This is a genomic window from Rhodococcus sp. NPDC079359, assembly GCF_040702585.1.
GTDB lineage: Bacteria > Actinomycetota > Actinomycetes > Mycobacteriales > Mycobacteriaceae > Rhodococcoides.
This window is the reverse complement of the sequence record NZ_JBFBLH010000005.1, coordinates 344,838-402,508: the sequence shown is the minus strand read 5'-3', so window position 1 is coordinate 402,508 and position 57,671 is coordinate 344,838. Positions and strand designations below refer to the sequence as shown.

47 protein-coding genes and 4 tRNA genes (2 of these 51 cut by a window edge) are annotated in these 57,671 nt (G+C 65.0%); 23 read left to right on the top strand and 28 right to left on the bottom strand.

The features are described from left to right. Window positions 1-277, top strand: partial view of an alpha/beta fold hydrolase gene (locus AB0362_RS15375; protein WP_366235811.1) — the 3' end only. The gene continues 527 nt to the left of window position 1, outside the view; only the last 277 of its 804 coding nucleotides appear in the window; the start codon falls outside the window, past its left edge; its stop codon occupies window positions 275-277. A 2-nt stretch (window positions 278-279) separates the two neighbouring features. On the opposite strand, the gene AB0362_RS15370 is transcribed toward AB0362_RS15375, so the two are convergent. The 4 genes from AB0362_RS15370 to AB0362_RS15355 form a co-directional block, all read right to left on the bottom strand. Beyond that, the gene (locus AB0362_RS15370) at window positions 280-633 is read right to left on the bottom strand and encodes a DUF3817 domain-containing protein (RefSeq protein ID WP_366235810.1); all 354 of its coding nucleotides are present in this window, start codon (window positions 631-633) and stop codon (window positions 280-282) included. After that, window positions 630-1,031: a transcriptional regulator gene (locus AB0362_RS15365; RefSeq protein ID WP_188078670.1), complete on the bottom strand. Its 402-nt coding sequence runs from the start codon at window positions 1,029-1,031 to the stop codon at window positions 630-632. Before AB0362_RS15365 ends, AB0362_RS15370 begins: the two co-directional genes overlap by 4 nt. 89 nt (window positions 1,032-1,120) lie before the next feature. Further along, entirely contained in the window at window positions 1,121-1,777 is a 657-nt protein-coding gene (locus tag AB0362_RS15360) for a maleylpyruvate isomerase family mycothiol-dependent enzyme (RefSeq protein WP_366235809.1), read from the bottom strand. 62 nt (window positions 1,778-1,839) lie between these two features. Then, window positions 1,840-1,924, bottom strand: a tRNA-Leu gene (locus tag AB0362_RS15355). 164 nt (window positions 1,925-2,088) lie between these two features. On the opposite strand from AB0362_RS15355, the gene AB0362_RS15350 reads away from it, so the two are divergent. Then, window positions 2,089-2,880 carry a TetR/AcrR family transcriptional regulator gene (locus AB0362_RS15350; RefSeq protein WP_094640443.1) on the top strand — a complete coding sequence of 264 codons (792 nt, stop codon included), beginning with the start codon at window positions 2,089-2,091 and terminating at the stop codon, window positions 2,878-2,880. On the opposite strand, the gene AB0362_RS15345 is transcribed toward AB0362_RS15350, so the two are convergent. Next, window positions 2,847-3,578 carry a hypothetical protein gene (locus tag AB0362_RS15345; RefSeq protein WP_366235808.1) on the bottom strand — a complete coding sequence of 244 codons (732 nt, stop codon included), beginning with the start codon at window positions 3,576-3,578 and terminating at the stop codon, window positions 2,847-2,849. The genes AB0362_RS15350 and AB0362_RS15345 overlap by 34 nt on opposite strands. A 435-nt stretch (window positions 3,579-4,013) precedes the next feature. Between AB0362_RS15345 and AB0362_RS15340 the strand changes: the two genes are divergently transcribed. Further along, window positions 4,014-13,313, top strand: coding sequence for a fatty acid synthase subunit beta domain-containing protein (locus AB0362_RS15340; protein ID WP_366235807.1), 9,300 nt, complete (start codon window positions 4,014-4,016; stop codon window positions 13,311-13,313). Continuing rightward, a complete protein-coding gene (locus tag AB0362_RS15335; RefSeq protein ID WP_008715184.1) occupies window positions 13,313-13,705 on the top strand; it encodes a holo-ACP synthase in 393 nt (130 codons plus the stop codon). The genes AB0362_RS15340 and AB0362_RS15335 overlap by 1 nt, the downstream gene beginning before the upstream one ends. 77 nt (window positions 13,706-13,782) lie before the next feature. Here AB0362_RS15335 and AB0362_RS15330 read toward each other — a convergent pair whose 3' ends face one another. Beyond that, window positions 13,783-14,502 carry a TetR/AcrR family transcriptional regulator gene (locus AB0362_RS15330; protein ID WP_366235806.1) on the bottom strand — a complete coding sequence of 240 codons (720 nt, stop codon included), beginning with the start codon at window positions 14,500-14,502 and terminating at the stop codon, window positions 13,783-13,785. Window positions 14,503-16,251: 1,749 nt separating this feature from the next. On the opposite strand from AB0362_RS15330, the gene AB0362_RS15325 reads away from it, so the two are divergent. Further along, on the top strand, window positions 16,252-17,613 hold the full coding sequence (locus tag AB0362_RS15325; RefSeq protein ID WP_366235805.1) for a dipeptidase: 1,362 nt from the start codon (window positions 16,252-16,254) through the stop codon (window positions 17,611-17,613). Here the strand turns inward: AB0362_RS15325 and bcp are convergent. Then, on the bottom strand, window positions 17,602-18,075 hold the full coding sequence (gene bcp / locus AB0362_RS15320; RefSeq protein WP_032370166.1) for a thioredoxin-dependent thiol peroxidase: 474 nt from the start codon (window positions 18,073-18,075) through the stop codon (window positions 17,602-17,604). The genes AB0362_RS15325 and bcp overlap by 12 nt on opposite strands. Window positions 18,076-18,152: 77 nt before the next feature. Between bcp and AB0362_RS15315 the strand changes: the two genes are divergently transcribed. The 6 genes from AB0362_RS15315 (at window position 18,153) to AB0362_RS15290 (ending at window position 22,481) form a co-directional block, all read left to right on the top strand. Next, window positions 18,153-18,374: a DUF3618 domain-containing protein gene (locus AB0362_RS15315; protein WP_032375974.1), complete on the top strand. Its 222-nt coding sequence runs from the start codon at window positions 18,153-18,155 to the stop codon at window positions 18,372-18,374. Window positions 18,375-18,466: 92 nt separating this feature from the next. After that, window positions 18,467-18,540: transfer RNA gene (locus AB0362_RS15310), tRNA-Lys, on the top strand. Window positions 18,541-18,666: 126 nt separating this feature from the next. Further along, the gene (locus tag AB0362_RS15305) at window positions 18,667-19,848 is read left to right on the top strand and encodes a lipase family protein (protein WP_366235804.1); all 1,182 of its coding nucleotides are present in this window, start codon (window positions 18,667-18,669) and stop codon (window positions 19,846-19,848) included. Window positions 19,849-20,188: 340 nt separating this feature from the next. Then, entirely contained in the window at window positions 20,189-20,359 is a 171-nt protein-coding gene (locus AB0362_RS15300) for a hypothetical protein (protein WP_156516187.1), read from the top strand. An 82-nt stretch (window positions 20,360-20,441) separates the two neighbouring features. Next, window positions 20,442-21,470, top strand: a complete 1,029-nt coding sequence (locus AB0362_RS15295) for an LLM class flavin-dependent oxidoreductase (RefSeq protein WP_149406313.1) — start codon at window positions 20,442-20,444, stop codon at window positions 21,468-21,470. A 114-nt stretch (window positions 21,471-21,584) separates the two neighbouring features. Next, on the top strand, window positions 21,585-22,481 hold the full coding sequence (locus tag AB0362_RS15290; RefSeq protein WP_366235803.1) for a universal stress protein: 897 nt from the start codon (window positions 21,585-21,587) through the stop codon (window positions 22,479-22,481). Window positions 22,482-22,490: 9 nt separating this feature from the next. Here the strand turns inward: AB0362_RS15290 and AB0362_RS15285 are convergent, their stop codons facing one another. Both AB0362_RS15285 and AB0362_RS15280 read right to left on the bottom strand, forming a co-directional pair. Beyond that, window positions 22,491-23,198: an enoyl-CoA hydratase-related protein gene (locus tag AB0362_RS15285; RefSeq protein WP_149406311.1), complete on the bottom strand. Its 708-nt coding sequence runs from the start codon at window positions 23,196-23,198 to the stop codon at window positions 22,491-22,493. 59 nt (window positions 23,199-23,257) lie between these two features. Continuing rightward, window positions 23,258-24,376 carry a hypothetical protein gene (locus tag AB0362_RS15280; protein WP_366235802.1) on the bottom strand — a complete coding sequence of 373 codons (1,119 nt, stop codon included), beginning with the start codon at window positions 24,374-24,376 and terminating at the stop codon, window positions 23,258-23,260. A gap of 116 nt (window positions 24,377-24,492) precedes the next feature. Between AB0362_RS15280 and AB0362_RS15275 the strand changes: the two genes are divergently transcribed. Next, window positions 24,493-24,774 carry a Rho termination factor N-terminal domain-containing protein gene (locus AB0362_RS15275; RefSeq protein ID WP_366235801.1) on the top strand — a complete coding sequence of 94 codons (282 nt, stop codon included), beginning with the start codon at window positions 24,493-24,495 and terminating at the stop codon, window positions 24,772-24,774. Between the two features lies 1 nt (window position 24,775). On the opposite strand, the gene AB0362_RS15270 is transcribed toward AB0362_RS15275, so the two are convergent. From AB0362_RS15270 to AB0362_RS15260, 3 genes are read right to left on the bottom strand one after another with little or no spacing between them, the layout of a single operon-like run. Then, entirely contained in the window at window positions 24,776-25,264 is a 489-nt protein-coding gene (locus AB0362_RS15270) for an SRPBCC domain-containing protein (RefSeq protein ID WP_366235800.1), read from the bottom strand. A 20-nt stretch (window positions 25,265-25,284) separates the two neighbouring features. After that, on the bottom strand, window positions 25,285-26,235 hold the full coding sequence (locus AB0362_RS15265; RefSeq protein WP_366235799.1) for an ABC transporter substrate-binding protein: 951 nt from the start codon (window positions 26,233-26,235) through the stop codon (window positions 25,285-25,287). 41 nt (window positions 26,236-26,276) lie between these two features. Then, complete coding sequence (locus AB0362_RS15260; protein ID WP_366235798.1) at window positions 26,277-27,965, bottom strand: nitroreductase family deazaflavin-dependent oxidoreductase; 1,689 nt, start codon at window positions 27,963-27,965, stop codon at window positions 26,277-26,279. A gap of 118 nt (window positions 27,966-28,083) precedes the next feature. Here AB0362_RS15260 and AB0362_RS15255 point away from each other — a divergent pair, with 118 nt between their 5' ends. Continuing rightward, window positions 28,084-28,671: a helix-turn-helix domain-containing protein gene (locus tag AB0362_RS15255; protein ID WP_366235797.1), complete on the top strand. Its 588-nt coding sequence runs from the start codon at window positions 28,084-28,086 to the stop codon at window positions 28,669-28,671. A gap of 98 nt (window positions 28,672-28,769) precedes the next feature. Continuing rightward, window positions 28,770-30,389: an MFS transporter gene (locus AB0362_RS15250; RefSeq protein ID WP_366235796.1), complete on the top strand. Its 1,620-nt coding sequence runs from the start codon at window positions 28,770-28,772 to the stop codon at window positions 30,387-30,389. Here the strand turns inward: AB0362_RS15250 and AB0362_RS15245 are convergent. From AB0362_RS15245 to AB0362_RS15230, 4 genes are all read right to left on the bottom strand, one after another. Then, window positions 30,382-31,278 carry an SDR family oxidoreductase gene (locus AB0362_RS15245; RefSeq protein ID WP_317532835.1) on the bottom strand — a complete coding sequence of 299 codons (897 nt, stop codon included), beginning with the start codon at window positions 31,276-31,278 and terminating at the stop codon, window positions 30,382-30,384. The two genes, AB0362_RS15250 and AB0362_RS15245, sit on opposite strands and share 8 nt — an antisense overlap. Window positions 31,279-31,432: 154 nt before the next feature. After that, entirely contained in the window at window positions 31,433-31,795 is a 363-nt protein-coding gene (locus AB0362_RS15240) for an STAS domain-containing protein (RefSeq protein ID WP_269595847.1), read from the bottom strand. A 193-nt stretch (window positions 31,796-31,988) separates the two neighbouring features. Next, window positions 31,989-32,918, bottom strand: a complete 930-nt coding sequence (locus tag AB0362_RS15235) for an aldo/keto reductase (RefSeq protein ID WP_366235795.1) — start codon at window positions 32,916-32,918, stop codon at window positions 31,989-31,991. 5 nt (window positions 32,919-32,923) lie between these two features. Continuing rightward, window positions 32,924-33,454, bottom strand: a complete 531-nt coding sequence (locus AB0362_RS15230) for a giguanylate cyclase (RefSeq protein ID WP_366235794.1) — start codon at window positions 33,452-33,454, stop codon at window positions 32,924-32,926. A 332-nt stretch (window positions 33,455-33,786) separates the two neighbouring features. On the opposite strand from AB0362_RS15230, the gene AB0362_RS15225 reads away from it, so the two are divergent. Continuing rightward, window positions 33,787-34,707 carry an alpha/beta hydrolase gene (locus AB0362_RS15225; protein WP_366235793.1) on the top strand — a complete coding sequence of 307 codons (921 nt, stop codon included), beginning with the start codon at window positions 33,787-33,789 and terminating at the stop codon, window positions 34,705-34,707. Here the strand turns inward: AB0362_RS15225 and AB0362_RS15220 are convergent. Further along, a complete protein-coding gene (locus AB0362_RS15220) occupies window positions 34,701-38,834 on the bottom strand; it encodes a bifunctional nitrate reductase/sulfite reductase flavoprotein subunit alpha (protein WP_366235792.1) in 4,134 nt (1,377 codons plus the stop codon). The two genes, AB0362_RS15225 and AB0362_RS15220, sit on opposite strands and share 7 nt — an antisense overlap. A gap of 259 nt (window positions 38,835-39,093) precedes the next feature. On the opposite strand from AB0362_RS15220, the gene AB0362_RS15215 reads away from it, so the two are divergent. Continuing rightward, on the top strand, window positions 39,094-40,287 hold the full coding sequence (locus AB0362_RS15215) for an Ig-like domain-containing protein (protein WP_283347846.1): 1,194 nt from the start codon (window positions 39,094-39,096) through the stop codon (window positions 40,285-40,287). A 20-nt stretch (window positions 40,288-40,307) separates the two neighbouring features. Here AB0362_RS15215 and AB0362_RS15210 read toward each other — a convergent pair whose 3' ends face one another. The 3 genes from AB0362_RS15210 to orn form a co-directional block, all read right to left on the bottom strand. Beyond that, window positions 40,308-41,057: a M23 family metallopeptidase gene (locus tag AB0362_RS15210; protein WP_317532823.1), complete on the bottom strand. Its 750-nt coding sequence runs from the start codon at window positions 41,055-41,057 to the stop codon at window positions 40,308-40,310. 324 nt (window positions 41,058-41,381) lie between these two features. Then, window positions 41,382-41,457, bottom strand: a tRNA-His gene (locus tag AB0362_RS15205). A gap of 78 nt (window positions 41,458-41,535) precedes the next feature. Further along, window positions 41,536-42,147, bottom strand: a complete 612-nt coding sequence (gene orn, locus AB0362_RS15200) for an oligoribonuclease (RefSeq protein WP_283347845.1) — start codon at window positions 42,145-42,147, stop codon at window positions 41,536-41,538. A gap of 94 nt (window positions 42,148-42,241) precedes the next feature. Between orn and AB0362_RS15195 the strand changes: the two genes are divergently transcribed. Then, a complete protein-coding gene (locus AB0362_RS15195) occupies window positions 42,242-43,975 on the top strand; it encodes a helicase HerA-like domain-containing protein (protein WP_366235791.1) in 1,734 nt (577 codons plus the stop codon). A 48-nt stretch (window positions 43,976-44,023) separates the two neighbouring features. Here AB0362_RS15195 and cmrA read toward each other — a convergent pair whose 3' ends face one another. From cmrA to AB0362_RS15180, 3 genes are read right to left on the bottom strand one after another with little or no spacing between them, the layout of a single operon-like run. Next, a complete protein-coding gene (gene cmrA / locus AB0362_RS15190) occupies window positions 44,024-44,827 on the bottom strand; it encodes a mycolate reductase (RefSeq protein WP_366235790.1) in 804 nt (267 codons plus the stop codon). 23 nt (window positions 44,828-44,850) lie between these two features. Continuing rightward, complete coding sequence (locus AB0362_RS15185) at window positions 44,851-46,896, bottom strand: NADPH-dependent 2,4-dienoyl-CoA reductase (RefSeq protein WP_366235789.1); 2,046 nt, start codon at window positions 46,894-46,896, stop codon at window positions 44,851-44,853. Next, the gene (locus AB0362_RS15180; protein ID WP_149406287.1) at window positions 46,893-47,420 is read right to left on the bottom strand and encodes a PadR family transcriptional regulator; all 528 of its coding nucleotides are present in this window, start codon (window positions 47,418-47,420) and stop codon (window positions 46,893-46,895) included. Before AB0362_RS15180 ends, AB0362_RS15185 begins: the two co-directional genes overlap by 4 nt. An 83-nt stretch (window positions 47,421-47,503) precedes the next feature. On the opposite strand from AB0362_RS15180, the gene AB0362_RS15175 reads away from it, so the two are divergent. Beyond that, window positions 47,504-48,826, top strand: a complete 1,323-nt coding sequence (locus tag AB0362_RS15175) for an MFS transporter (protein WP_317808856.1) — start codon at window positions 47,504-47,506, stop codon at window positions 48,824-48,826. On the opposite strand, the gene AB0362_RS15170 is transcribed toward AB0362_RS15175, so the two are convergent. Further along, on the bottom strand, window positions 48,823-49,641 hold the full coding sequence (locus AB0362_RS15170; protein WP_366235786.1) for an alpha/beta hydrolase: 819 nt from the start codon (window positions 49,639-49,641) through the stop codon (window positions 48,823-48,825). The two genes, AB0362_RS15175 and AB0362_RS15170, sit on opposite strands and share 4 nt — an antisense overlap. Window positions 49,642-49,676: 35 nt before the next feature. Continuing rightward, window positions 49,677-50,327 (bottom strand): TetR family transcriptional regulator, encoded by a 651-nt coding sequence (locus AB0362_RS15165; RefSeq protein WP_179272127.1) that lies wholly within the window; start codon window positions 50,325-50,327, stop codon window positions 49,677-49,679. A gap of 171 nt (window positions 50,328-50,498) precedes the next feature. Between AB0362_RS15165 and AB0362_RS15160 the strand changes: the two genes are divergently transcribed. The 3 genes from AB0362_RS15160 (at window position 50,499) to AB0362_RS15150 (ending at window position 53,116) form a co-directional block, all read left to right on the top strand. Continuing rightward, complete coding sequence (locus tag AB0362_RS15160; RefSeq protein ID WP_366235784.1) at window positions 50,499-51,611, top strand: FAD-binding oxidoreductase; 1,113 nt, start codon at window positions 50,499-50,501, stop codon at window positions 51,609-51,611. 63 nt (window positions 51,612-51,674) lie between these two features. Further along, the gene (locus AB0362_RS15155; RefSeq protein WP_317532818.1) at window positions 51,675-52,859 is read left to right on the top strand and encodes an acyl-CoA desaturase; all 1,185 of its coding nucleotides are present in this window, start codon (window positions 51,675-51,677) and stop codon (window positions 52,857-52,859) included. 23 nt (window positions 52,860-52,882) lie between these two features. After that, window positions 52,883-53,116 carry a hypothetical protein gene (locus tag AB0362_RS15150; RefSeq protein ID WP_032394788.1) on the top strand — a complete coding sequence of 78 codons (234 nt, stop codon included), beginning with the start codon at window positions 52,883-52,885 and terminating at the stop codon, window positions 53,114-53,116. A 64-nt stretch (window positions 53,117-53,180) separates the two neighbouring features. Here AB0362_RS15150 and AB0362_RS15145 read toward each other — a convergent pair whose 3' ends face one another. The 3 genes from AB0362_RS15145 to AB0362_RS15135 all read right to left on the bottom strand — a co-directional run bounded on the left by AB0362_RS15145 (window position 53,181) and on the right by AB0362_RS15135 (window position 55,590). Then, window positions 53,181-54,290 (bottom strand): class I SAM-dependent methyltransferase, encoded by a 1,110-nt coding sequence (locus AB0362_RS15145; RefSeq protein WP_366235783.1) that lies wholly within the window; start codon window positions 54,288-54,290, stop codon window positions 53,181-53,183. A 14-nt stretch (window positions 54,291-54,304) separates the two neighbouring features. Then, window positions 54,305-55,447, bottom strand: a complete 1,143-nt coding sequence (locus tag AB0362_RS15140) for a N(5)-(carboxyethyl)ornithine synthase (RefSeq protein WP_149406282.1) — start codon at window positions 55,445-55,447, stop codon at window positions 54,305-54,307. Window positions 55,448-55,517: 70 nt separating this feature from the next. Further along, window positions 55,518-55,590: transfer RNA gene (locus AB0362_RS15135), tRNA-Arg, on the bottom strand. A gap of 146 nt (window positions 55,591-55,736) precedes the next feature. Here AB0362_RS15135 and AB0362_RS15130 point away from each other — a divergent pair. Further along, the gene (locus AB0362_RS15130; protein WP_366235782.1) at window positions 55,737-56,861 is read left to right on the top strand and encodes an XdhC family protein; all 1,125 of its coding nucleotides are present in this window, start codon (window positions 55,737-55,739) and stop codon (window positions 56,859-56,861) included. Between the two features lie 242 nt (window positions 56,862-57,103). Beyond that, window positions 57,104-57,671 carry the beginning of a cytochrome c oxidase assembly protein gene (locus tag AB0362_RS15125; protein WP_255183252.1) on the top strand. It continues 1,346 nt past the right edge of the window, so only the first 568 of its 1,914 coding nucleotides appear in the window; the start codon lies at window positions 57,104-57,106; its stop codon lies off the right edge, out of view.

Genomic DNA, 57,671 nt, shown 5'->3' with positions numbered 1-57,671 from the left:
GGGGCCGACCGTGCAGGACGACGTGCTCGAGCGACTCAACGAGGGCAGCGACACGGTCTCGGGCATCGAGTACACGACTATCGCCACCCGCTACGACCAGATCGTCGTTCCGTATACGGCGTCGCTGCTCACCGGGGCTGGAAACACCAATGTGGTGATACAGGACGTGTGCCCGGCCAACGCCGTCGAGCACACCGGAATCTCGTACGATCCGCTTGCTCAGCGGCTGGTGCAGAACGCACTGGATCCGGAGCACGCACAGCCGATCAACTGCTGATGTCAGACGCCGAAGTCGGCTTTGACCTGCTTGGTGCGCTTGTGCTCGACGTAGAACGACAGGAACGGCACGGTTCCGGCTAGCAGCGTGCCGATGGTGCGGGAGGCAGGCCACCGCACCTTGATCGCCAGATCGACGGTCAGCACGAGGTACACGATGTAGACCCAACCGTGGACGACGGGAATCCATGTCGGAAGGTTCTCGATCTTCAGGATGTATTTCGCGACCATCTCGGCTACGAGGACCAACAACCAGATGCCGGTGACATACGCCAGAACGCGGTAGCGCAGCAACGCGGACGCGATCTTCTGAGTCTTGTTCGCAGACGCCTGCGTCTTCTCCGGTGCCGAACTCACGTGGTGCTCCTGTCGGTCCCGCGGGATTCGTTCAGCTCCGCGAGGTAGCTGTTGTATTCGAGTAGTTGCCGCGCCTCGGGATCGTCGAGGTCCCTGGCGTCGGCCGCAGGCGCGCTGCGCTGGGGGAGCAGATCGAGGGGCACCTCGGTGGGTCCGTCGGGCCGAGCCGCGGCTGCCTCGTCGGGGTCCTCGTCCTCGAGACGGACGAACTTGCGGTAGGCGTAGACCACGAACACTGCGAACAGAGGCCATTGAAAGGCATATCCGAGGTTCTGGCCGTTACCGCCCACTGCCTCGAAGCGCTCCCACTGCCACCAGCCGAGGCCCAGGCATACCGCCGCGGACACGATGACCAGCGCGATCAGTGCTGGCCGACGGTTCGGGCGGGATGAAGTCACCCCTCGACGGTACCGGAGGTACTACTACTGCAGGTAGTCGCGTGCTGCGGCCCGGTGGTGATTCTCACCATGGACGGTTCGAGTTCGGCTCACGCCCGACGACGGTTGGCCCGTGCCTGGGCGAGTTGCTCGGCACCGGGCCCGGTCACGTCCGCCAGGGCGCTGCTGCGTCCGGTCAGAACCAGTGCCAGGGTGCCGGCCGATCCTTCGATGATGGGGCCCTCGCCGCGGCTCCAGTCGAGATCGGTCGCGCGCCACTGCAGTCGAAGCTCGGGGCCTTTGAACGGTGCGGCACCGCTCGCGGGCACCAGGAAGTCGAGCATCGTGATCATGCGGTGGTCGGGGACGTGGTGTTCGATTCCCAGCGGCGTGCACACGTCCAATCCGTGCACGATGACGTCGGACAAGGGGGCCAGCGGACCGTGGCCCGGCGGGGTGAATTTCTTGTCGGCGTGGGCGGTGAGCAAGGCGGGCAATTCGTCTTCGTGCTCGCGACGAACGCGCGTGGTCATCAGTTGATTGGCTCGGTCGAAGTTGCCTCGGGTGCGCACCATGACGAGTCCGAACTGCCAGAGCGGGACGATCAGTGGCACCACCAGATGGGCGGCGACGTCTCGGACGGTCCAGGCCTCGCACAGCGATTGGGCGTCCCATTGTTCGGAGGTGAGAGTCTCGAGAGTCCTTGCGAGAGAACGTCTCTCGTCTGCGATCTCGGCGAAGATCGTGTCGTTCGATTCCTCGGGCATTCGAACCGCCTTCACACGTCGGAACCTGCAGAAGTCTCGAGAAAAGCCGGGCCGAACGACCGTGGTGCGCGAGGGGGGACTTGAACCCCCACGTCCTGAGACACTGGAACCTAAATCCAGCGCGTCTGCCAATTCCGCCACTCGCGCGTGCCGGTGAAGTCTACAACCTGGATGGTTGTTGTCAGTGGCGCGGTCTGCTCGACTGTGTGCCCACGAATTGTTCGGATGCTCACCTGTACAGGTAGGCATCTGGACAATCGGTGGGCACACGTCATGCGGTGTACACCGTACGGTGTCGCTACACTCGCCGAGTGGCATCGAAAAAGGACGTCCCCTTCGACCCGGCCCGGATACTCGGGCTTCTGTGGCGAGTCGGTGCCAAGCCGAGTCGGACCGGACTGAGCGTGGATGCGATCGTCGATGCCGCCATCGAACTGGCCGATGCGACCGGTCTGGAGTCGGTGTCGATGCGGAACGTGGCACAGCATCTCGGTGTCGGCGCGATGTCGCTGTACACACATGTGCCGGGCCGGGAAGAGCTGGCCGATCTGATGATCGATCGAGCGCTTGCAGGTCTCTACTCGCACGTCGACGAGCCGGCCTCCGTCGCCGGCGGATGGCGTCCCGCGATGCGCTTCGTTGCCGAGCGCAATTGGTCTCTGTATCAACAACATTCGTGGCTTCTCGAGGCGGAGGGGGCACGGCCCGTGCTCGGTCCGCACACCAACGACAAGTACGAGGCCGAGTTGCGCCCTCTCGAGGGCATCGGCCTGGGCGACGTCGAGATCGACTCCGTTCTGACGCTGGTTCTCACTCACGTCTCCGGTACCGCGCGAGCCCTGGCCGGCGTGACCCGTGTCAAGGAGCAGTCGGGCATGTCCGACGCGCAGTGGTGGGCGGCTACCGCGCCGATCCTCGAACGGGTGATGGACCGCGAGCGCTTTCCGGTGTCGTCTCGGGTCGGGACGGCCGCGGCGACGTCGTACGACGCCGCCAGCGACCCCGTGCACGCCTACCGGTTCGGGTTGGAGTGCATTCTCGACGGTGTGGAGGCGATGATCTCGCGAAGTCAGCCCGTCGGTCGAAGTGCCGCCTCGGAGTGACGCTTCTTCGGCCTGCGTAACTTGTGTTGATATCGCCAGATTGCGTGCTCGAGTGAGGCGAGTTCGGTGCTCAGTGCGTCCGCGGTCGTTGCAAGGATCACGGACGCGCGATCCTCGGCAATGCCGACGGACAGGTTCTGGTGGAGCGGTTCGAGTGCGTCGGCGACGAACGAGTTCAGATGTTCGGTCGCCTTGTCGGTGCGCACTCCCAGATGCATGAGCATGCACTCCCAGGTGGTCTCGCCGAGCCCGGGAATTGCGCAGAACGCCTCGAATTGGTGCTCGGTGTGCTGCTCGAAGTCGCTCGAACGACTCAGGCCCACCGAGATCAACGTCCGAGCGGCCACGGCAGCGGCAGCACCCTTGGTTCGACTGTTTCCCGGAACCAGTTGACGGTTGGAAAGAATCTCGACGAGTAGATCCGGACTGGTGGTCAGTTCGGCGAGGGTTGTCAAGTCGTCGAGTCGGTTATCGCCACGATGCGATCGCCATCGCTGGACCACCGCACGGACCCCGCTCGAAGGGCCGCCGTAGGGAGCGCGCGCCGAGAAGATCGCATCCAGCAACGCCACCTCGCTCTCGCCCCGCCACCCCGGTGTCCAGTGTGGCGAACGGGATTGCGGCGCATGCGATTCGATGTGCAGAAGCATCGCGTCGAGCTCGTCCTCGGTGCAGATATCCGTTACCGATGAATACATGAATTCCCCCCGGATTTCGTCGACCGCTCTCCCGGCGAGCGGCTCGTTCGCACAAGGTAGAGGACCGCACCGACAAGGTTGGGAGCTGCTCGTCTGTGCTCGAGATCACATCACGAAAAGATAACGAAAAATGCGAGGCTTTCCTCATGTTCTGGTGTTCCGCTCGACGCTCTCGCCAGCGTGGATACGGGTTACCGACGAGTCGGGTAAACAAAAGGTAAAGCCGCTTCGAGTGACGTACTCGCTGGTAGCACTCGGACGTCCGAGCAAACCTGAGGATTTCCTCATGATTTTGTGTCAACCTTGAGCAGCGCGGAGGAGACCTGTCGACGAAGACCGGCTCACCGCTTCGACCCTGTAGCCCACGACGCCATGGGGCAGTCATCACAGCGAACGCCCCGACCCCCGAGGCGTCCACGAGAGGAATCTTCAGCCTTGACGATCAACGAGAGCACACCATCACACGGACGAGGCTCGCGAAGCACCGGCAACGCAGACAAATCCCCTAGAAGCAATGGCGGCTCTCGGACTCTGGCAGATCGTTTCGCCGCGGGCGAGCCGTACGCGTTGGCCTTCGGCGGCCAGGGCGCACCGTGGCTCAGCTCCCTCGAGGAATTGGCTCGCGACTCCGCGCTCGAACCCGAACTGACCGATCTCGTCAACGAGGCAGCAGTCACTCTCGCGCCCGTGGCAGACGAGCTGCTGGTCGTGCGCTCGGTCGGCTTCGACCCGATCGGCTGGATGCTCGAACAGGACCTCGCCGACGACGACACCGTCGGCTCGTACGGACCGTCCGAGGCGGCACTGACCTCCGCTGCCGTCTCGCTTCCCGGAGTGTTTCTCACCCAGGTCGCAGCACTGCGTGCGTTGAAGTTGCAGGGGCTCGATCCGGCCCAGACTCCGCCCGTCAAGGTCGTCGGACACTCGCAGGGACTCATCGCCGCCAAATCGGTCGCAGCCGACGGCGCACAGGATGCGAACTTCCTGGCTATCGCCCAGCTCGTGGGTGCTGCCGCAGGTCTCGTCGGCCGCCGCCGCGGCATCATCGGTGCCGGAGACCGCGCGCCGATGGTCTCGGTTGCCAACGTCGAACCCGCACGACTGCAGGCGATCATCGCCGAACTTGCGATCGACGGAGCGCCGGAGCGATCCGCAGCTCTGGCCATCCGCAACGGCCGTCGTCGCGTCGTACTCTCGGGACCGCCGGCCCAGCTGGCTCGCGTGCAGGAGAAGTGCGAGCAGATCGCTGCCGAGGAAGAGCGTGACCGCGACGCCAAGAAGCGTGGCGGTGCCGTGTTCGCCCCGGTCTTCGAGCAGCTTCCCGTCGAGATCGGCTTCCATCACCCCGCCCTGGCAGATGCCGTCGAACTCGTCAGCGCCTGGGCGCAGCGTTGTGGGCTCGACGTCGACCTCGCACGTGAGCTCGCACAGAAGATCCTCGTCGACTCCGTGGATTGGGTCGACGCCATCGACGGTGTCGTCGACGCCGGTGCCGACTGGATTCTCGATCTCGGTCCGGGCGACCTGCTCACCCGCATGACCACTCCGGCGTTGCGTGGACAGGGCGTTGGCATCATCGCCGCGTCCTCGCGCGGTGGCCACCGCAACCTGCTCACTCCGGGAGCTGCTCCCGAGGTCCAGCCCGCATGGTCCGCCTACGCTCCCACTCCGGTCACGTTGCCCGACGGCCGCGTCGTCGTCGAGACCTCGTTCACCAAGATGACCGGACGTTCGCCGATCCTGCTCGCCGGCATGACGCCGACGACGGTCGACGCCAAAATCGTTGCCGCAGCTGCCAATGCAGGCCACTGGGCCGAGCTCGCCGGTGGCGGCCAGGTCACCGAGGACATCTTCACCGATCGTGTCGCCGAGCTCTCCACACTTCTCGAGCCGGGCCGCGCAATCCAGTTCAACTCGCTCTTCCTCGATCCGTACCTGTGGAAGCTGCAGCTCGGCGGACGCCGCATCGTGCAGCGCGCTCGCGCAGCGGGTGCGGCCATCGACGGCGTCGTCGTCACCGCAGGCATCCCGGAACTCGAAGAGGCAGTGGCCCTCATCGAAGAGTTGTCCGAGGCCGGCATCAGCTACGTCTCGTTCAAGCCCGGCACCGTCGCGCAGATTCGCGCCGTCATCCGTATCGCCAACGAGGTTCCCTCGTACCAGGTCAACGTCCACATCGAGGGTGGCCGCGCAGGCGGACACCACTCGTGGGAGGACCTCGACGACCTGCTGCTGACCACCTACGCGGAGCTGCGGTCACGGCCCAACCTCGTCGTCTGTGTCGGCGGCGGCATCGGCACACCCGAGCGGGCAGCGGAGTACCTCACCGGAACCTGGTCGGCTGTGCACGGCTACCCGAAGATGCCGCTCGACGGCATCCTCGTCGGCACTGCAGCGATGGCAACCCTGGAGGCCACGACGGCTCCCGAGGTCAAGCAGCTCCTGGTCGACACACCCGGAACCCCCGACTGGGTCGGTGCCGGTACCGCGAACGGCGGAATGGCCTCGGGCCGTAGCCAGCTCGGTGCCGACATCCACGAGATCGACAATGCGGCGTCGCGGTGCGGCCGACTGCTCGACGAGGTCGCAGGCAACGCCGACGCCGTGGCCGAGCGTCGCGACGAGATCATCGCCGCACTCGACGGCACCGCCAAGCCCTTCTTCGGTGACGTCGCCGAGATGACGTACCAGCAGTGGCTCGTTCGCTACCTCGATCTGGCCATCGGAACGGACTCGCGCAGCGACTTCGATTGTGGCGGCGAGTTCACCGATGCCGTGTCCGAGGCACGCGAGTCGGTGTGGCTCGACGTCACCTGGCGTACCCGCTTCCTGGAGATGCTGCAGCGCGCCGAGGCTCGGCTGCACCCCGTCGATCGCGGACCCATCCCCACCTTGTTCGCCGATGCCGAGGTTCTCGAACGCCCGCGTGCAGCTCTGAAGTCGCTGCTCGCACAGTTCCCGGACGCCGCCGACGTGGTTCTGCACCCGGCCGACATCACCTTCTTCACCTCGCTGTGCCGCATGCCCGGCAAGCCGGTCAACTTCGTCCCCGTCGTCGACGGCGACGTGCGCCGCTGGTGGCGCAGTGACTCGCTGTGGCAGGCACACGACGCTCGCTACTCGGCCGATCAGGTCTGCATCATCCCCGGTACCGTCGCCGTCGCGGGCATCACTCGCGTCGACGAGCCCGTGGGCGAGCTGCTCGATCGCTTCGAGAAGGCCACCGCGGATCAGCTTCTCGCCGAGGGCGTCGAGCCCACGGCCATCGCGAGCCGTCGCCACGCCGAGATCGCACCCGGACTGCTCGGCATCGTGCTGGCTGCTCCCGACGTCACCTGGGCCTCGCGGATGACGCAGAACCCCGTTGCACGCCTGGGTGATCCGGCCGACTGGACCGTGGAGTCCGAGACGGTCGCGGCGCACCCGCAGACCGGCTCGACGCTGACCGTGCTCGATTCCGAGCACGTGGAGCTGCTGGTTCCGCTCGCCCCGGGCAAGGAAGTACGTATCCGCCTGACGGTTCCGGCCTCCACGATCGACGGCGGCGCTCCCGTCGTCACCGCGCAGGACGCACAGCAGGCCATGTCGGCTCTGCTCGGAGTTGCTGCAGGCCAGGACCTTCCGGCCGTCAAGGGCGGCGTCGCCCGGCTGAACATCGCATGGATCCCCGATCTGATCGCCGATCACGCAGGCGTCACCGGATCCGGACTGCCGGACTCGCTGACCGTCAGCGGCAAGGCCGTTCCCGACGTTCTGGTCGGTGCCTGCTGGCCCGCCGTCTTCGCCGTCCTGGGTGCCACCCGCAACGCCGAGGGCATCGACGTCATCGAAGGCATGCTCGACCTGGTGCACCTCGACCACAGCGTCAACCTGGTCGGCGAATTGCCCACCGACACCTCGATTCTCGTGGTCAAGGCTGCGGCCGGAGAGGTGCTCGACACCGACCTCGGCCGCGTCGTCGAGGTCACCGTCGAGATCGGTGCCATGCTCGGCGAGGGGCTCGACGCTCCCGCTGTCGCAACTCTGGTGGAGCGCTTCGCGATTCGCGGACGCACCGGCAAGGGTGAGCTGACCGATCCGGCCCGCGCCGGCGGCTCGGTGAGCGCCGACGCCAAGGACACCCCGCGTCGTCGTCGCCGTCAGGCAACCATCGTCGCCCCGCGCAACATGGCCGCGTTCGCTCAGGTCTCGGGCGATCACAACCCCATCCACACCTCGGACGCCGCGGCGCTGCTCGCCGGCCTCGGCAGCCCGATCGTGCACGGCATGTGGCTCTCTGCTGCCGCGCAGCAGACGGTGACCGCAGTCGACCACGCGGACACCAAGACTCCGCCGCGTCGCCTCACCGCATGGACCGCACGCTTCCTCGGCATGGTTCGACCCGGAGCGGAGATCGATGTTCGTGTCGACCGCACCGGATTCGACCAGGGTGCCGAACTGATCGAGGTCTCCTGCCGTGTCGCAGGCGAACTGGTCATGGTCGCCACCGCTCGCACCGCACCGCCGAAGACCGTCTACGCGTTCCCGGGTCAGGGCATCCAGCGGGCGGGCATGGGCCTGGACGCTCGGTCTCGCTCGAAGGCCGCACGTGAGGTGTGGGAGCGTGCCGACAAGCACACCCGCAGCGCACTGGGCTTCTCCATTCTCGCTGTGGTGCGCGACAATCCGACGTCGCTCAAGGCGCGCGGCGTCACCCATAAGCACCCCGACGGTGTGCTGCACCTGACGCAGTTCACCCAGGTTGCGATGGCCGTTCTCGGCGTCGCGCAGGTTGCCGAACTGCGTGAATCCGGTGCGTTCGTGGAGAACTCGATTCTCGCGGGCCACTCGGTCGGTGAGTACAACGCACTCGCAGCCGTTGCCGGTGTGCTCCCGCTCGAAGCCGTCCTCGAGGTCGTCTTCCAGCGTGGTTCGGCCATGCACGCGCTGGTTCCGCGTGATGCCAGCGGCCGCAGTGACTACCGCATGGCAGCTATCCGCCCGTCGCAGATCGGCTTGGCCGATCAGGACGTGCAGGGCTTCGTCGCCGGCGTCGCAGAAGAATCCGGTGAGTTCCTCGAGATCGTCAACCTCAACCTGCGCGGTTCGCAGTACGCCATCGCAGGCACGGTTGCCGGCCTCGGCGAGCTGGAGAAGAAGATCGCGATCCGCCGAGCGGAGTTCGGTGGCAAGGCCGCCTACATCATGGTTCCCGGCATCGACGTGCCGTTCCACTCCACGGTGCTGCGCGGCGGAGTCGACGACTTCCGCAACCGCCTCGAGACTCTGCTCCCCGAGCAGATCGATCCGGCGATCCTGGTGGGGCGCTACATCCCGAACCTGGTGCCCAAGCCGTTCTCGCTGAATCGCGAGTTCGTTCAGGAGATCGCCGATCTGGTTCCGTCCGAGCCGCTGAACACCGTTCTCGCAGAGTTCGATTCGTGGGCCGCACGGCCGAGTGCTCTGTGCCGGGTGATCCTGACCGAGCTGCTGGCATGGCAGTTCGCCAGCCCGGTGCGCTGGATCGAGACCCAGGACCTGTTGTTCGCAGACGAGTCCGACGGCGGCATGGGCGTCGAGCGTTTCGTCGAGATCGGCCTGGGGGCAACCCCGACCGTGGCGAACCTTGCGTCGCAGACCCTCAAGCTCCCGGGCCGCTTCGGCCACCCGGTCGAGGTACTCAACCTCGAGCGCGAGGCTGCGATCATCTACGGCACCGACACCGACCCGGCTCCGGCCGACGAGGAAGAGTCGACACCCGTGGAGGCCGCTGCTCCGGCGGCAGCTGCAGCTCCGGCCGCAGCTCCCGCGCCGGCATCAGCACCGTCCGGCGGACCTCGTCCGGACGACATCGCGTTCGTCGCCGCCGATGCGACCAAGATCCTCATCGGTCTGTGGACCAAGCTGCAGCTCGATCAGATCGGGCCTGCCGACACCATCGAGGCTCTGTGCGACGGTGTGTCCTCGCGTCGTAATCAGCTGCTCGTCGACCTCGGTTCCGAGCTCTCGCTCGGTGCCATCGACGGTGCAGCCGATGCCGACATGGGTGCGCTCTCGGGCACGGTGAACAAGCTGGCTCGTACGTACAAGCCGTTCGGTCCGGTGCTCAGCGACTCCATCAACGACCATCTCCGCAAGGTCTTCGGCCCCTCGGGTCGACGCCCGGCCTCGATCGCCGATCGCGTCAAGAAGACCTGGGAACTGGGCGATGGCTGGGCGCACCACGTCACCGCCGAGGTCGCCCTCGGTACCCGTGACGGTGCCTCGGTTCGTGGTGGCGCACTCGGTGGCCTGGCCGACGGCGCTCTCGCCGACGGCAACGCAGTCGACAACGTCATCGACGCGGCCGTGGCCGCGGTGGCCGCACGCCGCGGCGTCGCAGTCTCGATGCCGCAGGCAGGGGGCGGAGCCGGCGGAACCGTCGACGCTGCTGCTCTCGGTGAGTTCACCGAGCACATCACCGGCCGCGACGGCGTCCTCGCCTCCGCAGCCCGGTTGGTGCTCGAACAGCTCGGACTGGCCGATGCGCCCAACGCACTGCTGGCCGAGGATCCCGACGCCGCTCTGGTCGAGCTGGTCTCGGCCGAGTTGGGATCCGACTGGCCTCGCCTCGTCGCGCCGGCGTTCGACGCCAAGCGCGCCGTCCTGATCGACGACCGCTGGGCCACCGCCCGTGAGGACCTGGCCCGGTTGTGGCTCGGTACCGCAGGCGACGTCGCCGTCGAGTCCTTCGCCGGTGCCGGCAATGCCGTTGCAGCTCAAGCACAGTGGTGGAAGGCCAAGGCCGACTACGAGAACAAGGCAGTGCTGGCCGAAACCTTCGGACGCATCGCGGACATCGCGGTCGCATCCGAGGACAAGGGCCCATGGGCCGACGAGGTCGCAGTGGTCACCGGCGGCAGCAAGGGCTCCATCGCAGCTGCGGTGACGGCCAAGCTGCTGGCCGGGGGAGCGACGGTCTTCGTCACCACCTCCAGGCTCGACGACGAGCGACTCGGCTTCTACCGCAGCCTCTACCGCGACAGCGCACGCAGCGGAGCGTCGCTCTGGGTGGTTCCGGCCAACATCGCGTCGTACACCGACGTCGATGCACTCATCGAGTGGATCGGCAGCGACTACATCGATACTGCCGGTGGCGCAAAGACTCTCGTCAAGGCCGCAACGACTCCGACGATGCTGTTCCCGTTCGCGGCTCCGCGGGTCATGGGCGAGATGTCCGACGCCGGAGCTCGCGCCGAGATGGAAATGCGCGTGCTGCTCTGGTCGGTCGAGCGTCTGATCACCGGACTGTCGAAGGTCGGTTACGACACCGACATCGACACTCACCTGCACGTGGTGCTGCCGGGATCGCCGAACCGCGGAATGTTCGGTGGCGACGGTGCCTACGGCGAATCGAAGGCCGCACTCGACGCAGTCGTCGCCAAGTGGGGCTCGGAGAAGAACTGGGCCGAGCGGGTGTCCATCGCCCACGCTCACATCGGGTGGGTGCGCGGAACCGGCTTGATGGGTGGCAACGATCCCATCGTCGAGGCCGTCGAGGCCGAAGGCGTTCGTACCTGGTCGACCGACGAGATGGCGACCGAACTGCTCGAACTGTGCACGCCTACCGCTCGCCGTCAGGCTGCGCAGGAGCCGATCGTCGTCGATCTCACGGGCGGCTTGGCCAACACCAAGCTCAACCTCGTCGAGCTCGCTCGGGACGCGGCTGCGGCCGCTGCCGAGAAGACCGAAGAGGCAGTGGACAACTCGGTCATCGCGGCGCTGCCCGCACCGCCGCGGCTGTCCACGTCGACCACGGCTCCGGCTTGGCCGACACTGGACGTCGACCCGAAGGACCTGGTCGTCATCGTCGGCGCGGGCGAGCTCGGACCGTACGGTTCGGCGCGTACCCGCTTCGAGATGGAGGTCGACGAGCAGCTCTCTGCCGCAGGCGTTCTCGAACTCGCATGGAACACCGGCCTCATCGCCTGGGAGAACGATCCCAAGCCGGGTTGGTACGACATCGAGTCCGGTGACCTGGTGCCGGAGGAGGACATCGCCGACAAGTATCACGACATCGTGGTCGAGAAGTGCGGTATCCGTACCTACGGCGACGACGGCGCGATGGTCGGCAACACCGCCCCGCTGATGACCTCGATCTTCCTCGACAACGACCTCACGTTCGTGGTCGGAACCGAGATCGACGCCCGGTCGTTCGCAGCAGCGGACCCCGAGCACACGCTGATCACACCGGTTCCGGATTCGAGCGACTGGCAGGTCACCCGCAAGGCGGGCACCGAGATTCGCGTTCCGCGCAAGATGAAGCTCACCCGCACCGTGGGTGGACAGATTCCCACCGGATTCGATCCCACCAAGTGGGGCATCTCGCCCGATATGGCCAGCTCGGTCGACCGAGTGGCACTGTGGAACATCGTCACCACGGTCGACGCGTTCATCTCCTCGGGCTTCAACCCGTCGGAACTGATGCGCTGGGTGCACCCCACGCTGGTCGCCAACACGCAGGGCACCGGCATGGGCGGCATGGAATCGATGCGCTCGCTGTACATCGACACCTTGCTCGGCGACGCTCGTGCGAACGACATCCTGCAGGAAGCTCTGCCGAACGTCGTTGCTGCGCACGTGGTTCAGTCGTACATCGGTAGCTACGGCGCGATGGTTCACCCCGTCGCCGCCTGTGCCACCGCGGCGGTCTCCGTCGAAGAAGGCGTCGACAAGATCAAGCTGGGCAAGGCGCAACTCGTGGTCGCCGGCGGCTTCGACGACCTGAGCACCGAGGGCATCATCGGCTTCGGTGACATGTCGGCCACCGCGGACTCGGCAGCGATGACCGCCAAGGGCATCAGCGATCGACGGTTCTCGCGGGCCAACGACCGCAGGCGCGGTGGATTCGTCGAATCCCACGGCGGCGGAACGATTCTGCTCGCTCGCGGAGACCTGGCACTCGAGATGGGCCTGCCGGTCCTCGGAGTGGTGGCCTACGCACAGTCGTACGGCGACGGAGTGCACACGTCCATCCCGGCTCCGGGACTCGGCGCGCTCAGTGCCGGTCGCGGAGGCAAGGATTCGGCGCTCGCGCTCTCGCTGAACGCCCTGGGCGTCAGTGCAGACGACGTGGCCGTGATCTCCAAGCACGACACCTCCACCGCAGCGAACGACCCGAACGAGGCGGAACTGCACACCCGCCTCGCCAAGGCCATCGGCCGTTCGGACGGCGCTCCGCTGTTCGTCGTCTCGCAGAAGAGCCTCACCGGACACTCGAAGGGTGGAGCGGCTGCCTGGCAGCTGATCGGCCTGTGCCAGGTGCTGGCCAACGGCGTCATCCCGCCGAACCGCAGCCTCGACTGCGTCGACGACAAGATGACCGGCTTCGAGCATCTGGTGTGGGCACGGGAGCCGCTGCGCTTCGGTGACTCGGTACCGCTCAAGGCAGGTCTGCTCACCTCGCTCGGATTCGGCCACGTGTCCGGACTCATCGCTCTGGTCCACCCGCAGGCGTTCCTCGAGGCCGTTCCGGCGGACCGACGTGCGCAGTACATCGCGAAGGCGAACGAGCGTCGCATCGCCGGTCAGCGCAGGCTGATCTCCGCGATGGTGGGAGGAGACTCCCTCTACGAGCGGCCCGACGATCGACGGCTCGGACATGACGGGACGCCGGCCAAGGCGTCACGCGAACTGGAGGCAAACGTGTTGCTCAACGAGTCCGCTCGCCTCGGCGCGAACGATGTCTACTCCTCCGGTCTGCCGGGTGCCATCTGATGGCGATCCTGGGAGTGGGTTTCGACCTGGTGACGGTGTCCGACTTCGCCGAGCAGATGGAGAAGGTCGGCACGACGATGATCCGCGACAGCTTCACCGCGGGCGAGCGGCGTCATGCCGCAACGAAGAGTTCCGACCCGACCCGCCACTACGCGGCTCGGTGGGCCGCCAAGGAAGCGGTGCTGAAGGCCTGGGCGACATCGCGATTCGCGCGCCCGCCGCAGATCGGCGACAACCCGTATCCGTTGATCGAGGTCGTCAACGATGCGTGGGGTCGGCCGTCCATCAAGTTGCACGGGATGGCACAGGAGTTCCTGCCGACGGTGAAGATTCATCTGTCGCTGACACATGACGGCGACATCGCCGCCGCGGTGGCGATTCTGGAGGAGTGAATTCGCTCCGAGAACGAAACAGGCCCGTCCGATCCACGTGATCGGGCGGGCCTTTCGTCTGTGCGGGCTCGGGTTGCTCAGGCTGGTTCGTTCTCGCTCGCCGAGCCGCCGGAACGCCTGCTCTCCTTCTCTGCGACGAGCAGATACGCCATCATGATGCGTTTGAGCTCGGCGACGGCGTCCTCGTGACTCTGGCCGTCCTGCACGGAGAAGTTGAGCATCGAGTAGACGATGTGCACCAACACCTGAGCCATGAGGTTGCGGCGATGCCGTGGCGTGCGCGGAGTGAGCGGTCCGAGCATGCGCGAGACCTGCTCGGCGAACTCCCGCTCGTGAATCACCCCGGTTGCGCGCGTCGACGGTGTCGATTGCATGGCGAGCCACACTTCACGGCGCGACGGATCGGTCATCCACATGCCGGCCATGTGGTCGACGAAGTTGTTCAGGAACCGCACCCAGTCCAGGGACGGGACTTCGCCGTCGAACTCGGCGAGTTCCTGTTGGACCCCCACGAGGTCCTGGCGGTTGAGCTCGCAGACGATGACGTACTTGTTGGCGAAGAACTGGTACAGCGTGCCGATCGGGAGTTCGGCGCGCGACGCGACTTCCTCGCAGGTGAACGACTCGAATCCCACATCGCTGAGCAACTCGCGTGAGGCCTGCAGCAGTGCGTCGAACTTCCGTTGGCTGCGTTCCTGGGTGGGTCGTCGTCGTGGCATCAGTTCCTGTGTCTGTGCCGTCGACTCGAGCGCGGCGTCGAGACGGCGCGAGGACTGGGCACGAGCAGAGGATTCCACCCGGTCAGGCTATCCGGCGCGGGTGCTCGTTATCCACAACGGTCCGGTAGGTCACTCCCACCGGTTTCGGTTCTGGGTCGGACACGCGTGTTTCAGCTGGAGGTATCGAAGAAACCTGGGGTCGACGACAACTGCTGGTTCCCCATACTGTGACAAACTCCAAGACCGATTCGGACCAATTTAACCGTCAACAGGTATGGTTCAGGTAACAGAATCAAATTCCGTGCAGGGTGATCGTCGTTCGGATCCGCTGGATGACGTTCATGGTCGGGCGCCTCCACCCTGAGCACAGGGAGACTGCCATGGCAACTATTGGTATAGCGATCGAATCTGGCTCGATGCAGACAATTCTTGTCGAGCCGATCTCCGGCGAGATACTCGCCGATCGGACTACCCCGCTCGATCCCGATGCGGCCTCGGTTCTGACGACAGCGATCGAGACGATGCTCGCCGAGGCGGCAGAGCTCCATGCAAGCGTGGACGCAGTGGGCGTGGTGTACCGAACCGAGGGCGAGCGCGCCGAGTTCGCAGCCGCTCTCGGCGACGATCCCGCAGTCCTGTCGTCCGCATCCGAATCGTTCCTCGGCTGGCTCGCCACGTCGAAGGACTTCGCCGACGCGAAGACAGTCCTGCTGTACTACATGGGCGACGCGGGCGTCTCCATCTCGCTCGCCGATGCCGCAGATGCCTCGATCACCCCGGTGAAGACTGCGACGCTGGACTCGATGTCGCCCGAGCGCATCGGCAGCACCATTCCACTGGCGTGGGAAGTGGTGGATCAGTCCGGCAAGAAGCCCGAGTTCGTGGCCCTCTTCGGTGATTCTTCGAGTAATCGAGACCTGGTCGACATCCTGTCGCTCGGACTCGGGGTCCCCGTGGTGCGCGTCGGTGACGCGGATCAGGTCGCAGCCCGAGGAGCTGCGCTGCTGGCATATCAGGACGAGCCGGCTGTGGTTGCCGCTGCGCAGGCGGCGACCGAGAACTCGGAGCCGGACGAGGCCGCAGATGTCGATGTCGCAGAAACCGATGTCGTCGAAGCCGACGAGGCGGACGCCGAGATTGCCGACTCCGAGCCCGAGGCGACCCCCGCGGTAGTGGGCGACGCGGCGGCAGCGCCGCTGCCTGCACCCGCAGTGCTGTCGGGCGTCGACGCGAAGCCGGCCCGGTCGGGAAGCTCCGGGCGCAAGCTCGTGTTCGCCGCAGTGCTGCTGGCCGGTGTGCTCTCCGCTGGTGTCGCGGTCGCCGCGACGTTGCCGGGTGAATCCGAGACGACCGCCGAGCAGGTAGTCGATCGACGCGATGCCGGTGCGGATCTGGCGGGGGCAACCAGGCAGGTGGATCCGACGACGTCCGATCCGGGTGCGGTCGTGGTTGCTCCGGTGCCGGCGATTGCGCCGCCGCCCGAGACGATTCCCCCGGCGGTGGACCCATCGACAGTTGTCGAGCCTGCACCGACATCTCAGACGTGGGCGACGCAGGATCCGCCGCGTCAGGCTGTGGCGGCCCCGCAGCCGGCATCTGTGCCGTCACCGACCGAGGTGGCCCCTCCGCAGTTCACCGTTCCTGTTCCCGTTCCGGAGCCGGGCAAGTCGCCCGAACAGCTCGAGCAGAAGCGTGGGATCGGCACTGGCAGCAGACCGGCGAGTGGATTCATCAGGAGTTCTCCGGCCGCTGACGCTGAATCGTTCCTGTGGCGAGTGATGACAGACTGGCTACGGTCCGTCTGTCATTTTCTCGTTTGGAGGATTCATGCCCGCCGATGCGCGCCCCGTCGACGTTCGATCTGCGATCGCATCGCAGATGCCCCGAGCGAAATCCGAGTTGGCAGAGTTGGTCCGCTTCACCTCGGTGCACGATCCACGGCAGTTTCCGGTCGAGGAATGCACCGGTGCGGCGCAGTGGGTGCAACGGGCCTTCGTCGACGCTGGCATTCCGGACGTGCAGCTGATCGAGACGATCGACGGCTCACTGGCCGTCGTCGGTTCACGGCCGGCGCGGGCAGGAGCACCGACCGTTCTGCTGTACTCGCACTACGACGTTCAACCTCCGGGTGACGGAAAACTCTGGGACAGTGAGCCTTTCGAGCTGACCGAGCGGGACGGTCGTTGGTACGGACGGGGTTCGGCGGACTGCAAGGGCAACGTGATCATGCATCTGCTGGCGCTACGGGCGCTGGGGGAGTCGCTCGAGGTCGGCGTGCGGATCGTCTGCGAGGGTTCTGAAGAGATGGGCACCGGCGGGTTGGAAGCGCTCGTGGAACAGCGCCCCGAACTGTTCTCGGCAGACATGGTGGTCATCGCCGATACCGGCAACGCGAAGGTGGGTTTGCCGACGGTCACCACCACGCTCCGCGGTATCGCCAACGTGGTGGTGCATGTGGAAACCCTTGTCGGAGAGGTGCACTCGGGCATGTACGGCGGGCCAGCACCCGATGCGCTCGCCGCACTGGTGCAGGTGCTCTCGACGCTGCGCAACGAGCAGGGCGACACCCTGGTCGACGGACTGGACGGAACGCAGACCTGGGACGGGGTCGAGTACGACGCCGAGCAGTTCCGTGCCGATGCCGGCGTGCGCGATGGCGTCGGGCTGGCGGGTTCGGGTTCGGTGGCCGAGGCGGTGTGGGCGCGGCCCGCTCTGACGATCCTGGGGATCGACTGCCCGCCGGTCGTGGGGTCGGCTGCGGCGATCTCGCCTCGTGCGTCGGCACGGCTCAATTTGCGGGTGCCGCCCGGGATGGATCCGCAGCGGGCTCAGGATGCTTTGGTGGCTCATCTGGAGGCGCGTACGCCCTGGAATGCGCGGGTCACCGTCGAGCGTGAGGCCATCGGGTCGCCGTTTCGGGCCGGAACCGATGGGCCGGGTTACGCGGCGCTGTCCGAAGCGTTGGAGGAGGCCTTCGGGTATCCCATGGGGACGGCAGGCCAGGGCGGGTCGATTCCGCTGTGCAACGCATTGGCTCAGGTGCTGGACGCCGAGATCGTGCTGATGGGCGTCGAGGAGCCTCGGTGCCGGATCCACGCTCCCAACGAGAGCGTGGACCCGACGGAAATCGAGAAGATGGCCGTCGCCGAGGCGTTGTTCCTGCAGCGGCTCGCAGGGTCAGACAGCTAGATCGCGGCGGAGCTTGGCGACGTGGCCGGTGGCGCGGACGTTGTACTGCGCCACCTCGATCTTGCCTTCCTCGTCGACGAGGAACGTGGAGCGAATGACGCCCTCGTAGACCTTGCCGTAGTTCTTCTTCTCCCCGAACGCGCCCCACGCCTGCAGGGTCGTCTTCTCCTCGTCGGAGAGCAGCGGGAACGTCAGCTCTTCCTTGTCGCGGAACTTGGCGAGCTTGGCCGGCTTGTCTGGAGAGATGCCGATGACCTCGAGGCCTTCGCCGTTGAGCTCGGCGAGGCTGTCGCGGAAGTCGCAGGCCTGCTTGGTGCAGCCGGGGGTGCTCGCGGCGGGGTAGAAGTACACGATCACCTTCTTGCCTGCGTAGTCGGCGAGGGAGACGTCGTTGCCGTCGGCATCGGGCAGGGTGAACGCCGGAGCGGTGTCGCCCGGCTCGAGCTTGCTGTATTCGGTCACCGCACGAGAGTATCGAAATATCGCCGTGCTCTAGGCTCGACTGCGACCGAGACTATTTGCAACAAGCTGGAGGACACGTGGCCAAGGACACCGACCGAATCGAGCGCGAGATCGAGGCCGCTCGCAATCAGCTCGCCAGCACCCTGGACGAGCTGAGCGTCCGTGCCAGCCCCAAGAACATCGTCGCCAACACCAAGCAGTCCGTGGTGGCCAAGCTCAACGAGCCGGCAGTGAAGTTCACCCTCCTCGGAGTGGGCGCAGTGGTGGCAGTTCTCGTGGTTCGCAGGATCTTCAACTGACGCGACAGGTGCTCCGACCAGCCGATTTCACATCTGGCGGCATCTGCTGTTAATGTTTCTCCCGCACCGCAGAGAACACGCGGTGCGGATCGGCGCCATTAGCTCAGTTGGTTAGAGCAGCTGACTCTTAATCAGCGGGTCCGGGGTTCGAATCCCTGATGGCGCACAACGAATGCCCTTGCCAGTGGAAACGCTGGCAGGGGCATTTTTTGTGGTGTATCACCGACCAAGGTGTGGGTGCCGCGAATACAGAATGCGGACCCGCACTTCGGACCGCATACTGGCTCGCGACATGAGACTGCCTTTCGTCACCCTCGCCCTGTCCGTTCTTGTCGGGTGCCTCGCTCTCTCGGCCGCACCCGCCTCGGCGGCTCCAGACGGTGCCGATTTCTACAGTGAGCCCGTCGTCGGCCTGGAGGCATACGCACCCGGGTCCATCCTGCGCCGAGAATCCGTGCCACAGCTCGACGTTCTGGGATCGCACACCGAGCGCATTCTGTACCGGTCGGCCGATCCCCGCGATCGTGCGGTGGCCGTGTCGGGGCTGCTGGTCACGCCGACGCGTGCGTGGTCCGGTCCCGGGCCCCGGCCCGTGATCGCTTATGCGCCAGGCAGTTACGGGGTTGCCGATCGTTGCTCGGGCTCCTCGGAGCTGGGGCTGACAACCACGATGCCGGCACTGCTGCCACTACTGGCGCAGGGGTACCAGGTGGTCACGACGGACTATCAAGGGCTGGGAACCCCCGGCGAGTACGAGTTTCTGGGTCGGATCGCCAGTGCCCGCGCCGTGCTGGACTCGGCACGGGCTGCGGCAGGGGAGACCGACGCGCCTGTCGTGCTCTACGGATATTCGGCGGGCGGCGTCGCGTCGGCCGCTGCTGCAGAGCTCGCGTCCACCTACGCGCCCGATGTGTCCGTGGTCGGTGCTTTCGTCGGTGCCGCACCGACCGATCCTGTGCTGCGCGTCGAGGGCCAGGACGGCTCCGAGTCCGCCGCGACGATGCTGTACACGATCGGCGGCCTGATCGGCGCGCATCCCGACCGGGCCGAACAGATTCGGGGTCTCTTCAACGATCGCGGACGGGCAGCCCTCGATGCGGCGCAGGATTTCTGCACGGTCGACGCTCTCACCTACGGACCGTTGCGATCCGAGGACCTCACTGCTGACGGCTCTTCCCTGGGAACGCTCATGACCGGGCCCGTGCTGGGTCCGATGACGCAGGAGAACACCATCGGGTTCACCGCGCCCGTCGCACCCGTGATGATCGCGCACGGCGTTCACGACACCTCCGTCGAGATCGAGCAGAGCCGAATCCTGGTGCAGCGTTGGCGCGCCGCAGGCGTCACGGACATCACCGTCCGAGAGTTCGACTTCGGAACCGATCTGGTACCCGCGTTCGACCATCCGGCCGCGAACGTCGCTGCCTACCCCGAGCTGATCGGGTGGATCGATCGACTCGTCACACCGGCGTAGCTCGACGATCGAGGCGTCGTACGTGATGTATATCACATAGTACCGATGTGTGTTTGCTCCGTTCCGATTCGACTTATCGATCGTGCCGGATCACTTCACCGGCGAGTCGCAGGGTTCTACTGCCTCAGAGAAAGGGACCGAGTATGACCGTCATCGGAAACGGGGCCGCCGTATGAGTGGCCGCAGAAGTCTCTCCAGCCGACTCTTCGAGGGTCTGGGCCGCGTCACGTGGGGCTACGGCAAGCGGAAGCTCGACGAGCGTCGCGCACGCAAACGCGGACGCCGATAAGCCGAACGCTGGGTGTCCGATTTCGGCACCCTCGATCGGTACGGTGCACGTATGTATGGATTCGAGGTGGGCGACGGAGTCACACCGCTGAGTGGGCCCATGGCAGGTATGTACGGAACCGTGGTGTGGTTCTACGAGGACAAGCAGCAGTTGCTCGTTCGTTTCGGCGCATCGCAGCAGATGTACTACGCGGCGGACGAGCTGAAACGATGGGGCGAGTAGCTGCCAGCTCCACACCCATCGGAATAATTGAATCTTCACCGATGCTGTTGGAGTCGACCACCCCGAATCGAAAGGCCCCACCATGCATCTGGGCGTAGACAGTTTCGTCTCTTCCGTGACCGACCCGACCGACGGTCGGGTGATCGCTCCCGAGGAGCGAATGGGTCACCTACTGGAAGAGATCGCCCTCGCAGATCAGGTCGGGCTCTACTCGTTCGGTATCGGCGAGCACCACCGCAGCGAGTACTACGACTCGGCTCCGTCGATCATTCTCGCTGCAGCGGCCGCGCGGACCGAAAACATCCGGCTCGGCAGCGCAGTCAAAGTGCTCAGCGCCGACGATCCGGTCCGGGTTTTCCAGGAGTTCGCCACCCTCGATCTGATCTCCAAGGGCCGGATCGATCTCGTCGTGGGACGCGGATCCTTCACCGAATCGTTCCCGCTGTTCGGTCTCGACCTGGCCGATTACGACTCGCTGTTCGCCGAGAAGCTCGACCTCCTGCTGCAGATCCGGGACAACGTCGAGGTGACCTGGTCCGGTCGGCACCGCCCGGCGCTGAACCGTCAGGGCATCTACCCACGTCCGCTGCAGGATCCGTTGCCGATCTGGGTCGGGGTCGGTGGGACTCCCGAGTCCTTCGCTCGCGCAGGGCTTCTGGGGCTCCCGCTGATGATCGCCATCATCGGCGGAGAACCACGACAGTTCGCCCCGCTCGTCGACCTCTACCGTCGCGCCGGAGCGCAGGCGGGCCATCCGCCGGAGCAGCTGAAGGTGGGCCTTCACGTGTTCGGCTTCGTTGCCGAGACCACGACGGCCGCAGCAGACACCATCTACCCCGGCTGGAACGAGATGTTCACCAAGATCTCTCGGGAGCGCGGATTCGCGCGGCCCAGTCGGCAGCAGTTCGATGCCACCGCCGGTCCCAACGGTGCGTTCTTCATGGGAGATCCCAAGACGGTAGCCGACAAGATTCAGCGAGTGAGCGAACAACTGGGCGGAGTGGATCGACTGTCGTTGCAGATGACCAATCCGCGGCTGGCACACAGCGACCTTCTGCGCGGCATCGAGCTACTCGGCACCGAAGTGGCGCCCCTGGTTGCCGGGGCGTAGCGGCCTCGACCCGAAATACCCGTCACACCGGTGGCCAAATGCCCTAGTGGCGCGTCGCCAGGGCAGCGATCGTGGGAGACGACGTAGAAACCGTCTTCGGCCAACGGAGGAACGATGGACCACACGATCGCGGCAACCACATTCGACGGACCGCTCGCGGTCGTTGTCGACGGCTCGCCCACGGACAAGGGGGTGGCCGAATGGGCGGCGCATTTCGCCCGGGCGGCATCGACATCGGTGCACCTCGTCCACGGTGCACCGAAGGACGAGTGGAGTGCGGCCGTCGCCGCCGAGCTGAACACCACCGACTTCCCGACGCGGCTGCGGCAGGAGGGTGAAGGCGTACTCGCCCGCGCCGTCGACGTCGTGCACGGAGTCGATCCCCAGGTGACGGTGGAATCGGAGGTGTCCGAACTGCCGGCTGCACGTATGGCGAAGGCACTCTCCGCGGACGCGGCGATGCTCGTCGTGGGCGCGTGCGAGTCGGGGCCGTTGCGCGACATCGTCTTCGGGTACTCGACGACGGCAATCGTCAACGCCGCGACCTGCCCGGTGCTGGTATGGCACGAGCGTCGCGACGACTCCGGAGCCGAGCCGGCCCCTGTCGCGGTGGGGGTCGATGGATCGGAGCCATCGAAGCGCGCACTGTCGGCAGCGTTCGAGATGGCGAGCATCCTGGGTGCGGAACTGCTCGCCGTCCACGTGGGTGCCGTGCACGAAACCGATCAACTCGACTACGGCCCCTCGGTCGACTGGCAGCACCTTCGTGAGGCAGAACGAAAGTGGTTGCAGGCCAACGTCGACACCTACCGGGACAAGTATCCGACGGTGCCGGTTCGGGCGGTGTCCGTCGGTGCCTCGGCGGCACACGAACTTCGGTCGATCTCCGCTACGTCCCAGGTGTTGGTAGTGGGAAGCCGCGGCCGAAATCGTTTCACAGCAGCGATACTGGGATCAGTGAGCCAGAACTTGGTGCATCACGCCGAATGTCCGGTCCTGGTGGTGCATTGACGGCGGCACCTAGTTCGAGGCCCATTCCATCTCGTCGACGCCTGCGACAGGCGTCAGCAGGGAACGAACCTCACCTGCGTACATGGTGCGTTTGATCTCGCCCAGAACCTCACCGCGGGTGCCGGCCAACGCGGCTGCGCGGGCGATGGCGTCGTCTCGCACACGCTCCTGCGTCGAGACGGCGTCGACCAGACCGAGCGCCATGGCGTCGCCACCGCCGTAGCGACGTCCGGTGGTGAGCGCCTCGTGAAAGGCGTGCGGGGCCAACCTCGCTCGCACCATGTCGACGGTTCCGGGGCTGTAGGTCGCACCGATGTTGACGCCGGGGAAGCACAGGAAGCCGCGATCGGAACGCATGATGCGGTGGTCGTGTGCCATCACGAAGAACGCGGCACCGCCGTAGGTGTGACCCTGCATGGCGGCGACGGTCTGCATCGGGAACGTCAGGAAGCGCACCAGCATCTCCTGCACGGTGCCGATGAACCGATTGATCTGATCGAGGTTGTCGGCACCCCACGACAGATCCACGCCGGTGGAGAAGAACTTGCCGGTTGCCGTCGTGACCAGGGCAGCCGGGCCGGAGGAGGACTCCACCTCGTCGAGCAGTGCATTGATCTCGGCAACCCAGTCGGGGCTCATGCGATTTTCGCTGTCTTCGACGCCCCGAGTTCCGAGGTTCAGCACGAACACGTCCGCAACGCGATCAAGGTATGGCATATCCCGAACGTACCCAGTTTTTCTTGTTCTAGCTCACAACGCGAACCACGTGGCGATTTTCAGGACGAGGAGGTGGCCGACCGACGACGAATCAACTCGCGATGACCGTAGGTGGCACCGAGAATGTCCTCGCGATCTGCCACCGACGACCCGACTGCACCGGCCACCGTGCCCAGCGACGCAGCGAGCCACGCGAGGGAAAAATAGTCGCCCAGAGTCGCGGTACGACCGATCTGCATTGCCAGGAATTCCGGTGAGATCACGACTGCCGCCGAGCCCAGCACCACCGCGAACAACAGCGCGTACATACAGAGAGCGCCGGTCAGAACGGTTCCCACGGTGGCTGCGTTGTACATCCATCGGTCGATCGTGGAACTTCGGAACGAACGCCTCTCCCACAGGCCGTTGGGAAAGATGACCCAGACGGTCATGGCGATCACTGCGGTGAGCCCGATCATGGCCAGTCGGCCGAGGCTCATCGACGCTGCCATCTGCCAGATGCTGGCATAGAACACGCCGAAGGCGGACGCCGCGCTCGCGGCAGCGAGTGCGCCCGACAACGTCGGAACCAATCGCCACGGACGATTGCATCGAATCATCCCCGACACCAACCTGATTCGACCGAAGATGCTCGACGTCAGCAGCACCTCGTCGCCCTCCTCGGAATCACTGGAAGCCCAGCGAGACTCGAAGTACCTCCGCGGTGGTCGCGACGAATCGTCGGCTTCGATCAACTCGTGCAACACGGCCAGTGCAGCCGAGACGGCACGTCGTCGAACTGCCAGCGTTCCGAAGGAGGGCACGTACAGCGCGCCGGTCGTACCGTCACGGGTCTCGGCGATCACCGGACGCGACCCGAGACGGCGAGGAACCTCCGACACACACAACACGATGTCGTAGTCGGCGTCGGCCTTCACCGACGCGAGCCACTGTCCCAGCGGGGCCGCTCCGGTCGCGGTGGGAGGGAGCGGCACCGATGCTCGGGACACTTGGATCTCTCGCCGCTGCCCGTCGATCCTCGCGTGATCGGGCAACTTGGCGACGATGGCAGACGCCACCGTCGCCGCGAAGCCGTCGTCGCTGACCACCCCCACCGAGAGCGGCGCGTCGTCTGCGTCGGTGGTGTCGTCGTTGCCGGTGGTGTCTCGGCTTACCGATTGCGGTCGATCCGAATGCATCCCGATCGCTTACCCGATGGAACTCGAAACACACACCCGATCCGCGACGTCGAGCGAGGTTTGTCACCGTGCAGACCGGGTAGCGCTTCGACACGAACCAATGAAAGGAAGTTCCGATGCCGGCGAAGAAGAGCGAAACCGAAGACCAACCACAGCTGAAGGACCAGGGCCTGTACGACAAGCTCCGCGAGGAGGGCAACTCGAAGGAGAAGGCCGCCCGCATCTCGAACGCCGCCGCGAAGAAGGGGCGAGATCAGATCGGTAGGAAGGGTGGAGAATCCCGATCCTACGAGGACTGGACGGTCGACGAACTGACCGACCGGGCCAAGGAACTGGGGCTGGAGGGCTACTCGAAACTGAACAAGCAAGAACTGATCGACGCGTTACGCAAGCACTGATTCACCGCGGGCGAAGAGATGAGTAGTACTCCTGCTGTGATGGGTAGTAGTCGTCGAAACTCGGGTGCGGGTCGCCGTTTCCGGCGGCGATGAACATGTCGAGGTAGTACTCCCACCCCGGTCCAATGTCGCCCAGACCGTCCGTGCTCCTGCAGCTGTGTGCAAGAACGAGAACGGTCGCAGGGCCTGCCTCGGTCAGACGGACCTCGACTGGCCATTGAACCTCGCCGGTCATCCGCACTGCCAGGAGGCCCGGCGGCTCACACGCGTCGATGATCATGTCCGATGCGGGCGCACCCTGCTCGAATGCCATCGTGACGCGAATGGTGTTGTGCGAGATCCGCTCCCACGGACCGAACCACTGTGCCGTCCGGGACGATTCGGTGAGGCGTGCCCACACGTCCTCACGCGGAGCCGAGATGGTTCTGGTCAGCTCGAGAGCGACGCCGGTGTCGGTGCTGCGCAACGTGCCTGTTGGGTTAGGTGCCATCGACCGATTATGCATCTCGGTCAGCTCGGGGCGTAGAGCTTCTCCACCAGGCCGAGGGTCCACAGCGCGGTCAGCGGGCCGCCGTCGTTGGTGAACTTGTCGGTCCGGACGATGCGCTCGGTGCGCACCGCCGGCAATCCGGTCCAGAGCGGGTTGGCGTTCATCGCCTGCAGATCCTGCTCGGACGTGATGGCGGCAATCATGGCCACCGCGTCGGATGCGGCAGTGACATTCTCGGGGCCGTACTCGATTTCGGGATCGGCGTCGTTCCAAGCGGAGGCGAACCGGGCTCCCACGTCTTCGAGCACGATGGACGGCACTCGTTGCCTGCCCACCGAAATTCCACCTTCCTCGGACGTACTGATCGGCAGGACCGCGGTGTTCGCGATCGCGTCGGCATGCCGCACGATGAGCTCGTCGACGCGAGAGTCGTACTCGTCCACGATCGTTGCCGCTCGGTCCTGCAGGTTCAGTGCATCACCTACCGTGGTCACGTCCTGTTGCCAGCTGACTCCGCTGCCGGTGGACCCCACCGGTAGCACCGGTGCGATGTCGCTGAGCCGGCCGTATATCTCCTCGACCACTTCGTCGCGCCCGATGATCAGATCCGGCGCGACTCGCGCGACTGCCTCGAGGTCGACCGTGTTGCGGGGATACAGCTCCGGCACGCCGTCGGCGAGCAACATCCGAGTCGGTTCGGTCAGCGGCCCGGCCATCTCCGGCGGAGCCTCGGTTTCCACCGGCATCCCGACTATGGGTAGGTCGAAGGCCAGCGCGATGTCGAGATCGCGTCGGCCGTCGATCACGACCACCGAGTCGATCCGTTCCGGCACCACGATCGTCCCGAACTGTGTGGTGACCGGTCGGCCTGCCGCGTCGTCCGCCGGTTCGGCAGCGGAACTGCACGACGTGACCAGCGATACGGCAAGAAATGCGGCAACGGTTACGGGCGCGAGGGGGAGAGTCTTCACTACTTAAGTAAAGCAAACCTAAGTCGGATGCGAAGAACCGGTCAGTCGTCGAACTCGATGCGGACCGAGATCGGATCGGTCTGGAGAGCCCGGATGCCGGCTCCGATGATGCGTCCGAGGACGGGATTGCCGGAGAACGACCGCGCTCTGACGGCGACATCGTCGTCGGGAACGAATGTGGCTGTGCCGCTGCGCCACTGGTTGCCCACCCGGATCCGGATTCTGGGCTCGTCGGTGATGTTGGCACCCCAACCGGACCTGGTGCCGTGCTGCGACACCAGCCACGCACCGGAATCGTCGAATGCCGCCGACACCGGCACGCGACGGGCGAGCCCGGTCTTGCGTCCTACGGTCTCGAGGTCGGTCACCAGGGAGGTCGTCACTCCCAGCGACGTCAATCCGTTCACGATGGGATTGGCGACATACTTCCCGATCAAGCGCTCGCGGCGGAACTTCGTCACGGCAGCAGAGGTGTCCACCCGAGCGGAGCCTCGACGATTACGGAACGCGTCCCAGCCGTTGCGCTGCAGCATCGTGGCCGCAGTCTTCCATGCCGGACGGCTCGAATTCGGCTGCCGCCCAGCGCCGATGAGCTGCAACTGGTCGGTGTGCCACTGCAGATCGAGAGCGCCGTTGATCTGCTTGAACGCGCTGGACTTCGACGGGACGCGCAGAGCCACGCGCGGCGATTCGACTCGATCGACTGTGCCGTTGACGAGCGATGTCGCGACGGCCGTGGCGAGGGCAGTCGGACGGCCGAGACCGACCATGTCGCACTCACCCGATTGCACTGCCGCGCTCATGACCGAGCGGGTACGGAAGCCGCCGGTGACCGCCAATGGCACTGTTCCGGCCGCGTCGCGCACCGTCCGCGCGTACTCCAGGAAGTACGCCTCCCGATCGCGGGTGCTCGCGGTGCCCATCATCGCGGGTGATTCGTAACTGCCGCCGCTGATTTCGATCAGATCTATCGATTCCCGAACGAGATGCTCGACGGTGATGCGTGATTCTTCCTCGCTGAACCCGCCGCGTTGGAAGTCCGCCGAGTTCAGCTTGATTCCCACCGCGAAACTCGGCGACACCGCCGCTCTGATTGCGCGGACGACTTCGATCACGAACCGCATGCGTCCGTCGAGGTCGCCGCCCCAGGAGTCGTCGCGCCTGTTCGACAGAGGGGAGAGGAACTGCGACACCAGGTAGCCGTGCGCGCCGTGGATCTGGACGCCGTCGAAACCGGCCGTCTCGGCCACGGCCGCCGCGGTGGCGAATCGGCCGATGATGTCGTGAATCTCGTTCTCGCTCAACGCGCGAGGTGCCGGGATGCCCGGAATGTTGGGGGCGATGGCGGACGGTGCAACGGGCTTGGTGCGGGTGACGATCGGATTGGCCTGCCGGCCAGGGTGATTGAGCTGCATCCAGATGGGGGCACCGCCGTCGGACGTTGCTTTCGCCCAACGGGCAAGCGCATCGCGGTCTCGATCGTCCTCGATGACGACATTGCCCGGTTCGCCGAGGTGGGACCGATCGACCATCACGTTGCCGGTCACCACCAGGCCGTAGCCGCCCGCGCCCCACTGGCGGTACAGCGTTTCGAGTCGCGCGTCCGGGCCGTGCTCGGCGGTGGACAGTCCTTCGCTGAGCGCTGCCTTCATCACACGATTCGGCAGGATCTGCCCGCAGGCGAGAGTGAGCGGGCTGCTCAGGTCGATCACGTCGGTGTCAGGGGACATGCGTTGCTCCGGTTCCGGGACTGCGGCTCCAGCTATGATGGACAACATAGCTACAGAGCGACTGTAGGTGTAACGGGATGTCACGTCAATCATTGTGGCGTCCGTGGGAGGGGTTCGGATGACGAATCGAAGCAGTGCTCGGGACGACATGCTGCGCAGCGCTGCCCAGTTGTTTCGTCGACGCGGCGTCGACGCCACCTCGCTGGCCGACGTCATCGATCACGCGGGCGCTCCCCGCGGCTCGATCTATCACCATTTTCCCCGCGGCAAGCCTCAGCTGGTGGAAGAGGCGACGCGTACTGCGGGAGCCGAGATGAGTGCGATGATCTCGGCCGGCCTGGCGTCGGCCGGTCCGTCGGCGACCGTACGGGCCATTCTCGAGGGATTCCGCAGCGAACTGCTGGCCACGGATTTCGTGGCGGGGTGTCCCGTCGCGCCGGCCGCGCTCGAGGGGCTGCATGCGCCGCAAGCGGTGGCCGCGGCAGGGGAGTCCTTCTCGTCCTGGGAGGACGTGATCGCGGCGTCCCTGTGGCAGCGCGGATTGACTCGCGAGCGGTCGTACGCGTTGGCGACACTTGCTATCGCCGCCATCGAAGGAGCGCTGATCATGGCCAAGGCGCAGCGCTCCATCACGGCTCTGGATCGGACCGAGGGGGAGTTGTCGGCCCTGCTCGAGGCGGTTCTGGAGGCCTCGGCGGGCCGCTGATGTCGACCAGAAAGAGCCGGGCGATGTTGCTATAACTATCAGTTACAGCTAACTTCCCTTCAGGAACTATGCCGACCGTCATAGTCGAAGGGATTCCGATGTCGTCACCCACCACCTCCAGTCAACCGGTGAACTCGCCGCAGTTCCGTCGGCGATACCTCGCGCTGATCGTGATCTGCGCAGCCGAGCTGCTCGTCGTCCTGGACAACACCGTCGTCAACGTCGCGCTGCCCTCGATGGGACTGCAGCTACGTGCCGATATGAGCGGCCTGCAGTGGGTGGTCGACGCGTACACACTGACGTTCGCCGGACTGTTGTTGGCGTTCGGTCATCTCGGCGATCGCTACGGCCGCAAGAAGGTCATGATTTTCGGACTGGCGGGCATCGCTGTGATGTCGATCGGCGGCGCTGTCGCCGCCGATCTGGGACAGGTGATCGCGGCGCGCGCGGCCATGGGAGTGTTTGCGGCCGCAGTGTTTCCGGCGACCCTTGCCCTGATCATCAACATCTTCACCGATGCCAAGGAGCGCGCACTGGCCATCGCGGCCTGGACGGCGATGGCCGGGTTCGCCATTGCAATCGGCCCGACTGCCGGCGGGTTTCTGCTCGAGCACTTCTCGTGGCACTCGGTGTTCTGGATCAATGTTCCTGTGGCACTGCTCGTTCTGGTGGCCGCGCTGGCCTGCGTACCGGAGTCCAGAGCAGAGCACGTCGGCAAGTACGACCCCCTGGGTATCGCGCTGTCGTTGGCCGGCATCACCGTGCTGGTCTGGGCGATCATCGAAGCGCCACACAATGGTTGGTTGTCTGCAACGAGTATCGGAGCCTACCTGGCAGGATCGGCAGCCATCGTCGCGTTCGTGTGGTGGGAGCTGCGGACGCCGTCTCCCGTACTGGACTTGAACCTGTTTCGGAACCGACGATTCTCACTGCCCGCCTTGGCCATTGCCGTGGCGTACTTCGGTATGTTCGGCTTCCTGTTCATGATCACCCAGTACTTCCAGGGTGTGATGGAGTTGACCCCACTGCAGTTCGGCGTTCACTCACTGCCCTTCGCAGTATCCATCGCCATCGGTGCGCCGCTGGCGACGATCATTGCGCAACGCATCGGAACCACGGCGGTGATCGTTTTCGGGCTGATGGTGATGAGCATCGGGATGTTCATCGCAGGTCAGGTGGAGGTCGAAACGCCCTATCTGGGGCCGGTTCTCGTCTCGATGGTGCTGATGGGCCTCGGCTTGGCGATCGTGCAGGGCCCTGCCACCGAGTCGATCATGTCATCGGTGACGCTCGACGAAGCAGGTGCGGGCTCCGCGGTGAACGACACCACCCGAGAGGTCGGCGGAACGCTCGGAGTTGCCGTGCTCGGATCGATCGTCGCGTCGATCTACACCTCACAGGTGAGTCCGAAGATCGACGCGATACCCGACGCGATCATGGAGCCCTACCAAAAGGCGTTCGCTCGCGAAACGGTCGTCAGCGTCATCGAGATCGTGAAAGCGCCCACCGACCCGATCTTCGCGACGCAGAAGGCCGACCTGATCCACGCGATGAAAGCGGCCTCGCTGGAGGGATTTCAGCTCGCGTCGTTCGTGACCGTCGGGGCCGCTGTGGCATGTGCGCTTGCCGTCGCATTGTTCCTACCGTGGCGACGACCCGAGGGAAACGGTGTGCTGCTTGCGTGGCGCGACACCGCAGAGGGCGACAAGATCAGTTGAACGGCGTGCCGCCGGTGACCGCGATTGTCTCGCCGGTGATGTAGCTCGATTCGTTCGATGCCAGGAAGACATATGCCGGTGCCAGCTCTGCGGGTTGGCCCGGCCGTCCCAACGGGACGGTCTCGCCGAACTTCTCGTACTTCTCCGCCGGCATCGTGGCCGGGATCAGCGGCGTCCAAATAGGCCCGGGTGCAACGGCATTGACGCGAATTCCGCGTTCGGCGAGATCGCCGGCGAGGCCCTTGGTGAACGCCACGATTCCGGCCTTGGTGGTGGCGTAGTCCATCAACTCGGGAGAGGGATTCGATGCCTGGATCGAGGTGGTGTTGATGATGGTGGAACCCGCGTCCATGATTTCGGCAGCGCGTTTCGAGATCCAGAACAGGGCATACAAGTTGGTCTTGAGTACGCGATCGAACTGCTCGGTGGTGATGTCTGCGATGCCGCCCATCTGCGCCATCTGAAACGCGGCGTTGTTGACGACGATGTCGAGCCCGCCGAGAACCTCGGACGCGGTGTCGACCAATTGCACGCACTGCGACTCGTCGGTGAGATCACAGGCGATAGCTCTACCTGCGCGGCCTGATCCCTCGATCAGGTCGACAGTGGTCTGCGCGTCCGGACCTTCGGACTCGAGGTGTGCGATGACGACATCGGCACCCTCGCGCGCGAATGCCAGCGCAACGGCACGGCCGATACCCGAGTCGCCGCCGGTGATCAATGCTTTACGGCCGTGCAGGCGATCCGATCCACGGTAGGAATCCTCGCCGTGATCGGGAGCGGTGACCATGTCGCGGGTCAGTCCGGGGTGCTCGAGACGACCCTGTTCGGCCCGATCGGGCATCGGAAACGCGCTGGTGGGGTCGGATTTGCTGAACTGGTCGGACATTGTCGATCCTTGCCTCGGTGTGCGTGAAATGCTCCACGCGGCAAGTCGAACGAGCCGCTTCGATTCCGTGGAGACGACTCGCGGCACATGTGCCATCCGGAGTCACTGTCCTCCTCGGGTTTGCCGAATCGGCCGGACCGCAAACCTCTGCCGGTCAGGCAGCGCGCGGATCCGCCCCGATCGTCGCCGCGCCCAGTGCGTCGAGAACGATGCGCGCGGGCCGCGTCGGAGCGAAGACCTCGAGGCGGCCAGCGCTGCGGGCGACAGCGTCGAGGACCACGCACGCAGACCCCGAGTACATGAACGTCACTGCCGACAAGTCAAGCAGCACAACGGATTCACCGCGTAGGGCCTCATCGATCGCCTGCGCCAGATCGGCACGAGACCCATGGTCGAGATCGCCCGTCGCGCGGACGACAGTCAGGCGGGGGGAGTACAGCTCGGTGCCGATGAAGTAATGAGCGTTGCCGCGCCCGACACGTGCGAGGCGAGAATCGAAGTGGTCGGTGACAGTCACGGTGCGAACCTCTCAGTTCGGATGGCCTAACGACCGACGTGCACGGGGTGGAACCCGAGGGCTACAGGTTCCAGTGCATGCCGTGCGGCAATCCTGACAGCGCAACGTCACCGAATCGAGGCCTGATCATCACGGACCGATAGCTAGTCGGTAACGATGAGGTAACGGCGGATGTGACGCAGCTGAGCGTCGTTCAGGGCAGTGTGTGGCCCGCCGTCCGGAACAGGCGGTACCACTCCTGCCTGGTCAGCCGTAGGTCCGAACCCCCGGCGGCTTCGACGACTCGATCAGGACTGGTGGTACCGAGCACAACCTGAATATCGGCCGGGTGCCTGGTGATCCAGGCCGTTGCCACCGCCGACGGCGTCGACCCGTAGACGTCGGCGATCTCGTCCAGTGCCACGTTCAGATCCGGGTAGTTCTCGCGGTCGCCCACGAACACGCCGGACGGCGTCCCGCTCTGGAACGGTGACCACGCCTGCAAGGTGATGCCGCGCGTTCGTGCGTAGTCCAGTAGACCGTTGTCGCGGTCTATCGACTGGTCCTCGGTGCCCATGTTGGCGGTCAGGCCCGCCGCGATCAACGGCGAGTGCACGATGCTCAACTGAACTTGATCGAACAGAATCGGTTGATCGACAGCCGTTTTCAGCAACTCGATCTGTCCGGGTGTGTGATTGGAGACGCCGAAGCCCAAAACCTTGCCCGACGCGTGCAGGTCGTCGAACGCTGCTGCGACCTCCTCCGGCTCGACGAGGGTGTCCGGCCGATGCAACAGAAGGGTGTCCAGGTGATCGACGCCGAGGGCTTCGAGTGACGCCTCGACCGTGGTGACGATGTGATCCTTGGAGAAGTCGAACCAGCCCTCCCGAATGCCCACCTTGCTCTGAATGCTGATGCGCTCGCGCTGCGACGGGGTCAATGTCACCGCATCGCCGAATCGTTTCTCGCATGTGTGCGGTGACCCGCCGTAGATGTCGGCGTGGTCGAACACTGTCACGCCCACGTCGAGCGCGGTGGCCACCAATCTCCTGATCCGGTCGTCGTCCAGATCGGTGATGCGCATGAACCCCAGCACGATGCTCGAGACTTCGGTCCCGGTGTGGGGGAGGGAAAAGGTTCGCATATCGGTTACTCGAACTCCAGACGCATGGATTGGGTGGTTGCCTGCAGCAGCAGGGCGAAGCCGGTGAAGGAGATGACGATCGGAGCCCACAGAACCACCGCCACGAACGTATCCACACCGCGCTCGACGACGATGTAGACCGCGACGACCGTGGTGCCGAGCAGGCAGAGAGCGATGTGGGTGGCCAGCCGCCACTTGTCGAAGAAGAAGCCGACCAGCATGCCGATCGGGATGAGGAACGCGCATTTGCCGAGCGTGACCTCGGGTGCGAAATCTTCCGTGATGGTGGCACCGATAATTGCGAAGTTCGCGATGACGACGAAAGCGAACGCCTGCCCGAGCGTCGGCCATGGACCGAACCACCAGAACGCGCCCATGATGTATGCGGCGATCATGCACGTCCACTGCACGATCGACGGGATCGCCGTCGTGGCTCCGTAGCCGAATGCGAGCTCGAGTGTCACGACCACGGCCATGGCCAGGGCTGCAGCAGAGACGATGCGTTTGACGGCGGTGGTCAACGCGAGGCTGGTCATCACGCCGATACACCATTGATAATGCTCGTTGGATCTCGTCACGGCGCGAGTCATATCAGCCCCCATCGTTCCATCGGGCCCCGATTCAAACACAGCCGTCGGGGCCGGGGTTCGAGTTCCTTCATTTTTCCTGGCCGGGGACCCGCGCGGTCGGCATGTTTCTCAGCTGGGTGCAATCGGACAGCATAGGGATCGTGCTCGATGCTGTTGTCGGCAACGACTGGCTCGGACGCCCAAGATCGCCTACGGACGCGTCGACGCCTACGCGGCGGAGCATTCCGGTCGGTAGTCGACCTGTTCTACCGTCGACCGGAATGGGCTACTGTCTGCGCATGAATTCGCAGTCGGGGGGCTCGATCCCAGATCGCATCGATGTGACGTTCGATTCTCACGGCCAGGCCTGCGCGGCCTGGCTCTATCTTCCGACCGGCACCGGCCCCGCTCCGGTGATCGTTATGGCGCATGGACTCGGCGGAACTCGGCAAATGCGGCTCGACGCCTACGCGGAGCGTTTCCGCGCCGCGGGGTATGCCTGCCTGGTGTTCGACTATCGCTGTTTCGGGGCCAGCGGCGGCGAGCCCCGGCAGCTGCTCGACATCGAATCGCAGCTGCGGGACTGGGCTTCGGCCATTGCCCATGCCCGCTCGCGCGCGGACGTGGACAACTCCCGAATCATGTTGTGGGGCTCGTCTTTCGGCGGCGGTCACGTCATCGTCGCAGCCGCCCGAGACCAGGAGGTCGCGGCGGTGATCTCGCAGTGCCCGTTCACCGACGGGATTGCGTCGGGACTCGCGTCGAACAGCTGGACATCGATGAAGCTGTCCGGCCGGGCTCTCTTTGATCTGGCGGGATCGGTGATCGGACGAGCGCCGCTGATGGTGAACACAGCCGGACGGCCGGGGACGACCGCATTGATGACGTCGCCCGACAGCTACGACGGTTACCTGGCACTTGCGCCGGACGCCGACGAAACGTTCCACAACCGAGTCGCAGCCAGAGTCGCGCTGCAGATCGTGCGGCACCGGCCCGGGCGTAGGGCAAAGGACGTGCGCTGTCCCATCCTGTTCGTAGTCTGCGAGACGGATTCGGTCGCGCCGGCGAAGGCCACTCTGCGCTACGCACGGACGGCACCACAAGGCGAGATCAAGACCTACGACGCCGGTCATTTCGAGATCTACCTGGGCGGGGCGTTCGAGCGGGTGGTGGCAGACCAGATCGAGTTCCTCACCCGCACGGTTCCACCGACTCAGTAGACGTCGCGGACGTATCGCTTCTCTGCGGCAAGAGCTTTGACGTAGGCCTCGGCACTGCCCGGCGCGAGTTTGCCGTGTTGCGCCACCACGCCCTTCAGTGCAGCGTCGACGTCCTTGGCCATTCGGGACGCATCGCCGCACACGTAGAAGTGGGCTCCGCGGTGAATCCAGTTCCACAACTCGGCCCCGTGTTCACGCATCCGATCCTGGACGTAGACCTTGTCCTTCTGATCGCGTGAGAATGCGACGTCCAGGCGGTTCAGCGAACCGTCGCCGAGCATCGCCGTCAGTTCGTCGCGATAGTAGAAGTCCGTGTCGGCGTGCTGTTCACCGAAGAACAGCCAGTTGTGGCCGGTGTGCCCGAGCGCGCGACGTTCGTGCAGGAATGCGCGGAAGGGGGCGACACCGGTACCCGGGCCGACCATGATCATCGGAGTTGTCGGGTCCTCAGGCGGCTTGAAATGCGAGGACTTCTGCACGAAGATTCCCACGTCGTGGTTCGACGCATGGTCGGCCAGGTAGGTCGAGCACACGCCGCGCCGGGGAACTCCGTGCACGTTGTACCGCACCGCCGAGACGGTCACCTGTACTTCGTTGGGGTTCTCCTTCGGACTCGACGAAATCGAGTACAGGCGTGGCTGCAACGGTTTGAGAACTGCCAACCAGTCGTCCACCGAAGCTCGAACCGGATGGGCAGCAAGCACGTCGATCGACTGACGACCCCACATCCAGTCGGACAGCGCATGCTTGTTGTCGGGGTGCAGCATCGCCTCGAGATCGTCGTCCGCAGTCCGTCGGTGGACGAACTTCAGGAGATCCGGTGTTGCACGAGCAATTTCGAGGTGGCGGCTCAGCGCTGTGCGCAGCGACATCGAACCGTGTCCAGCGAGATCGACAGCGGTGTCCCGGTCCAGTCCGGTGGCCTCGAGCCACTCGTCGACGTAGGCATCGCTGTTGCGCGGCCACACTCCGAGTGCGTCACCGACCTCGTACTCGAGAGTCCCGTCGGGTACATGGAATCCGAATTGGCGGACGTCCTTGACGGATCCGCGTGCGGTCAGTACCCGATTACGTACGAGAGTCGTCACCAGCGGTGACTTCTTGCTGTACTGTTCCGGCTCCGCTCGGGTCTGCGGAACGGTGCGTGCGGTGGACTCCACCGCTGCTTCGGTGGTGGTGTCGCCATCGCGTCGAAGCCGCTCGATCACCGCATCGAGCCACGCTGCCGCCTCGTTCTCGTAGTCGGGCTCGCAGTCGACCCGCTCGAGAAGTCGCCGGGCACCCAGCTCGGTGAGGCGCTCGTCGATCCTGCGTCCGTGGCCGCAGAAGTCCGCGTAGCTGGAGTCACCGAAAGCGAGCACGGCATAACGGATTTCCGGGAGCTTCGCCGTGGTCTCGGCGACGAGACTGTCCCAGAACGTCGTTCCGTTGTCCGGCGCTTCGCCGTCACCGGTGGTGCTGCTGACGATCAGCACATCGGCCTCGGCGGGCAGGGAATCGACGGTGAACGTATCCATAGAGTGCTCGGCGATCGACAGGCCGGCTCCCCGCAGGTGGGACAGGCAGGCCTGGGCGTACTCCTCGGCGGTGCCGGTTTGCGAAGCCCAGAGCAACAGCACCGGCCGTCGCCCCGAATCAGCTGTCTCGACGGAAACACCGGCAACAGCGCCGCCGGTATCGGGTCCACGCGAGAACAGGCCCGCGAGAACGCCGTCGAGCCATGCGTGGTTCTCGGGGGACAGGGGAGTGCGCGACGGCAGAGTGGGCGTGCCGGCGGCGCTGCGGCCGGCCTCACTGCCCAGGCCTTCGAGAAGTCCTGCGACGTAACGCTGTTCGACGGTCGTCAGGGGCTGAGAAGGACGCGCAGGGAGACCGACGATCGTGGCGAGCGCCTCGACGGGATCGTGGGAACGTTCGTCGCCCACGGGTGAGGGTGATTGAGCTGCAGCAACTCTGGCGAGAGTGACCGCGCACGCCTTGAACTCGGGTTGCTGAGAATACGGATCGATGGCGTCGTTGGTGACGGCATTGATGGCGAGGTACTCACCGAATTTTTCGTTCCAGTGAAAGGGCGCGAAGCAGCTGCCCGGGAGCACTCGATCGGTCACGACGGCAGGAAGGACGGCTCGGCCTCGGCGGGACGCGACCTGGACGCTGTCGCCGTCGTTCACGCCGAGCCGGTCGGCGTCGAGTGGGTGCACCTCGACGAACGGTCCGGAATCGAGTTTGTTCAGCTTGGCGACCTTGCCGGTCTTGGTCATGGTGTGCCACTGGTGTGGCAGGCGTCCGGTGTTCAGCACGAACGGGTAGTCGTCGTCGGGCATCTCCGCGGGTGCCATCGCAGGCCTGGCGAAGAACTGGGCCCGACCGCTCGGAGTGGGGAAGGACAGTGCGGGGATCGAACCGTCGTCGGACACTCGTTGCCGTTGGCTCACTCCGTCGTTGAGGTAGCGGATCGGATGCCGGGTGGTTGTCGCGTCGGGCGGGCACGGCCACTGGATGGGACTCTCGCGCAACCGTTCGTAGGTGACTCCGCGAATGTCGTAGCCGGTGTTCGGATTCCAGAACTGCTTGATCTCCTCGAACACCTCCTCGGCGCTCGCATAGGTGAAGGCATCGGCATATCCCAGCGCACATGCCATGTCGGCGATGATCTTCCAGTCCGGCAGTGCACCGCCCGGTGCCTCGACCGCCGGTTGGAACAGCGTGAGATTACGTTCGGAATTGACCATCACTCCGTGCGCTTCCGTCCACAACGCGGCGGGCAGCATCACATCGGCGTAGTCGTTGGTTTCGGTATCGGCGAACGCATCCTGAGTGATGACCAACTCGGCGCGCTCGAGACCGTCGATCACCGTCGTTCTGTTGGCCACCGACGCAACCGGATTGGTGCAGATGATCCAGCAGGCCTTGATCTCCCCGGCAGCGAGCTTGGAGAACATCTCGATGGTTCCGCCGCCGACGTCGGTGCGCAGCGTTCCGCGCGGAACGCCCCATCGATCCTCGACGAATGCGCGGTCGGCGTCGTTGACCACCGCTCGTTGGCCCGGCAGCCCTGGGCCCATGTATCCCATTTCCCGTCCGCCCATGGCGTTCGGTTGCCCGGTCAGGGAGAACGGGCCGCTGCCGGTCTTGCAGATGGCACCGGTCGCCAGATGGAGGTTGCACAGCGCATTGGTGTTCCAGGTTCCGTGCGTCGACTGGTTCAGACCCATCGTCCAGCAGCTCATCCAGTTCTCTGCACCGCCGATCATCGCGGCCGCGGCTCGTAGGTCTTTCTCGTCGAGACCGGTTGCGGCGCAGACCTTCTCCGGCGTGTAGTCGCCGAGGAAGTCCGGCATCGCGTCCCAGCCGTCGGTGAACTCCGTGATGAACTCGGCGTCGAGGTCGCCGTTCTCCGCAATGAGCGCCAGCAGACCGTTGAGCAGCGCTAGGTCCGACCCCGGCTCGAGTTGCAGATGCAGGTGGGCCTTGTCCGCCGTGGCGGTGCGACGCGGATCGACGACGATCAGCTTCGCCCCCGCCTTGACGCGGTCCATCATCCGCAGGAACAGAATGGGGTGACAGTCGGCCATGTTGGAGCCGATGACGAAGAACACGTCGGCGTGGTCGAAGTCCTGGTACGACCCGGGCGGGCCGTCGGCTCCCAGTGACTGCTTGTATCCGGTTCCTGCGCTCGCCATGCAGAGTCGGGAATTGGATTCGATCTGGTTGGTGCCGATGAACCCCTTGGCCAGTTTGTTGGACAGGTATTGGGCCTCGATCGACATCTGCCCCGACACGTACAACGCGAGCGCATCGGGCCCGTGTTCGTCGATGATGGTGCGCAGTCGCCGAGCGGTGTCGTTGATCGCCACCGCGGTGTCCGTGCTCTCCGGTTGCTCGCCGCGGCGATGCCGGATCTGGGCCTTCTCGAGCCGCCCGGGTGCCGCGAGCATGTCCGCGGTGGTGGTCCCCTTGGTGCACAGTCGGCCGAAGTTGGCCGGGTGGGACTTGTCGCCGACGGATTTGGTCACGACAGGCCTGGTCGGGGTGGCATCGGACGATGTGGTCGGGCCGCCGATCTCGAGCACCATGCCGCATCCCACGCCGCAGTAAGCGCAGAGTGTCTTCACCGTGGTGACCATGGATTCCACAGTGCCCGGCCCAGGGTGCGCCGCCATTACACGTCAGTTAGCCGGATATGACGTTGTCCTCACCGTGCCCCGCCAGGAGCGGTGATGTCCGCCCGGGAGCTGGTGAGAGGCGGATAGGAGGTAACACGAACTTCCTGGTCTGCGATTGGTACTCGAACGTTACTCATCGAACGGGCTGTCGAGTGGAGTGTCCGATTTTCCGCTGGCACAATCGTCCGGGTCGGGCTCGAAGTGGGAAGTGGTGTGATTCATGAGGGTGTATCGCGGATTCGTACTCGCCGCGGTGGGAGTGGTTGCTTCGGTGGCAGTCCTGTCGGGATGTAGTTCTGCATCGGACGTCTCCGAACCGTCGGTGCCGATCGACTCCAACCCGATGACCGAGCTGATGAAGCCGAAGCTGACCTCGAGCGTCCTCGACGGAGCCGTCGGATTCTCGCCGGCGGACCCGGTGACCGTCTCGGTCGCCGACGGCAAGTTGTCCTCGGTGACGATGCTCAACCCGGAAGGCGTGCCGGTCTCGGGCGCGATCTCGCCCGACGGACTGTCGTGGACCAACACCGAACCGCTCGGCTACGACCGCGAATACCGCGTCCAAGCCGACGCGTACGGACTCGGGGGAGCGTCGAGCACGGTATCGAGCTTCACCACCAGCCAACCCGGCAACTTCACCAAGCCCTACGTTCTCCCGAACCCCGGCGACATCGTCGGAATCGGTCAGCCGGTCGCGGTTCAGTTCGACGAACCGATCACCGACAAAGTGGCCGCACAGAACGCCATCACCGTCACCACGACGCCAGCCGTCGAGGGCGCGTTCTACTGGGTCAACAACAAAGAAGTTCGCTGGCGTCCGCAGAACTACTGGGCACCGGGCACCAAGGTCGACGTGGCGGTGAACGTGTACGGACGCGATCTCGGTGACGACATCTTCGGTCAGGAGAACGCCACGACCTCGTTCACGATCGGTGATGCGGTCATCGCCACCGCCGACGACAACACCAAGCAGGTGACGTTCAACGTCAACGGCCAGGACGTCATCACCATGCCGACATCGATGGGCAAGGACAGCACGCCCACCGACAACGGCGTCTACATCATCGGCGACCGCTTCGAACATCTTGTGATGGATTCCTCGACCTACGGTGTGCCGGTGAATTCGTCCAGCGGATACCGCACCCCGGTCGACTGGGCGACGCGGATGTCCTACAGCGGCATCTTCTTCCACTCCGCACCGTGGTCGGTGGGACAGCAGGGTTATTCCAATGCCTCGCACGGGTGCCTGAACCTGAGCCCCACCAATGCGAAGTGGGTCTACGACAACACCAAGCGCGGCGACATCGTCGTCGTGAAGAACACCGTCGGTGGAACGCTGTCGGGTACCGACGGCCTCGGTGACTGGAACGTCCCGTGGGACGAGTGGAAGGCCGGGAACGCCACCACGGTCTGATCGGACCGTGGTTCGGCCGATCAGCTTCGGTCGCGAGTCTGGTACAGCGAGGGATCGATACCCAGCGTCTTCAGGTAGGCCACCGGTTCGACGCTCGAACCGTTGTTGCGCACCTCGAAGTGCAGATGCGGTCCGGTCGAGTTTCCGGTGCTGCCGACTGCGCCGAGTACATCGCCCGGTGCCACTTCGTCGCCGACCGAGACCGCGATGCTGGACTGGTGGCCGTAGTAGGTCTCGGTGTTGCCACTCTTGACCCGCACGAGCTTGCCGTATCCGTCGCCTGCGTCTCCGGCCTGAACGACGGTTCCGCCGGTGACCGCGTGGATCGGAGTTCCGCTGTCCGCAGCGAAATCGACACCCTGGTGGAACTGCGCGCCGTTGCCGGTCGGGTTGTTGCGCCCGCCGTAGCCGGAGGTGATGCGGTAGTCGCCTGCATCGATGGGCAGCACTGCTCCACCGAGCCCGACGGTCGGCGGAGCGGTCGGGAGTTCGATCTCGGGTACTTCCGCGGCGCTCGGAGCGTCCGGTGAGTCCGGTGCGGAGAGCACGTCGCTGTCGAGAACGATCGCTGCTACCTGGTTGATGAGGACGCCGGTGGCGTCCAGAACGGCCGCGAGAATCGCGGCTCGTTGCTGCGCGTCGGGCTGCGGTATCGGGATCTGGGGGAGTTCGATGGTGGGTTGAGCGGTGGCCACCGCTGGGCTGAGCAAGCCGGTTGTGCCGATGCACAGTGCTGCCGACAAGATCGAACCCGCTATGACTCTGTGCATTCTGCGACCCACGAAAAGCCTCCTCGTCTGCGTCCTCCGCGCACCGTCGGATGGGTGCGCGCAGGACGTAAGAACATGTTCGGTGACGCTTCGGGGCACGCTGAACTCACGTAGCAAAAAACACATGAATCACATTGGTACTTTTCTTCCCCAAAAGTGCCATTGGTAACCGTACGTCACATTAACCCCACAAGAAACCTGAAAGTTGAATTACAACAACGTAATTCGAGGTCAGCGTGGTCGCGGCGGCACCGGAGGGCTCGTCGCTCGGGGAATGGAGACACGAAAAAGGCCGACCTCACGAGGAGACCGGCCTTGTTCGTATGGGGTGAGCGACGGGACTCGAACCCGCGACATCCAGGATCACAACCTGGTGCTCTACCAGCTGAACTACGCCCACCATTGCACGCATCCGCAGAACCTTTTCGGGCTCTCCATCAGCAGCGTCGACAATACTAGCGGGTTGAATCCCGGGTTGCTAATCCGCCCCTGACTGCGTGTCGAGATCTTGAACGACAGCTGCAATATCGCTGGTGGAGGGCCCCGGCTGCGCTACGAAGGCAGTCCGGCGGTAGTACTGCAGCTCCTTGATCGACTCCTTGATGTCCGCCAGGGCGCGGTGCGCAAGGCCCTTGGGTGGCTGTCCGTAGTAGATCCGCGGGTACCACCGGCGGGCGAGTTCCTTGATCGAGCTGACGTCGATCATGCGGTAGTGGAGGTAGGTGTCGAGCGCGGTCATGTCGCGAGAGATGAAGCCGCGATCGGTACCGATGGAGTTTCCCGCGAGGGGAACGGTCCCGGCCACCGGGACATGCTCCTTGATGTACGCCAGGACGCGCTGCTCTGCTTCCTCCAGCGTCACCGTCGACGCGCGCACCTCGTCGGTCAAGCCCGATTTGGCATGCATGTCGGTGACGACGGCAGGCATGTTCGCCAACGCGTCGTCGTCGGCATGGATGACGATGTCGACACCCTCCCCGAGGATGTTGAGCTCGCTGTCGGTCACCAGCGCCGCAATTTCGATCAGCTTGTCCTTGCTCAGGTCCAAGCCGGTCATTTCACAATCGATCCACACAAGTTTGTCCTGCACTCGCACCACACTAGTGCGAGCTGCTGTGCCACTAGGGTTTGCGGTGGCGATCGAGCCAGTTCAGCATCAGCACACGTTCATGGAGGACGCGGACATGACAGTCGACCCGACGCAGCCGGCACCCACGCTCAGCCCGGCAGAGAAGGCGAAGGCTGCCAAGGCCGCCGCCGTCGAAGCGGCACGGGTTGCCGCCGAAGCTCTGGCTGCAGCGGACGCCGCCGAAGCCGAGGCGTTGGCCGCGGAACAGGGGCAGCCGCAGGCATCGACGGGCAAGGCCGCCGAGATCGCCGCCGGATACGCGTCGGAGGGTGCCGCGTTGGAATTGGGAACCGTGGTGCTCGACGGCGTCACCGATCCGTCCGCTCGTATCCGAATTCCGTTGGCCACGTTGAACAGGCACGGTCTGGTGGCCGGGGCCACCGGAACCGGAAAGACGAAGACGCTGCAGGGCATTGCCGAACAGCTCTGCGCCGCAGGCGTTCCCGTGGTCATGGCCGACGTCAAAGGTGACTTGTCCGGCCTGTCGCAGCCGGGAGCGGGCAACGAGAAGATCCGCAGCCGAGCGGCGGACACCGGAATTCCGGACTGGGCTCCCACCGGCCATCCGGTCGAGTTTCTCTCCCTGGGCACCGACGGAATCGGCGTCCCGGTGCGCGCCACCATCACCGCCTTCGGGCCGATTCTGCTCAGCAAGGTGTTGGGGCTGAACAACACTCAGGAATCCACCCTCGGCTTGATCTTCCACTGGGCCGATTCGCAAGGGCTCGCCCTGCTCGATCTGAAGGACCTGCGGTCGGTGATCATGCACCTGACCAGCGACGAGGGCAAGGCCGACCTGAAAGGTATCGGCGGCGTCTCCTCGGCCACCGCAGGGGTCATTCTGCGCGCGCTGGTCAACCTCGAAGCGGACGGCGGCGACACCTTCTTCGGTGAACCCGAGCTCGAGACCGAGGACCTGCTACGCGTCGGGCCGGACGGCAGAGGCGTCGTCACCTTGTTCGAGCTCGGGGCGCAGGCTTCGCGACCGGTGATGTTCTCCACGTTTCTGATGTGGGTGCTGGCCGACCTGTTCCAGACGCTGCCCGAGGTGGGAGACGTGGACAAGCCCAAGCTGGTCTTCATCTTCGACGAGGCACACCTGCTGTTCGCCGACGCCTCGAAGGCGTTTCTGCAGCAGGTGGAGCAGACCGTCAAGCTCATCCGCTCCAAGGGTGTCGGTGTCTTCTTCTGCACGCAGCTGCCCACCGACGTCCCCAACGATGTTCTCTCGCAACTGGGGGCGCGGATTCAGCACGCCCTGCGCGCCTTCACACCCGACGATCAGAAGGCCTTGAACAAGACGGTCCGCACGTACCCCAAGACCGACGCCTACGACCTGGAGAAGGCGCTGACCTCGTTGGGTACCGGCGAAGCGATCGTGACGGTGCTCTCGGAGAAGGGTGCACCGACTCCCGTGGCGTGGACCAAGATTCGGCCGCCCCGGTCTCTTATGGACACCATCGGCAACGACGCCATCGCGGCGGCCGCGTCGTCGAGCACTCTGTCCTCGAAGTACCGAGAAACGATCGACCGCGAGTCCGCCTACGAGCGGATGAACGCGCGGGTGGCGAACGTGCCCGCCCCGGCCGAGAAGTTCGACATCCCGCCCCTGCCTGCGGATCTGCCGGATCTACCGGATCTACCGCCGAGCGAGCCGGATGGGCCGTCGGCCGCAGAGCGGATCATGGGCAACCCTGCCGTCAAGAGCTTCCTTCGATCGGCCGCCTCGGCTGCCGGACGGGAGATCTCGCGCAGCATCTTCGGAACCGGACGTCGCCGCCGACGCTGAGCTTGCTCAGTCGGGAGTGGAGCCCGCGGAACGACCAAAATTCGGGTATCAGTTGCCGAGCTTCTTGTAGAAGCTGCCGATGATCGGCGCGGAGATGCTGCGCGGGCTGTACTGCCCGGCAGCCGACATGCCCTTGCTGAGCAGCCCCGGTACGACGCGCATCTTGTTCTTCTCGAGGCCGTCCAGGGACAGCTTCGCGGTGTAGGCGCTGTCGATCCACAAGAAATCGGGAACCATCTTGTCGACGATCGAGGCCTCGGCCGGGTCCGGTGTCTCGGTGCGGACCGGGCCGGGAGCGAGGAGGGTGACGTTCACACCGGTACCCGCCAGCTCACCGCGCAGTGACTCCGAGAACGTGTTCACGAAGGCCTTGGTCGCTGCATAGGTCGCGTTGTTGGGGATGGCCATGTTGCCCGCCGCCGAACCGGTGATCAGGATGCCGCCCGCTCCGCGACCGATCATGCCGGGCATGACCGCCAGTGTGAGGTCGTGCACCGCAACGGCATTGAGCTCGACCTGGTCGCGCTCGTACGCGGGATCGAGACCGGACAACGGCCCGAACGTTGCTATCCCTGCGTTGTTGCACAGGATCGAGATCTCGCGCTCGGACAGCTCGGTCACCAGTTCCTGTCGCTGCTCACGGTTCGACAGATCCGACTGACGCACCTCCACGGTGACGCCGTACTCGGCGGTGAGCTTTGCGGCCAACGCCTCGAGCAACTCGCCGCGTCGAGCCACCACGATCAGTGAATGACCTCGGGCGGCGAGTTCGGTGGCCAGGGCTTCACCGATTCCGGAAGAGGCTCCGGTGACGACGGCGCGGGCATCTGGGCTGGGCTTGGGCAGGCTCACGGTGAGACAGGCTAGCGGACAGATCAGATCGTGGCCGCGAGCCGGGTGCCTTGCTCGATTGCCCGCTTGGCGTCGAGCTCCGCAGCGACGTCCGCACCGCCGATGATGTGTGTGGTGGTGCCCGCGGCCTTCAGGTCGTCGACCAAGTCGCGTACCGATTCCTGGCCGGCGCAGATCACGATGGTGTCCACCTCGAGAACGCGGGGACGCTCGTGCTTGTCACCGAAGGAGATGTGCAGCCCCGCATCGTCGATCTTCTCGTAGTTGACACCCGAAAGCTGATGCACGCCTTTGGCTTTCAATGCAGCTCGATGAACCCAGCCGGTCGTCTTCGCCAGCCCTGCGCCGATGCGTCCCGGCTTGCGTTGCAGCAGATACACCTCACGCGGAGACGGTGCGGGCACCGGAGTCGTCAACGCCCCCGGCGCGGCCTCGGGCTCGGTGACACCCCACTCCTGCTTCCATTCCTTCAGATCCAACGTGGGGGAGGCGTCGGTGGTGAGGAACTCGGAGATGTCGATACCGATACCGCCTGCACCGATGACCGCGACCCGATCGCCGACGGGCCTGCCGTCGCGCACCAGTTCTGCGTACGACAGGACCGAGGGGTGCTCGATGCCGGGGATACTCGGCATTCGGGGAGTGACGCCGGTGGCCAGCACCACCTCGTCGAACTCGCCTGCGACGAGTTCGGCGGCGGTGACTCGGGTGTCGAGGTGAACGGCGACGTCTGCGCTGCGAAGTGCACTGGAGAAGTACCGGATCGTTTCAGCGAACTCCTCCTTGCCGGGTATGAGTCGCGCGATTCCGAACTGTCCGCCGATCTCGTCTCTGGCCTCGAAGAGGCTGACGGCGTGTCCGCGTTGCGCGAGATTGAGCGCGGCGGCCAGGCCTGCGGGTCCGGCTCCGACGACCGCCACCTTCTTGGTCTTCTTCGTCGGCAGCAGTTGCAGGTCGATCTCGCGTCCGGCACGCGGGTTGACCAGGCACGAGACCTTCTTGTGCACGAAGGCGTGGTCCAGGCAGGCCTGATTGCAGGCGATGCACGTGTTGATCCGGTCGGCGGAGTCGGTGGCGGCCTTCTCGACCCAGAACGGATCGGCCAGCATCGGCCTGGCCATCGCGATCAACTGCGCGTCGCCGCGAGCCAGAATGTTCTCGGCGATCTCGGGCATGTTGATGCGATTGGACGCGGCGACCGGGATGGACACGTGCTTCTCGAGCTTGCCGGTGATGTCCGCGAATGCGGCGCGGGGAACCGAGGTCACGATGGTCGGCACCCGCGACTCGTGCCAGCCGATATCGGTGTTGATGATGTTCGCACCCGCAGCTTCGACGTCCTCGGCCAGCGCGACGATGTCGTCCCAGCTCTGGCCTTGTTCGACCAGATCGGCCATCGACAGCCGGAACACGACGAGGAAGTCGGGGCCCACTGCCGCTCGCGTCTGTCGCACGATCTCCACGGCCATCCGCCGACGGTTTTTCGCCGAACCGCCCCACTCGTCACGTCGCTTGTTGGTGCGCTCGGAGAGGAACTGGTTGATGAAGTAACCCTCTCCGCCCATGATCTCGACGCCGTCGTAGCCGGCGCTCTGCGCGAGCCGGGCGCAGCGTACGTAGTTGCGGATCTGCCAGCGGACGCCCCTCGATGTCAGTCGCCGCGGCCGAAAGGGATTGATGGGAGCCTTGATCGACGACGCCGACACGCTCAGCGGCTGGTAGGAGTAGCGCCCGGCATGCAGGACCTGCAGTGCGATCTTGCCGCCTTCGTCATGGACGGCAGCAGTGATCCGGCGATGCCGACGGGCTTCGATGCGGTTGGTCAGCTTGGCTCCGAACGGCAACAGCCAACCGGTGCGATTGGGGGCATAGCCCCCGGTGATGATCAGCGCGACTCCGCCGCGGGCACGCTCGGCGAAGTAGGCCGCCAGGCGGCCGGTGTCGCGGGCGCGATCTTCGAGGCCGGTGTGAATCGATCCCATGATCACGCGGTTCTTCAGCGTGGTTGCGCCGACATCCAACGGAGACAACAGAATCGGATACGGGCCAGCAGTCTGCTCGGTCTTCACAGCTTCTCCAATACCTCGGTGCACCACTCGGTGAATCCTTCTTCGACGCGAATTCCGCCGCGCAGCACCAGGTATTGATGCAACGCGGTGCCGGTGAGGGCAGCGGGGGCCGGAAAGTCCTGCTTCTCGATCAGTCGATAGACGTCGAGGCGGGTGGCATGAACATCGCGATGGCGGGCGACTTCGATCTTGAGAGCATCGATGTCACCGTTGGCGGCCCCGCGGATCTTGACCGCGAGCTCCTCGCGTAGCTGCGAAGGATCGGTCGGAGCGGCGATCCAGCGATCGAGCTCCGCGCGACCCGCAGCGCTGACGGAGTAGACCTTCTTGTCCGGCCGGCCGTCCTGCGCGACTGCCTCTCCGGTGATCCACCCAGCCCCGTCCATCCGCGTCAGTGTCCGGTAGATCTGCTGATGCGTTGCGCTCCAGAAGAATCCGATCGACTTGTCGAAGCGGCGGGCGAGCTCGTACCCCGAGCCGCTGAGCTCGGTGAGGGAAACCAGAATCGCGTGTTCCAAAGCCACACCCGAGAGTATGTATGCAACACGGTGACTATGCAACTAGGTGCACCGATGAATTCGGATGCCGCGGTCTAGTGTTGGCAACCATGGGAACCCAGCCGGAGGCCGCTGTCGTCGGAGTCGCCACAACGCGTAAGCAGGTCACCGCCTGGGGGTTCTGGGACTGGGGCTCGGCCGCGTTCAACGCCGTCATTCTCACGTTCGTGTTCTCGGTGTATCTCACCGACGCCGTCGGCGACGATCTGCCCGGTTCCATCTCGGCCACCACCTGGTTCAGCTGGTCGATTGCCGTGTCCAGCGTTGTCATCGCACTCCTCGCGCCGGTCTGCGGGCAGTACTTCGACGCGCGCGGCAAACGTAAGTGGCTGCTGGGAGTGTTGACCGCGCTGACGGTCGTCGCCATGGCGGGCCTGTTCTTCGTCCGAGACGACTACCACTATCTGTGGCTCGGCCTGTTGCTGCTCGGTCTCGGATCCATCATGTTCGAGCTGGCCAGCATCCCGTACAACTCGATGCTGCGGCAGGTCTCCACTCCGGCGAACATCGGCCGAGTCTCCGGGTTCGGTTGGTCGATGGGCTATTTCGGCGGAATCGTACTGCTGCTCCTGTGCTACGTCGGCTTCATTGCCGGCGACGGCGACACCCGCGGAGTTCTGGGGCTGAGCACCGACGGCGGACTGAACATCCGACTCGTCGCTCTGCTCGCTGCCGTGTGGTTCGCCGTCTCGGCCATCCCGGTGATGTTCGCCGTTCCCGAGGTACCCCGCGCCGTCGCCGATCCCAAGGCCGCTGAAGCCGGGTTCGCGGCCTCGTACCGTGTGCTGGTTCGCGATGTCCGGGAGCTGTGGAGTGCAGACCGTCGCGCGGTCTACTACCTGATAGCCAGTGCACTGTTCCGGGACGGATTGGCGGGGGTTTTCACCTTCGGAGCCGTACTGGCCGTCAGCGTCTACGGCATCGGTGCCGGTGACGTCCTGCTGTTCGGTGTCGCCGCCAACGTCATCGCCGGACTCGGAGCGATCGTGGCCGGGCGTTTCGACGACAGAATCGGCCCGAAGAAGGTGATCGTCTTCTCGCTCACCTGCATGATCGCCGCCGGGACGATTCTGCTGTTCGTCTCGGGACCGACGATGTTCTGGATCTTCGGGCTCATCCTGTGCCTGTTCGTCGGGCCGGCGCAGTCGTCTGCCCGCACCTTCCTGGCCCGGCTGGCTCCACCGGGACGCGAAGGTCAGTTCTTCGGACTGTTCGCCACGACGGGACGCGCCGCCTCGTTCCTCGCACCGTCCCTGTTCGGTCTGTTCGTGTGGATGTTCGACGCCGACCGCGCGGGTATCGCCGGGCTGATCATCGTCCTCGCTGCCGGCCTGCTGGCGCTGCTGAAGGTGCGGGCTCCCGAACGGGTCTAGGCGGAGTCGATACGGGCCAGGATCTCGGCCGTCAGTTCCTCGGGCGCTTCTTCCGGGATCCAGTGCGAGATGCCGTCCAATTCGACGAATCGGTACGTCGCATCGACGAATTCGCCGCAGCGCTCCGCTCCCGCTCGGCCGATGGCGGTGTCGCCGTTGCTCCAGACGTAGGTGGTGGGCACGGTCACCGGAGGAAGGTCTGCGAACTCCCTGGTCATCGCGGCGTACCAGCTCGATGCGGCCGTCAGCGCCCCGGGGACGGTGAGATGCCGAACGTATTCGTCGTCGAGGCTGTCCGCACCGAACATCGCGCGCAGCCGCCGGGCGTCGTTCTCGACCAGAACTCGCTCGGCCTTCTCCGGTTCTCGGAGCAGACCGAAGTACGTGGACCGCTCCTGCTGATCCGGATCCTCGCGGATCGCCCAGTTGAACGCGGCCGAATGCGGGACCGACGCCGCCGTGAGAGTACGTACGCGATCCGGATGTTCGGCTGCGAGATGCCAGGCGACCACCGCACCCCAGTCGTGTCCGACCAGATGCGCCGACGGCAGCTCGAGCGTGTCGAGCAATCCGAGAATGTCGCCGGTGAGATGTTCGATGCGGTAGTGCTCGACGCCGACCGGACGGGCACCGGGGGAGTAGCCCCGCTGGTTCGGGGCGATCACGCGACAACCTGCGCCGACCAGGCCGGGCGTCACCGCGGTCCACGACGCGTTGGTCTGCGGAAAGCCATGCAGCGCAACCACCGGAACACCGTCCGGTGGTCCCGACATCTCGACCTCGAACACGTACTCGCCGACACTTAACTCGGTCATGAACTTCCCTTCGCGGCCGTCTCGTTCTCGAACGGTCAAGCCCGTCGTGGTTCCCATCGGCTCATCCCGAGCATGATCATGCGGATCTGCTTCTCGGTCCGTTCGATCAGATCCTTCTCGTTCTGACTACCCGGTCTGTCGATTTCCAACAGGCCGACCACCGCGGTGAGCATCGTCGAGACGAGCAGGTCTGCGGTCATCTCCAGATCGGCGACGTCCCACCGCTCCAGACCGGGCATGCGGGACAGGTCGATGGTCAGCTCGCTGACGAACAGTCGTAGTTCGGTGGCGAAGGCGCGGCGCACTCCGGTCACGCCGCCGTACCGTTCGCGACTGAGAAAGCGGAATTGATCCTCGTGGGAGCGAACCTGGCGAACCAGGATGCCGAAGGACTCGGTCGCCGTCTTGGTGCTGGGGTTGCGTCGGGCGTCGCGCAGCATCTGTCGCAGCATCCGCATGCTGTCCTCGACGAGAGCGACGCCGAGGTCCTCCATGGAGGCGAAGTGTCGATAGAACGCGGTGGGGACGATGCCGGCGGATCGAGCGACCTCACGGAGGCTGACGCTGGCGAAAGAACGCTCGCGGAGCAGGTCCAGGGTGCCCTCGATCAGTGCTTGCCGCGTGCGCTCCTTGCGCTCGGCGCGGGTCCCCGGTTCTGTCACAACGTCCAGTTTATGGGCGCGCATTCTGTGATCTCCCTTCCGGTTCCTCCCCGGCACCCATAGAACTGTCGATTCGCTCTGTAACGGCGGTCACATAAACGTTGACAGGTACCGGTGTCGCTCTGCCACACTCATGTTAGTGCACAATCGTTCACTGAATGGGTCGTAGGTTTCGATCCGGTAAGGGAGGATGGAATGACGCTTCAAGAACGTCCGTCGCGGGCCTCGGGTTCGCGCAAGTTCTCGCTTCTTTCCCTGTTCGAGGCCATGGCCACACCCCACGCGCTCGATCGTTACCTCGAACTCGTCGACCCGATGACGACCGTTCGTGACCTTCGCGGCGAAGTGACCGAGATACACCGGTCCACCGAAGACTCGTTGACGCTTACCATCCGTCCCACGCGTCAGTGGAAGGGTTTCAAGGCCGGCCAGTTCGTTCAGGTCGGAGTCGTCATCGACGGAGTACGTCACACCCGCTGCTACTCGCCCGCGTGCTCGCAGTACCGCAAGGACGGCCGGATCGAACTGACGATCAAGGCGCATCCCGAGGGTCTGGTGTCGCAGTACCTGCACAAGAACGCGCACGTCGGCCTGGTGGTCAGCCTGTCGCAGGCGGACGGCACGTTCGAGCTTCCTCAACCACGCCCGGCAAAGACGTTGCTGATCAGCGGTGGCAGCGGTATCACGCCGGTGCTGTCCATGCTCAGGTCGCTGCTGGACGAGGGGTACAGCAGCGACCTGACCTTCCTGCACTACGCGTTCACCGAAAACGACGTCGCGTACAAGAAGGACCTCGAGAAGATCGCCGCCGAGCACGAGAACGTGAACATCATTTTCGCGTACACCGAGCAGAAGACGGGCGGTGACCTGCACGGGTTCTTCGGCCAGGAACATCTCGATGCGGTGGCCCCGTGGTTCGCCGAGGCCGACACCTTCCTGTGTGGGCCTCCCGGACTGATGAAGAGCGTGACGTCCTACTTCGACGACGCAGGTCTCGGCGAGCGGCTGCACCTCGAGGAGTTCACACCCTCGTTCGCCACCGTCAGCGACGACGTCACCGGAACCACCACGTTCTCCGGCAGCGACGTGTCCTCGGAGAACGACGGCGAGACGCTGCTCGAACAGGCCGAAGCAGCGGGACTCTCACCGGCCAACGGCTGCCGGATGGGTATCTGCTTCACCTGCACCTCGGTGAAGAAGTCCGGCTGCACCAAGAACATCAAGACCGGTGAGACCGACACCGAATCGGACAAGAAGATCCAGCTGTGCGTGTCCGTCGCCGTGGGCGACGTCGACATCGACATCTAGATCCACCTCGAACAGCGACAACCCCAAGACCCATCTCGACCCGATCGAATTGGAGATCATCAGATGCTCGGAACGATTCTCTCGATCCTGCCCACCACCGTCCTGCCCTTCCGCCGTGACGAGACCCTGCCGGACCAGCCGACCGTGCTGACCTACGAACAGGTCGAGGAACTCGGCCGCGAACTCGACGACCTGCGCGCCCGCACCGTCGCCAAGCTCGGTGACGAGGACCGCGAATACATCTACAAGATCATCAAGGCGCAGCGCGGCCTTGAGGTCGCCGGACGCGCGTTGATGTACCTGCCCTTCCTTCCGCCTGCATGGCTCGCAGGCGTCGGTGCCCTCGGAGTGGCGAAGATTCTCGACAACATGGAGATCGGCCACAACGTCATGCACGGCCAGTACGACTGGATGCGTGAGCCCGGCCTCAACTCCGAGGTGTTCGAGTGGGACACCGTCTGCCCGGCAGACCAGTGGAAGCACTCGCACAACTACATGCACCACACGTTCACCAACATCGTCGGCATGGACCGCGACATCGGTTACGGCATCCTGCGTATGGATCAGGACCAGAAGTGGAACCCGTACTACCTCGGCAACCCGGTGTACGCGTTCCTGCTGATGACGTTCTTCGAGTGGGGCGTCATGCTGCACGACCTCGAGACGGAGAACATCGTCGCGGGCAAGCGCAAGTGGCACGACGTCAAGCCGCTGCTGCAGGGCATGTGGCGCAAGGCGGGCAAGCAGGCGCTCAAGGACTACGTGATCTTCCCCGCGCTGACCGGCCCGTTCTTCGCGACCACCGTGGTCGGCAACGTCGCAGCCAACCTCATCCGCAACGTGTGGACCTACTCGATCATCTTCTGCGGCCACTTCCCGACCGGAGTCCAGACCTTCAGCAAGGAAGAGACCGCCGAGGAGAGCCGCGGCGAATGGTACGTGCGGCAGATGCTGGGATCGGCCAACATCGAAGGAACTCCGCTGTTCCACATCATGTCGGGCAACCTCTCGCACCAGATCGAGCACCACCTGTTCCCCGATCTGCCCGCGCACCGCTACCCGCAGATCGCGCCGGAGGTCAAGGCTCTGTGCGAGAAGTACGACCTGCCGTACAACACCGGCGGCTTCTTCCACCAGATCGGCACCGTGTGGGGCAAGATCTTCAAGCTCGCCCTGCCCAACTCGCTCACGGGATCGGCGGCTCCGGCCGGTGTTATCGTCGAGCGTAAGAAGACCAGCGCAGCGTGACGACTTCGAAGGGGGCGGTCCTGTTGGTAGGAAAGTTCGAGCGCAATAAGGACACCGTGCAGGAGTTCACCGAATCGGCCGCGACTCACGTCGGCCGGATCGTGGTGATCATCGCCGGAGCCGTCCGCGACGTCACTCGTGAAATCGGTGATCTGATCACCGACGGAATCGAAATGCGTGAGGCGGCGAAGAAGGCGGAGCGTGACGCGCCGCTGGGCACCGTGATCAACGGCGAGTTCGAGACCCGCGAACGGTAAGAAGTACCGGATCCACCAGCGCCGCCCGAGCAATGCTCGGGCGGCGCTGTCGTGTGCCCACTGTTCAGCGTGCGCGGAGCCGCCACACTGACGTGGTTTCGCGTGAGCGTGCCGCGTGCAGCACGTCGGAGCTGTCGGTGACGCGCGAATGCGTCGGGGTGGTGTCGGTTCGGCCGAGGACGGCCAGGCCTGCCGCGTCGATGGCGGTGAGAAGTTCTGCGCGCGTGACCAATCCGAGCAGCTCGGCGAGGTCGGACACGATCAGCCAGGCCTCACCGTTCGGCGTCAGGTGCCCGCGGAGTCGGCTGAGGAAGGACTTGAGCATTCGCGACCCGGGGTCGTACACCGCATGTTCGATGCCCGACGTGGGTTTCGTGGGAATCCATGGCGGATTGCACACGATCAGTCCCGCACGCCCGGACGGGAAGATGTCGGCCTGCACCACCTCGACCCGATCGGCAAATCCGAGAGCATCGATGTTGGCTCGTGCGCACGCGATCGACCGCGGATCCTTGTCGGTCGCGACCACCGAGGTCACGCCGCGGCGGGCGAGCACTGCCGCCAGAACGCCCGAGCCGGTGCCGATGTCGAACGCTCGGTCCGTGTCCGGCAGCGGTGCGTCGGCGACGAGCTGGATGTACTCGCCGCGGACGGGGGAGAAGACGCCGTAGTGCGGGTGGATCGAGGCATTCAGCGCCGGCACGAAGACACCCTTGCGACGCCATTCGTGTGCGCCGACCATGCCGAGCAGCTCGCGCAACGACAGCACGCACGGCGCGGCGTCGGGGCCGAGCGCCTCCGATACGGCTGCGCGGACGTCCGGAGCTCGGCCCAGGTCGAGTCCAAAGCTCGAATCGAGTTCCACCAGAAGCATTCCCAGCACGCGGGCACGTCTGGCTTGATGTTGACGATGCAGATGAAACTGCTCCGCAGGTGACGCGTCGGAGGTCTGTTTGGCCGCTGGTACCCGCCGGGTCATCGCCGACAGCAGCTGCCGAGCATTGTTGTAATCGCCGCGCCACAACAGAGCCTCGCCGATCGTGGCCAGCTTGTATGCCACGTCTGCCGTCGTCGAATCGTCGACGATGCGTACCGTGCGGGGTGCGGGAGCGCCGTTCTCCGACTGCCAGCGGCACGTCCGCTCGCTACCGTCCTCGATCCACGTGATGCTCATGCCGTGCGCTTCGTTCACGCTGCGGTGTGCGGGTACTCCGCACTGCGATGTTGGAAGGCAAGGATATTCGGGTTCACGATGATGCCGCCCCTGATCTCGATCGAACGCTCGATGGTGGAATCGGTACTCCACGCCGAGGGGCCGTCGAGCACGATCCGAAGGTACGGCAGCAGAGATTCGCTGATTTCCCAGGTAGCAGAGTTCCACAGGTACGAGGGGCTGTGGTCGACGGCGTAATAGCGCACGTTGTCGCCCACGGTGAACATGGGATCGGCGAACGACGTGGGCTTGGCCCACTCGAACCCCATGCCCTCGTCGCACGAGACGTCCACCACGAGGGTGCCAGGCGCGAGAGTCGGCAGGTCCTGGTTCGTCAAGAATGTCAGTGGTGAATTGGTATCCTGCAGAACACAATTGACGATGACGTCGTGGTCGGCGAGGAAGCTCGACAGTGGTACGCGGCCGTCGGGGGTGAGGGCCCGACTCTGGCGTGGATCGGCGTCGTCGAGATCGAAGTTGACGATGTTGGCCGAGTGGATCGGCGAACTCACCGCAGTGACGCCGCGCTGGGTGAGAACGTCCACATCGTGAATGCCATGGGCATTGAGTGCAGTGACCGCACCGCGAGCGGTGGCACCGAAACCGATGACCGCAGCCCGCAACCGGCGACCGTAATCACCGGTGGACCCGATCAGTTGCAGTGCGTGCAGCACCGAGCAGTAGCCGGCCAACTCGTTGTTCTTGTGGAACACATGCAGATTGAACGAGCCCTCGTGGGTCCAGTGATTCATCGCCTCGAAGGCGATCAGCGTGAGCTTGCGGTCGACGGCGATCTGGGTGAGCTCTTCGTCCTGTACGCAGTGCGGCCAGCCCCACAGTGTCTGCCCTGGGCGCAAGGATGCGAGATCCTCGGCCTGGGGCTTGGGCAACAGGATCACATCGCACTCGGCGATGAGTTGGTCGCGCGTGCGAATGCCCGCCACCTGGGTGGCCAGGTGCTCGTCCGAAATTCCGAACGGCTCGCCGTAGCCGGATTCGAGGAACATTCGGGCGCGGATATCGGCATCTATTCGATCGAAATGCAGTGGGTGAATCGGTAGTCGCCGCTCATCGGGCTTGCGCGAACGTGAGAGGACTCCGAGAGTGAGCTGATGCACGTGTGACCCTTCGTTATGCGAAGTCAACCACAGTGAGCCGAACGGACTTACGTTTCTTCTGGTCAGAGGGTGCCCCCGGCAGGATTCGAACCTGCGACCAAGGGATTAGAAGGCCCTTGCTCTATCCCCTGAGCTACGGAGGCTGGCACGTGCGGGCGGACCCGCTCGAGCACGGTTGACGAGTGTACCTTTCCGTATACGCCGATCGCGCCGGCATGGGTTGGGCGATGGTCGCAGCGGGAAAGCGGTGGTTTCGGAATCGTTCCGACCCCAGGTCGAAGGAGGTGCTGTGCACGACATCCTCGACGACGCGCTGCGCACCTGGCAGTCCGGCGACGTGGCAGCGGTCGCGACGGTGGTCCGCACCTTCGATTCCGCGCCGCGTCCGGTCGGAGCGTCCATGCTCGTCGGACCCGACGGTGCGGTGGCCGGCTCGGTCTCCGGCGGCTGCGTCGAAGGCGCGGTCTACGAACTCGCGCAGGACGTCATGCGCACCGGGGCTCCGGTGCTCACCCGATACGGGGTATCGGACGACGATGCGTTCGCCGTCGGGCTCACCTGCGGCGGAACACTCGACGTGTTCGTCGAAGTGCTCACCCGACAGACGTTTCCCGAATTCGAGGCCCTCGTCGCGGACGTTCGCGCCAATGTGCCCGTGGCGATGGCGACAGTCGTCGCGCACGGCGATCCGGAACGGCTCGGCCGCAGGATCGTCGTCGGAGAATCGGGCACCCGAGGCTCGCTCGGCAGTGAGCGTGCCGACGCTGCCGTGGCCGACGATGCGAAAGGGCTTCTCGCCGCGGGCCGTTCGGCTGTCCTGACCTACGGGCCCGACGGCCAGCGACGGGGCGAGGGGATGGAGGTGTTCGTCTCGAGCCACGCTCCGCCGCCGCGGATGCTGGTGTTCGGAGCCATCGATTTCGCTGCCGCGGTGGCGCAGCAGGGCGCATTCCTCGGGTACCGCGTCACGGTCTGCGACGCACGGGCCGTCTTCGCGACTCCGCAGCGGTTCCCCGCAGCCGAGCAGGTCGTGGTCGCGTGGCCGCACGACTATCTGTCCGCGCAGTTCGCGGCGGGGGAGGTGGACGAGCGGACGGTCGTCTGTGTGTTGACTCACGACCCCAAATTCGACGTGCCACTGCTCGAGGTGGCGTTACGCATTCCATCGCTGGCGTTCGTCGGCGCGATGGGATCGCGCCGAACCCATGACGACCGCATGGCTCGGTTGCGGGCTTCCGGTCTGACGGAGACTGAACTCACTCGTCTGGCCAGCCCGATCGGTCTCGATCTCGGCGCGCGCACCCCGCAGGAGACGGCCGTGTCGATCGCAGCGGAGATCATCGCCCACCGCTGGGGCGGTACCGGTGAACCGCTGCGCGCCCGAGACGGTCGCATCCATCACGACGCGACCTAGGCCGTGAGTGCGGACAAGTACGACGCTGTGTAGGACTCGCGTTTCGAGTACTCCCGATCACCTCTTACTCTGGTGGTATGGCAACACCGGATCTCGAGAAGCCCGAACCCTCGACCGCTGAACTCCCGGCGGACGATGTCCGGCTGAACGACGGTTCGACGAACGACGATCCACGGTCGACCACGACGACGGTGTTCGCCACCGCCGGCGTCATCGCCGGTGTGGTCGCCGCACTCATCGTGATGCTCTCCGCCTCCGATGCGCTGGTATTGCTCGGAATCCCGGATCCGGGCCCGGCCACCACGTACGGTCTGCCTGCGCTGAGGGCCATCGGCGAGATCGCCGCCGTCATCGCCATCGGATCCTTTCTGCTGGCCGCGTTCCTCGTACCCCCGCAGAAGAACGGGATTCTCGACGTCGACGGGTACCGCGCGGTCCGGACCGGTTCGGTGGCGTCGATCATCTGGGCCGTCTGCGCCCTGCTTCTGGTGCCCTTGACGTTGTCCGACACCTCGGGGCAGCCGTTCGCCGAGGCCATCAAACCGGCGAACCTGTGGATTGCGCTCGACCAGGTGGAGATCGCCAGTGCCTGGCGCTGGACCGCCATCATGGCCGTTGTGCTCGCCATCGCGTCGCGCACGGTGTTGCGGTGGGCCTGGACACCCGCACTGCTCGGCTTCTCCCTCGCAACGCTGCTGCCGATCGCGCTGAGCGGACACTCCTCGGCGGGCGGCTCGCACGACATCGCCACCAACAGCTTGATCCTGCACCTCGGGGCCGCGTCGCTGTGGGCGGGCGGACTGTTCGCGC

What these genes read in the sequence shown, in the direction of transcription:
- AB0362_RS15360 (WP_366235809.1), bottom strand. Translation starts at nt 1,777, where the DNA reads ATGCCCGAGGAATCGAACGACACGATCTTCGCCGAGATCGCAGACGAG.
- AB0362_RS15345 (WP_366235808.1), bottom strand. Translation starts at nt 3,578, where the DNA reads ATGTATTCATCGGTAACGGATATCTGCACCGAGGACGAGCTCGACGCG.
- AB0362_RS15335 (WP_008715184.1), top strand. Translation starts at nt 13,313, where the DNA reads ATGGCGATCCTGGGAGTGGGTTTCGACCTGGTGACGGTGTCCGACTTC.
- AB0362_RS15325 (WP_366235805.1), top strand. Translation starts at nt 16,252, where the DNA reads ATGCCCGCCGATGCGCGCCCCGTCGACGTTCGATCTGCGATCGCATCG.
- AB0362_RS15305 (WP_366235804.1), top strand. Translation starts at nt 18,667, where the DNA reads ATGAGACTGCCTTTCGTCACCCTCGCCCTGTCCGTTCTTGTCGGGTGC.
- AB0362_RS15300 (WP_156516187.1), top strand. Translation starts at nt 20,189, where the DNA reads ATGTATGGATTCGAGGTGGGCGACGGAGTCACACCGCTGAGTGGGCCC.
- AB0362_RS15295 (WP_149406313.1), top strand. Translation starts at nt 20,442, where the DNA reads ATGCATCTGGGCGTAGACAGTTTCGTCTCTTCCGTGACCGACCCGACC.
- AB0362_RS15290 (WP_366235803.1), top strand. Translation starts at nt 21,585, where the DNA reads ATGGACCACACGATCGCGGCAACCACATTCGACGGACCGCTCGCGGTC.
- AB0362_RS15285 (WP_149406311.1), bottom strand. Translation starts at nt 23,198, where the DNA reads ATGCCATACCTTGATCGCGTTGCGGACGTGTTCGTGCTGAACCTCGGA.
- AB0362_RS15280 (WP_366235802.1), bottom strand. Translation starts at nt 24,376, where the DNA reads ATGCATTCGGATCGACCGCAATCGGTAAGCCGAGACACCACCGGCAAC.
- AB0362_RS15275 (WP_366235801.1), top strand. Translation starts at nt 24,493, where the DNA reads ATGCCGGCGAAGAAGAGCGAAACCGAAGACCAACCACAGCTGAAGGAC.
- AB0362_RS15270 (WP_366235800.1), bottom strand. Translation starts at nt 25,264, where the DNA reads ATGGCACCTAACCCAACAGGCACGTTGCGCAGCACCGACACCGGCGTC.
- AB0362_RS15260 (WP_366235798.1), bottom strand. Translation starts at nt 27,965, where the DNA reads ATGTCCCCTGACACCGACGTGATCGACCTGAGCAGCCCGCTCACTCTC.
- AB0362_RS15255 (WP_366235797.1), top strand. Translation starts at nt 28,084, where the DNA reads ATGACGAATCGAAGCAGTGCTCGGGACGACATGCTGCGCAGCGCTGCC.
- AB0362_RS15250 (WP_366235796.1), top strand. Translation starts at nt 28,770, where the DNA reads ATGTCGTCACCCACCACCTCCAGTCAACCGGTGAACTCGCCGCAGTTC.
- AB0362_RS15245 (WP_317532835.1), bottom strand. Translation starts at nt 31,278, where the DNA reads ATGTCCGACCAGTTCAGCAAATCCGACCCCACCAGCGCGTTTCCGATG.
- AB0362_RS15235 (WP_366235795.1), bottom strand. Translation starts at nt 32,918, where the DNA reads ATGCGAACCTTTTCCCTCCCCCACACCGGGACCGAAGTCTCGAGCATC.
- AB0362_RS15230 (WP_366235794.1), bottom strand. Translation starts at nt 33,454, where the DNA reads ATGACCAGCCTCGCGTTGACCACCGCCGTCAAACGCATCGTCTCTGCT.
- AB0362_RS15225 (WP_366235793.1), top strand. Translation starts at nt 33,787, where the DNA reads ATGAATTCGCAGTCGGGGGGCTCGATCCCAGATCGCATCGATGTGACG.
- AB0362_RS15220 (WP_366235792.1), bottom strand. Translation starts at nt 38,834, where the DNA reads ATGGTCACCACGGTGAAGACACTCTGCGCTTACTGCGGCGTGGGATGC.
- AB0362_RS15215 (WP_283347846.1), top strand. Translation starts at nt 39,094, where the DNA reads ATGAGGGTGTATCGCGGATTCGTACTCGCCGCGGTGGGAGTGGTTGCT.
- AB0362_RS15210 (WP_317532823.1), bottom strand. Translation starts at nt 41,057, where the DNA reads ATGCACAGAGTCATAGCGGGTTCGATCTTGTCGGCAGCACTGTGCATC.
- AB0362_RS15195 (WP_366235791.1), top strand. Translation starts at nt 42,242, where the DNA reads ATGACAGTCGACCCGACGCAGCCGGCACCCACGCTCAGCCCGGCAGAG.
- AB0362_RS15175 (WP_317808856.1), top strand. Translation starts at nt 47,504, where the DNA reads ATGGGAACCCAGCCGGAGGCCGCTGTCGTCGGAGTCGCCACAACGCGT.
- AB0362_RS15170 (WP_366235786.1), bottom strand. Translation starts at nt 49,641, where the DNA reads ATGACCGAGTTAAGTGTCGGCGAGTACGTGTTCGAGGTCGAGATGTCG.
- AB0362_RS15165 (WP_179272127.1), bottom strand. Translation starts at nt 50,327, where the DNA reads ATGCGCGCCCATAAACTGGACGTTGTGACAGAACCGGGGACCCGCGCC.
- AB0362_RS15160 (WP_366235784.1), top strand. Translation starts at nt 50,499, where the DNA reads ATGACGCTTCAAGAACGTCCGTCGCGGGCCTCGGGTTCGCGCAAGTTC.
- AB0362_RS15155 (WP_317532818.1), top strand. Translation starts at nt 51,675, where the DNA reads ATGCTCGGAACGATTCTCTCGATCCTGCCCACCACCGTCCTGCCCTTC.
- AB0362_RS15145 (WP_366235783.1), bottom strand. Translation starts at nt 54,290, where the DNA reads ATGAGCATCACGTGGATCGAGGACGGTAGCGAGCGGACGTGCCGCTGG.